This is a genomic window from Gordonia sp. NPDC057258, from assembly GCF_042668985.1.
Taxonomy (GTDB): domain Bacteria; phylum Actinomycetota; class Actinomycetes; order Mycobacteriales; family Mycobacteriaceae; genus Gordonia; species Gordonia hongkongensis.
Genome location: NZ_JBHUXZ010000025.1, coordinates 1 through 55,605 on the forward strand (window position 1 = coordinate 1; position 55,605 = coordinate 55,605).

Below are 55,605 nucleotides of genomic sequence, written 5' to 3' on the forward strand. Positions count from 1 at the left end.
CCGGCTCACCCTGCATACCCACCAGGATCCCAGCCCACCAGGCAAACCCGCTCACCCCACACCGAAACGACACCGACTATTTCAGCAGTCTCCTAATCCGAAAGAAGCGACCCCATTGCTCCCTGAGGTGTGAGGAGCGATAGCGACGAGCCACGAAGGGCCTGGTGAGACACGTTGCGGAGCCCTTCGTGGCTCGCTTCGCTCGCACCTCAGGGAGCATGAGTTCAGTCGCCCAGGATTGGTCTTCCGTGGCCCACGACGGCCGCCGAGCCGCAGTTGCTGAGGAGCGGAGCCACTCAGGGCGCGGGCGGCGGCGGGTAGACGAGGTTGTTGACGCGGTAGACCACCGCGTCGCCGCGGCGGAACACCTCGGTCAATCCGGGAGCGCCGTTCTGACGCAACGCCAGGAAGGGGTCGCCCTGGTGACCGCGCGCCGGGTCGGGCATGCCGCGCTGGAACTCCCAGTAACTCGGTGGCGAGTCGATCACGTAGTGCACGTTCATGTCTCGCACGATCTGGTCGATGGCCGGGTCGGCGCCGATCTCCGACACACCCCAGAAGAGGTCGCGCTGCCGCTCGGAGAACTCGTTGGCCCGGTAGAAGGGGAACATCGGGGTGACCCCGGTGACCGGGTACAGGTAGCCGGTGCCCTGGTCGAGGTTGTTGAGGACGAGGACGTCCTGGGCGTCGGGCTGCGCGGCGAGCCACTCGTAGGCGGCGAGATCGTCGGGCCCGACATACTTGCCGCCCCGCTCCTTCGACGCGATCTGCGCGTTCGGCGGATAACGCACGACGGCGGCGCCGGCGATCAGACCCAGCAACACCACGTACGTCGCGGCCACCACCCAGCGCGCCTTCCCCGAAGTCGCCTCGGCCTTCTCCTGACCGTCGGTCGGGTCCGATGCCACGCGCCGTCGGACCAGACCCGCGACGCCGAGCGCGAGAACCCCGATCGCGACGCCGGCCGCCGCGGCCGAGAGGATCGCGACCACGAACGTGAGCCGGTGGGGTGAGTTGTAGAAGTAGCCGCCGATCGCCCCGAGCGGGTACGACAGCGGCCCCAGGGACACCATCGCGTTGGCGGTCACCAGGGCGAACACGAACCATGCGACCAGGCCGGCCCAGCATCGCAGCCATACGAGCGCGATCAGCCCGAGCAGGGTGACGACGATCAGCGGCCACACCGGGAAGTGGTCGAGCTCGAGCGGGATCGTCCCGTTGAACGCGCCCTTGACGAGCCCGTCGAGGACCCCGATCGTCTCCTCACGGAAGTCGAAGAACGGGAGTTCATTGGTGTCGGCGACCCGGATGGTGCCCAGGACGACCGGTGCGATGAGCACCAGCGTCACCACCGCCGTGACGGCCAGCGTCGCGAGATCGCGCAGGCGACCGGCGACCGAACGCCACAGACCCTCGCACAGCCACCAGAGGACGACGATCACGCCGACGACGATCAGGCCGGAGGGGTGGGTGGCGGTCACACCGGCCACGGCCAGCGCGGCCGGCAGCACACGCGATCTGTCCGACACCACGCTCATCACGAGGACGGCGGCGACCGGCGCCAGGCTCACGCCGACCGCGTTCGGCACCGAGGTCAGCTGGACCTCGACGTAGGGCAGGGACGGGAACAGCGCGCTCAGCGCACCCGCGGTACCGGCGATGAGAGCCGACGAGTCGACGTCGTAGCGGTGCCGCGCGAACCAGTAGGCCAGCGACGCGACACCGAGCGGGACGGTGATCGCCAGCACTGCGGGCGAATACGTGTTGTAGAGCTCGACCGGGTCGGCACCGGTCAGCGGGAACAGCAACGCACCCAGCGCATGCCAGGTGTTCGGGTAGTAATTGAACCCCTGGGTGTCGTAGTTCATCAGCTCGCCCATCCGCATGGCCGAACCGACGCCCGTCTCGTGGATCCAGCGCAGCGAACTGGCGTGCCACAAGGAATCCCACACCTGCGAGATGTTGCCGAGACCGGCGAATGCCGTCGTCGCGATCGGCCGGATGCAGGTGACGGCGATGACGAGTCCACCGAGTCCGAGCCCGGCGGCGACCCGCACCATCGCGGTCCGTCCCACGCGGGATTCGCCGTCGGCGTCGGGTACCGGCGCCAGCCGCTGGCCCCAGCGGGTGAGCAGCAGCGCCGAGTAGACCCAGGCACCGCCGACCGCGAAGACCAGACCCACCAGGGCCGAGACGGCATTCCACTCGAAGCCGACGACGGAGTACAGCACCGTCAGGATCGAGACCAGGGCGAACGTGATGGGCGGACCGGCGGCCAGCGCGACCGGCCACGGGAGGTTCATCCGTCGGCCGACGAACGCGCCGGGCAGGATGAGCACGAGCGCGGTCACCACGACGACCCATGCTCCCAGCATCATCGTCTGCGCCTTTCCACACTCACCCGCTGCACTCCCCGTCGCACCGCGGTGTCACTGCGCGGTGCCTGATCAAACTCTCAGCAGGTTACCGGGTGGTCGATCGACGACGCGTCACCGTGTGCGGGCGGCCCCGGCGGCCGAGCCCGCCATCGCGGCGGTACCGGGTTCGTCGTCGGGCGCACCGTGACGACGATGTCCGAGGAGAGCGACGATCAAGCTCATCATTGCGGCGACGGCGCCGAAGCCGAACATGACCGGGTAGGTGATCGCCGGCCAGCTCTCCGAGATCCAGGCCAGAACCGCCGGAACCCCGAAGCCGAGGTAGGTCACGCCGTAGAACACGGCCGTGAGCCCGGCGAGGTCGTCGGGTCCGGCGATGCGCTGCACCTCCAGCAGGCCGACGATCATCGCCATGCCGTATCCGCAGCCGAGCAACGTCGACGCCAGGAGCGCGACCCATACGGTCAGCACCTGTGCCGCCACGGCTGCGAGGACCATTCCGGCCACGAGCACCACGAAGGCGACGACGACACCGCGGAGACTCCCCGGCCGGTCGATCCGCCGACCCAACGACTGGATGCCGAAACCGGCGGACAGGCCGAGGACGCAGCACAGGCCGGCGAACGCGATCGGCGCTCCCGCGGTGCGGGCGGACATGAGGGCAGGGACGATCGCGTAACCCGATGCGGCGGCACCGAAAACCCAGGGCGCCAGTGGCAGCACGACGAACAGGAAACGACGATGGCCCGCGGACGGGATGCGCAGGTCGTCCCGCAGACGCCCCGGCGAATCTTGTCTGGGACGCGTCTCCGGCACCAGCACGATCAGATTCGCCGCGACGACCGCGATGGCGATGTTGATCAGGTACGGCAGCACATGCGGCCACGGCCCCCACTGCGCGAGCACCCCGGCCACCCCGGCGCCGACGCCGAAGCCGGCCGTGAGACTCATGGCCGCGCGACCGGCGCCGGCACCGGTCCGCGCACCGTCTCGGTCCGAGAGTTCCTTGATCCAGCTCCCGCCCACGGCCATCGAGAGCCCCAGCGCGATGCCGCTGCACACCCGCCCGGCGGTCAGCAGTGCTACCGACTCCGAGCCCGCGGCCAGCAGTCCCGAACCGACCGCCGCGAACAGCGGGGCGGGCAGCATGAGTGGCCGTCGGCCCAGCCGATCCGACAACGGGCCGCCGATCAGCAGGGCGGGCACGATGCCCAGGACGTAGGCGAAGAGCAGCGCGTCGACGACGACCGGCGACATGTCGGTGATCTGCCGGTACATGACCAGCAGCGGCGTGAATTCGTTGCCGCCCCACGCGGTGGCGAACACGGCGAGCGCGACGGCGGGCCATCCGAAGCGCGCGCGGTCGGCGCTCATGCCGGCGCCCCGGGGAGGTCGTGCCCGGGTAGATCGTGAACCGCGACGAGGTGGCCGGCGAGCAGCGTGTCGAAACGTTCGGCGTCGGCGGACTCGATCGCGTCGAGGAGCGCGCGGTGGTCGTCGAGGATCCGGGCCGCGACACTCGCGTCCCGGTGCACCGACGCCGTCGTCATCCGTCGATGCCGCTCTCCGAGCGTGGTGTAGAAGCCCGACAGCAATGCGTTGTCGCCCGCGGCGGCGATGAGCTGATGGAACTCGGCGTCGATGCGGGAGAACTCCCGGATGTCCGAGGCGTCGGACCGACGATGGGCGTCGAGGTTGGCGCGCAGACTCCGCACGAGTCCGGCCACCGCGCCCGGCCGGCCCACGACCGCACGCACCGCGTGCCGTTCGAGGAGCAGGCGCGCGTCCACGACGTCGCGGATCTCGCGCTCACCGATGGGGACCACGAGGGCTCCCCGTTTCGGGTAGAGACGCATCCAGCCTTCCGTCTCCAACCGCAGGAACGCCTCGCGCACCGGCGTACGGCTCACCGAGCACTTCGCGGCGATCTCACCCTCGCTGATCAGCTCACCGCCGGCGATCGCGTTTGTGAGAATTTGCTCTTTGACCTCGACATATACCCGCTCAGCAGCGGATTCGGAGGTCGCATGCAACATAGACACAAGTTGTACCTTATCAATGATCATTGGACACTTCACCTGGGCCGACCCACCTTCCGGAACGATCCCAGACGGTGAGACACTTAATCCGGCCGTAACGAGCGTCACCCCGCTCGCACGAGCCCGGCCCGCGTCCGCTGAGCCCACCTGCTCGCGTCGATGCGGATCACTTCTAGCTCGCGGGCAGCGTGGCCGGCGAGACGATGCAACCCGCATTTCGCGGCTTTTCAGGAGGACCCGTGACGAGCACGGAGGACACACGTATGGGTGAGACCCCCTACACCGAACCCACGATCGCCGACCACCCCATCACCGACGAAGAGATCTTCTTGGCCCACGTCGGCGGCAAGCTCTCGGTGGAGCTGCGCGCACCCATCGACACCCAGCGCGACCTGTCGATCGCCTACACCCCGGGTGTGGCCCAGGTGTCGCGTGCGATCGACACCGATGCCACCCTGGTGAACAAGTACACCTGGACCGATCGCCTGGTCGCCGTGGTGAGCGACGGCTCTGCGGTCCTCGGACTCGGCGACATCGGTCCCCGCGCCTCGCTGCCGGTCATGGAGGGCAAGTCCGCACTGTTCCGCAGCTTCGCCGGACTCAACTCGATCCCCATCGTTCTCGACACCCAGGATCCCGACGAGATCGTCGAGACCCTGATCCGACTCCGCCCGAGCTTCGGCGCCGTGAACCTCGAGGACATCTCCGCGCCGCGCTGCTTCGAGATCGAGCGCCGCGTCATCGAGGCGCTCGACTGCCCGGTCATGCACGACGACCAGCACGGCACCGCGATCGTCGTCCTCGCCGCCCTCAAGGGCGCGACGACCCACCTCGGCCGCGATCTCGCCGGCCTGAAGGTCGTGATCTCCGGCGCCGGTGCCGCGGGTGTCGCGTGCGCGAACATCCTTCTGGCAGTGGGCATCTCCGATGTCGTCGTGTTGGATTCCAAGGGCATCGTGTCCGCGGGACGTGACGGCCTGAACGAGTCGAAGAGCGAACTGGCGTCACGCACCAACCCGCGCGGGCTGACCGGTGGCGCGGTCGAGGCGCTCGCCGGCGCCGACGTCTTCATCGGTGTGTCGGCAGGTCTGATCCCCGAAGAGCTCATCGCGTCGATGAACGACGATTCGATCGTCTTCGCCCTGTCGAACCCCGACCCGGAGATCCATCCGGAGGCCGCCGCCAAGTACGCGGCGATCGTCGCGACCGGGCGCAGCGACTTCCCGAACCAGATCAACAACGTGCTCGCCTTCCCCGGCGTCTTCAAGGGTGCGCTCGACGCCGGTGCACGACGCATCAGCGAGGGCATGAAAATCGCTGCGGCCGAAGCCATCTTCTCGGTCGTCGCCGACGACCTGCGCGCCGACCGCATCGTGCCCAGCCCGCTCGACGACCGGGTCGCCCCGGCGGTCGCGGCCGCCGTCGCCGACGTCGCCCGCGCCGAGGGGCATTGCTCCTAGCCGTAGGGCTTCGATCTCGACTGAAAACCACCCTCCAGGAGGGCGCCGACGGCAATTTGTCGTCGGTCCGCCTGTGGAGGGTGGTTTTCAGCAGTTCGGCGGCGTCACTCACCACCCCGATTGATCAGTAGTTCTGGTCCTGCCAGGTGCACAGGCACACCTCGTTGCCCTCGGCGTCGGCGAGGACCCAGAAGGCCGGGGCGTACTCGTCGGTGAGGAGTTGGCCGCCGGCGGTGATGGCCGACTGCAGCCGCTCGTGTAGTTCGTCGGTCGGGATCCACAGGTCGACGTGCATCCTGCTCCGCTGGGGACGAGGTTCGTCCATCTGCTGGAACCAAACGCTGGGTAGGCGCCCAGCCGGATCGACGAGGTCGACAGGTTCGCGATCGGCCGCGTCGCCGTAGCCCAGGACGGCTTTCCAGAAGGGCCTGATGGCCGGGATGTCGAGGGCGTCGATGGCGAGGTTGAACTGGGTGACGGGCGCGGACACCGGCTCGAGGCCGAGGTCGGCGGCGATGCCCGTGATCCGGTTCGCCAGCGCGACATCGGCTTCCGTGAGCTGGTGCGCGCTGTGCGTGGTGAGCACGAGATGCACCGTGCCGTAACGCAGATCGATGTCGGGGTGGTGGTTCGCCTCTTCGGCGGCGTCGATGATCTTGGCGACGAACTCGCCGCCCCGCACCATCGATCCGGTGTTGTAGGCGGCGGCGAGTCTGTCGGCGATGACACGCCAGGGATCGGCGACCATCTCGGCGGCCTCGGCGGTGGTGAGCGGTGAGCGAGTGGACCCGGTCATGTCGCCCCATGCTGCCCCGTTCCGGTGGATTGCGAAAGGGGGCGCGCCTCAGTGCCTCTTGGTGGTCGCCGCGGCCAAGGTCGCGATCGCCTGGTGCGTCGCCGGGAGGAACCCGCGGCGCGCCTCCTGGTCCAGGGGGGTGCCGGCGCCGATGACGGGGTCGTAGTCGAGTCCGATCACTCCGCCGACCGCACCGGACACCACGTTGACCAGCATGTCGGCGAGTCCGTCCTGATGGGTGGCCGGTAGTTGGGAGGAGATGACGACGATCGTCTTCTCCAGCACCCCGGCCCGGTCCCATTCGGTGAAGACGACCCGGGCGCGGTTGAGTAAGTCGGGTCTCGCGGCGATGACGAGCACCGGGGTGAGGTTCGGGAGGTCGTCTTCGGCGAGTTCGGGCAGCAACGTGAGCGGATGCGCACCGGCGTCGACGACGGGAACCGCGCCCTGCCGCCACGTCTCGACGACGGCGTCGGTGACCGTCGCCTCCTCGGGCGGAAGCCACAGACCCGTGCCCGACGCCGTGCGCAACAGTTCGGGGTTACCCGACCCGCGGAGCCGCAGCTCGATGTCGCAGTCGTTGCCCGACGCGTCCACCCACCACGAGAGCAGCCCGAGCGTCGACGACGCCCGATGCTCCGCGAGCAGCGCCGAAACAACCGACGTGCCAACGCCTCCCGCTGTCCCGCACACGACGACGGCCCGCTCGGCCCAGGCCTGCGGGTCGCCGTCGCGTGGTGTGGTCGGGTTGGTCATGTGGATTCAGGGAACGAGCATGTAGATGGTCGAACCGTAGCCGGAAGGGACTCGAACAGGACTATTGGGCGAAAACCCACCGAACCCAAGGCTGACTGGACCTGAGCCGGTGTTGATCTCCCAAACCTTCTTCTCGCCCGGACGCGGGCCGAACGTTGCGGTAACCCATTTTTCCAGGTTGTAACCCCGCACGCTGGTGTAGTAGTTCCCAAAGAGCACTCGGCAATTCGGATTACGCTTCCAACTCGCCCCAGCCCCGGTGAACCCGTGCGACCGCACCGTGACCCTGACTACACCCCGCTTACCCTTCGGCGCATCCACAGTCGCGTTGACCGCACCCCGGCAGTAGGAGTGGTCGCCGAATATCCCGAAGTTGTAGCCGGTAGTCGAAACTTGGGGAATCGGAGCCGCGGACGCCTGACCGACGCCCGCCATGCACAAGGCGCCAACGATAAGTCCGACAAAAATAGTCGCGAGTAATCGCTTCATTTGATCCCTCTTTACCTTCTGCGGGCGCTCAGTTACGGGACCAACAGGTAGAAACCCGCCCCGTATGACTGGGGTGAGGCGATCGGGCTGTTAGCCGAGTAGGCAGTTACGCCGAATACGACCACACCCGAACCCGTATGAACGTCCCAAGTCTTGCTCTCACCGCGTCGCGGCCCGAAGCCAGCTCTTACCCACTTCTGAATGTTGAGTCCTCGACCGCTTGTGTACGTTGTCGCGAAGAGGACTCGACACCTCGGATTCTTCCTCCATCCCGGGCCGTCGCCTGTGAACCCGTGCGACCGTGCAGTTACTCGAACCACGCCGGGCTTCCCTGCCGGCGCATCGAGACCGATGTTGACAGCTCCGCGGCAGAAGGAGTGGTCACCAAAGGTGCCGAAATTGTTCCCGGTCGTTGATAGCTGGGGAATAGGGGCTGCGGTTGAGTGACCACCGCCAGCAACCGTAGCGATACTTGCCAAGACAAGCACGACCATAAAGACCATGAGTTTATTCATTCGTCCCTCACTATTCGATTCGGATCAAAAATTGGAAGTGGCCCCGCGTCGGTGCGCCACCCATCTGTGAGCACGCACCGAATATCTTGTCGGCGCGGTGCGGCGTACTAGATCGTCAGTTTTCGCTGGGTTCGTCAAGGAACCAGCATGTAGTACGACACGCCCACCGACTGCCTCAGACGAATCGGGTTGTTACGGGCATACGTCGACACCAGAAACTCGACCACTCCCGACCCAGTCCTGACCTCGTGAACCACCTTCTGCCCACGCCTCGGACCAAAATTGGCATTGAAGAAGTTCCATTGCGCGTACCCAATCGCACTGGTGTGCACCGTGCCGACCAACAGCTTGCACACCGGATTCCGCTTCCAACTCGGCCCCTGGCCGGTAAATCCGCGAGACGTGAGCGAGACGCGGACAACTCCCGGCTCCCTGGGCGCTGCGGTGAGACTGACGTGTAGTACACCGTTGCAGAATGAATGGTTGCCCACCGTAGCAAATTGGTTGCCGCTGACCGAGATTCTCTGCAGTTCGGGCGCCGCGTTGACATCTCCTGGACCAGCGATCACCCCGGTCAGCGCTGCTACAGCCACCGTCAGTGCAACTGCAATACGTCTTGACATCAAAAACTCAACTCACTTCGTAAGCTACGGGACCAACATGTAGTGCGACACTCCGTAGGACTGCATGACGCGAACGGGGTTGTTGCGCGCATACGAGACGGCCTGGAACTGAACAAGACCGGACCCGGTCCTGATGTCGTGGACCACCTTCTGTCCGCGGCGCGGTCCAAAATCGGCGTTAAAGAAGTTCCATTTGGCATACGCCTCGATGCTCGTATGCACTGTGCCGATCAGAAGCTTACACACCGGCTTCCGCTTCCAACTCGGACCGTTTCCTGTGAAGCCAGAAGACGTGAGGGTGACCCGGACGACCCCGGGCTTGGATGGGGCGGCAGTCAAGCCCACGTGCAGGACTCCTCTGCAGTAGGAATGATCGCCAAAGGTTCCCATGGTGTCGCCGGTAATACCTATGCGTGGCAACTGTGGTGCAGCATCGCTTTTCCCAACTCCGACGACAACACCCGCGGACACGACGACAAGGCCGATCACTACACACAACAGACGTTTCATATTCAAAGGCCCTTGTTCTCAGTGATGTTCGGCTGAAGAGTTGCCAACCTCAGCCGGCCACAAGACGTCACTTCCAGGGACCGCGTTCTTCAGGCTGTCGGACTGTGCGCGAGTCCAGTCGCGTACCGACTTCTCAGTCTGCGGGCCGAACACTACATAGGGTGACCGAGCTTGCGCTCCCGACCATTTGAAGGTCGAAGCCCCTATTCTTGCGTCAACGTCGCCACGATGGTTGACGACATAGTCGACGGCTGGCAACCCCGCGCTGCGCGCGCGATCTGCTGTCAGGTGGAATTCAAACTGATTCGGCCCATCAGGCTGCGGGAGCGCGTGCCGTGGACCGTTCTGATTCCATGGCTCATCCGGGTTCGCGCCGGGGTCACCCGCGCCAAGCGCATACGCGAGGGCTCCGCCAGCAGTCCCACCGATGGCGAAACCGACTATTGCGCCTGCAGCGCCAGCCCCGGCACCTCCAACCCCGGCACCGATTAGTGCACCTACACCCGTCTGAAACGGCTGCGGCGGGAACGCGGAGCCGATCAACGCCCCGACTCCCGCACCAACTCCCGCGCCCACAACCGCCGACGGAATACCAAGCGCGACAGCACCAGCCGTACCACCGGCCATGACACCGATGATCGTGGCGGCAGCACGACGCGTCGCCTCGTCCTCAGGAACACCAGCAGAGATCAAACCTTGCGCGATCTTCGCCTCACCATAGGCCGACCACGCATTGATCGAGTTCACATCACGCTTCGACATCCCCTCCGGAATGTCGGTGACGAAGTTGCCCACACGGATCTTCTCCGGCGGCGGCGCGATCGGCCGAACCGGCGGAGCAACCCGCGGAGCCACCCGATTGTTGATCAACGGAGTGTAGGGCTCGTCATACGAATACGACCCAGGCGCGGTGTACGCCTGATAAGGCGCCTCCACCGGCGGCCCCGGAATACTGCCCGGCCCCGGAACCACGACCGGCTCGACCGTGGCCTCAGCACCGGCACCACCATCCGGCGACACATCGCTCGGACTCGTGCCACCCTGCCCCGGCGCCGTGTCACCCGGACTCGTGCCCCCCTGCTCCGGCACCGCAAACGCCGCTCCCGCGCCCGCAGTGATCGACGCTGCGACCACCGCCGATGTCAGCGACAGCAATGGACCACTCGGCACCCGACGCTTCCGGTGCCGACCCCGACTATGACTCATTACTCGACTACCTCTCTGGTGCGCCCACGGCGGGCGAGATCTCACTCAACTGATCGAATGGACTGGATGTAGGACCTTCCGCCGATGGTCGTCGTGCGGATGACCTGGCGGTAGGTGATGGGCGCCGCGTCGGGCTGCAGTTCGGTGAGCACCACCGAGTACTCGCCCGGGCCGCGCTCGGCGACCGTCAGACAGTGCCGGGTACCGATGGGACGCTGGTTGATGTACTGCTGCATCACGTACTCGGAGGCCACCGCGCCCGGCGCCGCGACCGCCCGTGCCGCCCTCGCCGAGCGCAGAACGTAGTAGGCGTGGTTGAAGGCGCGGATCGCGCCGGCGCCGGACTCTTGATCACCGGCATCGTCGCCGTCGGACACCGTCGTCCCCGCCCCCACCGGGCGTTGCGTACAGGCGGGCTCGCTCGCCACAGCGGACGTGGATGGCAACAGCGAATCAGAGGCGTCAGCGGTGGACGTCGATGCCGTCGTCGATTCGGACTCGCCGCCGCGCGTCAGGACCACACCCAAGGCTGTGGCGACAATCACAAGAATCGCTGCTGCCGCACCTGCGATTCGCAGTGGCGAACCGAGACGTGCGGGCGTCTCACCGCGTGCGGCCGATCCGCTCTTCCGCTTCGCACGGACCGACTTCTCCGCCTCCGCCAGGAACGCGTCGAGCTCCGACGCCGGGCGAGGCGCGACGACCTGCGGTACGGCGACCACCGGGCGGATCGGCTCCTCGAGCTGTGGAAGTGGACGCTCGAGAACAGCCACCACGGACGGCTGCGGGGCCACCTGAGCTGGGCCGACGGAGCGGTATCGGGCCAGGTGAGCGGCCAGATCGGCGGCTGGCGTCGCGTCGGAAGCGGGCGACGGCGGGACGTCGGGGAACCACAGTGCGGAAGCGCGCGGCGGCACCAAAGATCCCTCCCCCCGGCCGGTGATCATGTCGTCGTGAAGTTGCGCTCAACGACGGCACGACGCAGGGGGTCCCCCGATGACGTCGGCATATGCCGTCGCTGACCTCGGGACACCCTACAACAGCTCTCAGGACCTTCTCAGCTGTCATCCACAGGGGTGACAGGCGATCCTGCGCTGCGAATTCATGCACACAGATGTCGCGCTGACTAGGGTCGCGAGTGTGCTTCTCACGGCCGCAGTCGCCCGCGGGGTCGCGGACGGAACCGTCGACCTCGCCTTCCGGCGATGGGGCCATCCGCGCATACATCCCGGCTCGATCTTCATCGCGCTGACTCACGTCATCGAGGTGACGTCGCTGGAACGCGTCGACCCCGAGCGGATCACGCGCGACGAGGCGCGGCGTGCAGGATACGACGATGCCGACGCCGTCCGGGCCGCCCTCTGCGTCAACGTCCACAATCCGACCTACCGCATCGGACTGCAGTGCATCGGCGAGGACCCACGGATCGCCCTGCGCGCCGACGATGATCTCGCGGACGCGGACGTGGACGAGATCCGAACCCGCCTCGACCGGATGGACTCCCGGTCCAAGAACGGTCCATGGACCCGAGAAACCCTCGACCTCATCGCGCGCCGCCCGGGCGTGGTGTCGACCGACCTCGCGGCTGAACTCGGCAGGGACCGAGCAGGATTGAAGCAGGACATCGCCAAGCTCAAGAAGCTCGGGCTGACCGACAGCCTCGTCGTCGGGTACGAACTGTCGCCGCGCGGCGTCGAGTTCCGGCGACGCGACCGCGACTGAGGTCACCGAACATCCGACGGTGACGTGTCGACGTGGGCATCATCGAATTCATGCCCAGCGCACACCCGGCCCGTCACCTGCTGCGCGCCAAGGATCTCGCGGACGTGCGCTTCGCCGAGCCGCTGACGGTCGACGACATGGCCGCCGCGGCGAAACTGTCCCGCGCCCACTTCTCGCGGGCCTTCGCGGCCGCATACGGACAGTCGCCACACGCGTATCTGCAGACTCGACGACTGGAGCGGGCAGCGGCGATGCTGCGAACGACAGACCGTACCGTCGCCGACATCTGCATGGCGGTGGGTCTTTCCAGTGTCGGTTCGTTCACCACGAGCTTCACTCGCGCATTCGGCAAGACGCCGACCGCATATCGGGATTCGTTCCCACCCGCCTCCACGTACGCACGGATACCGGCATGCGTTCTGCGCGTCTACTCGCGCCCGGCTCCGACGAGCCGGACCGCGCAATCCCCGGGAAGTGAAGCAACACGCGACGGGCGACGTGAGGACAGCACACGGGGAGAAGACCTCGACGGCCGCAGCGACTTACGTTGATCTCACACCGCAACATCCCTCAAGCGAAGGAAGACAACATGATTCGCATCGCCAGCGCCGAGTTCACCGAGACACCCGAAGAACGGCCGTACGGCATCGACGCGGGTTTCCGCGACCCGTCGGGAAACAGTGTTCGCCTGACGCAACTGGCCGAGGTACTCGCCTAGACCGCCCGGCGTTCCGGCAATCGCGGGTCGCGTCGCCGCGTCGTCGGCGACAATCCGACCATGAACAGCATCCGATCCGGAGTCACGGCGGCTGTGCTCGCGCTAGCCGCCGCAGGTTTGTGCCTCGTGGCCGGAAGCGCGAACGCCGCGCCGTTCCCGGTGATCACGGATGCGCCGACCGCCATCGCCACTCGCTACCTGAGTCCGGCATCGGAGTCGCCCGCCGGCGCCAACCGCTTCGGCTGCCGCGACCGGGACGGACGCAATCCGGTCGTGCTATTGCACGCGACCGCCATGAACCAGAGCGCCAACTGGGCGTATCTCGCGCCGACCCTGGCCAACGCGGGGTACTGCGTGTTCAGCCTGACCTACGGCCAGACGAGCTGGAGCGGCAACACCGGCGGCCTGGGCAACAAGGAGCAGTCCGCCCGTGTGGTCCCGGCTTTCGTCGGACGGGTTCTGGCTGCCACCGGTGCCCAGAAGGTCGATGTCGTCGGCCACAGCCAGGGCGGCGCGATCGCACAGCTCGTCACCCAATTGCCCGGACGCGCCGAACAGGTGGGCACGATCGTCGGGCTGTCCGCGTCGAACCGGGGATACTCCCGCGTCGGGTCGATCACCGACCGCCTACCGGCCCGTGCCCCCGGTCAGAGCTACTGGGGTCCGACGCATCGCTCGATCCGATACGTGAACCTCGCGACGCGATTCGACGAGATCTCGACGCCGTACACCGTGACCTTGATGCCGCCCGGCCCCAACATCACCAACACGGTGATCCAGGACGTGTGCCCGGCGTCGAAGATCGGTCACGTCGGGATGGCCTACTCCCCGACCGTCGCTGCGCTCGTCCGCAACGCACTCGATCCGCAGCGTCGGGTGCCGGTCGTCTGCGGTTCCGACTTCCCGGGTTGACCTGGGCCCTCTGGCTTCGACGACCCGGGTTTTGTTCGTGCCCCCGTCCCTCGCTAGACTCGTCTGCGCTGCCTCGCGTAGCACGCCGCCCTAGCTCAGTCGGTAGAGCAATTCACTCGTAATGAATAGGTCAGGGGTTCGATTCCCCTGGGCGGCTCCATCTCCTCCCGGCCACTCATGCCTCGCTTCTGGCCCACCCCTGCGTCGTCAGAAATCCGCCGCGCGGCCGCCTCGACGCACTGACCGCAGGCCGTTTAGTTCACTCGTTCAACCAGGAACAGGCGGGCGTGTGGCAGCCCCGCGGTGCGCGACCCCCGTCGACCGACCCTGCGAACGCAGCCCTGGGCACCATTGGAACAATAGAGGCCACTCCGACTGTTCCTTATTTTATCTATCTCCGTCTCTGTATAACATAGGCCATACAGGCCACCCCGCTTTTGCGTATGGATGCGGAGATAGATCAAGTGTCATACAGAACGCTCAAGTCCGTCTTCCACCAGCGCGATCAAGTCGGCGCCGACGCTGAGGAACGGGTCCGACGCGAGTCTCCCGCCGCCCTCCGCTGGGACTTGATGATCGGCGAGTACCCGATGTTCGCGCTGCTGACCCCCGAGATCGCAGTGCTGATCGAACGAATCATGAGCTTTGAGCCGAAGATTCAGTCCGAGTGGAAAGATCTGCCAGGACGAGCACGGACCCACTATCTCCATCGCATGGTCATCGACGAAATCCAAGCGACCAACGAGATCGAACAGGTCCGTTCGACCCGACAGGAGATCGGTGCTGCGATCAGGGCCGTCCGGGCGCGACAACCCATCGAAAACAAGCGCTTCGCGGAGATGGCGCGTCTTTACCTCGACATCGGCAACGACGAGGCCGAAAGTCCGCATACGCTGGACGACATCCGGGCTGTCTACGACGCGGTGACCGCGGGAGAGATCCGTGATGAAGACGCTCCCGATGGGCGGCTGTTCCGGCAGGGGCCGGTATCGATCGAATCCGGGACCAAGATCGTGCATACCGGAGTCGTGCCCGAGTCAGCGATCGACGCAGCGCTCACCCTGATGCTGAGCCAGGCGCGCGACGATTCGGTCCCCCAACTCATCAGGGCCGTGGCTGCGCACTTCATCTTCGAGTACACGCACCCGTTCTACGACGGCAACGGCCGAACCGGGCGCTACCTTCTCGCACTCGACCTCCGACAGGTGATCGCTCCGTACGCGAGCCTCGCGCTGTCGGCGACCGTCGCCGACAACAAGGACCGTTACTATCGCGCGTTCGCGGACGTGGAGAATCCACTGAATCGCGGGGATCTGACGCCTTTCTTGATCAGAATGTTGGAGATCATCGCCGAGGCACAACATCGGCTGCTGCTCGACCTCTCCGAACGTCGGCAGAAGATCGAGGCGCTCAGGGCACGCCTTCGCGATCTGGTTGATGACGAACAGTTTCCGCTCAGCGTAGGGCTCGACCGCGAGTCGTCACCGCCGATAAGTCCTGACGACTTCGGCGCGATCTTGTACACCCTCGGCCAGGCCTACTACTTCGATGTGAACCGCGCCGTCCGATCGAACACCCTGGCCGACGTGCTGGGAAGATCCAGTCAGTTCGTCCGACCGCGACTCCAGCGCTTGGACGACGCCGGGATCATCGAGACCGTCACGAGGAAACCGCTGCGTTTCCGGCTCACCCAGCGGGTGGCCGCGCTGCTGGATCTGGAAGGACCTTGATCTCCAGTAGCTGACCCTCCGAGTAGATGTCCCGATTTGTGTCATTCAGACGACAGCGAGCAGCCCACTCGCCGTCTAATATCTGATCGACAAAGAGGGGGCCCAGGGGTGGCAGGATATCGGCGCGGCACGCGACGCGCCGTCGAGAACGACGGCGTCGGTCCTCTTCGACGACCCTCGGGCCTCTCCAACGCCTCTCTCACCCTCGGCGCGCTCTCGCTGGCCACCGTCATCCCGACCGCGGTCGCATCGATCAACGTGACCACCCTGGTCCACGCTCTCGCCGCGCCGGACACGGTCCAGGTGGCCACCGAATCGACCACCGGGTGGAGCCAACCGATCCCGTTGTCGCCGGGCGCCGGCGGCCTCGCCGCCCCGTCCGTCGCTGCTACACCGACCGGCGGGCCGGCCGCTCCCATGACACGCGACCTGTCTTCCACGGGTACACCGAGAACGCTGGTCATCGACTTTCCGCACTCGGTCGGACCCATCATCGCCGGCGGTCCCCGAACCCGCGCAGTGTTGTCGACGGAGCTCGACGACGAACTCAAAGAACGTGCCGTGCAACAGAACCTGGCGGTCATGACCGTCATCGCCGGACTCGACGCGAACAGTCCGTTCGTCGTCTACACCGGCGACGCCCAGGGCTCCGGCGGGCCCGGAGCGCCCGGTGCACCCGAGGGCGGCACCAGCCTGACTCCGCCCCCGCCGGGTACCGACGGTCCGGTCATCGTGCTGGTGTCGGATCCGCGTGGACCGTGGAGCATTCGAGTCTGGCTGGAGACCGTCCCGCTCGTCTCGGCACTCCTGAAGTCGATCGGATGGAAGGTCGACCCGCCCCGGACGGACCGCCCTGTCGAGACGCCACGTCCCGACGCCGGCACGGGCGGCGAGCCAGAGGTCACCGAACCACCACGCGGCCGGCCCATCGAGCCGACCACCGACCGTGGCGACACCACATCCGACGCCGGAGCCGATGCCGAGACGCCCAGGGACACCGTCGAGACACGGGACGTGGGCCGGGAAACCCTGCGGGACATCGTGGTCGACGATGGCCAGGACTTGCCGACCGAGTCCGCCGATGTCGACGACGACGGGGACACCGGATCGGCCTCAGGCGAAGCGGGCGACGACGGTACGTCCGAGAGTTCAGGCAACTCACGATCCGACTCGACGAGCGGTGACCGTTCCGGCGCGGGCGACGACAGCGACTCCTCCGACCGCGGTGGTTCCGGCAGCGAATCCTCGGACTCCGACGCCTGATTCGTCGTCGTAGATCAGGTCCTCAACCGAACACCGACGCGAGTGGTGCTGCCGAGTCGGGCGACAACGGCGAGGTCAGCATCACCGGCCCCTGCGCCATGAATCGTGGAGTCGCACCGCGATGTTCGTCGGCCGCGTGCACGGTGAACGGATGGACCACGTAGACGTCACCGGGACTGCCGGTCGCGTAGGCGACGCGACGCTCGCGACTCGCGGCGTCGAGTAGCGGACCGGCGTCGAAGGGGCTCATTCCGTCGTCGTCGAGGACGGCGACAGCGTCGACATGTGACCCCACCCGGATGCGTGTCGGTGCGTCGGTCGGTCCGACCTCGGAGAGCAGGGTCAGGATCAGCACGGTGTGGGGCCGTCGACTCACCACCCACGATCCGTCCTCGCGCGGTGTGTTGGCGTCGATGTGCCAGCCGCGGTCATCGACCGTCGGCGGAAGCGGGAAGCGGACCGGTATGTTGCCCAGGGCGCCGCGCGGTGTCCAACCGCCGACGCCACAGATCGCATCGAGCGCCTCGGTCAGCTCCGGACTGTTCGCGAGCAACCCGAATGGGCCGGCCCCCACCATGTCCGACGCCCAGCGCACCGGATCGGTCCAGGCGTCCGGGTCGTTCTCGGACAGACCCAGCTGAGCCCACAATCCTGCCCGCGCCCGGTCCGCGGCCTCGCGCAGCAACGGGCGCTCGATCTTGAGGAAACCGTCTGCGCTGAACCTGTCGACGTCGATCACCGTCGCAGCCTCCCACCATCGGGCGTCTCCCGCGAGCGATTTTCGCCGCACCGAGGGCGACAGATCACCAACCGTCGAGAAGCTCACGGCCGCAGCACTTCTGGAATCGACTACTGGAGAGCCTGGTCGATCAGGACTTCGGCGGCGGCTCGTGCATCGTCGGCGGCACGCACCGAGCCCGCGATCGCCGCCGTGGTCTGGGCCCCCTCGGCGAGGATGGACAGCTGCGCGCCGAGGCCGTCGGGGCCTCCCAACTCCGCCACCAGACCCGCGACGTAACGCTGGAAATCGGCCTTCTGAGCACGGACCGCGGCGGCGACCGAGGGCATCTCGGCCCCGAGTTCGCCGTAGGCGTTGATGAACGCGCACCCGCGGAACTCGTCGGTGCCGAACCACTGGAGCAAGAAGTCGAACACGGCGAGCAACCTCTCTCGCGGTGATGACAGCCCCTCCGCGCACGCGGCGATCCCGCTGTTCCACTGCCGGGTCCGATCGTCGAGCACCGCGAGGATCAACGCCTCCTTCGACGGGAACATCGAGTAGATCTTCTTCAGCGACACCCCCGCCGCATCGCGGACCTTGTCCATCCCCACCGCGTGGACCCCGTGCGCATTGAACAGCTGGTCAGCGGCGCGGACCACCTGCTCGCGTGGGTCCACGGCGTCGGTCACCTCGATCTCCTCTACTGCCGGTTCCCGGCTGGGGGTTGCGCGGGGAACGATCGTTCTCTAGTGTAGCAATCACCGGTGAGAACGATCGTTCTCCCGCCCGCCGCATCGATTCCGATCCCGATCGGGTCGCCTCAACAGAGAGAAGTGATCGCAATGGGCTACATCAAAGTCGGCACCGAGAACTCCACCGACGTCGAGCTTTACTACGAAGATCACGGCACCGGCCAGGCCGTCGTGCTGATCCACGGCTATCCGCTCGACGGCAACAGCTGGGAACTGCAGGCGCGCGAGCTCATCGACGCCGGCTACCGCGTGATCACCTATGACCGTCGCGGGTTCGGGAAGTCGAGCAAGGTCGGCACCGGCTACGACTACGACACCTTCGCCGCGGACCTGAACACCGTCCTGGAGACGCTCGATCTCCGCGACGTCATCCTCGTCGGATTCTCCATGGGCACCGGCGAACTCGCCCGTTACGCCAAGAACCACGGCATCGATCGGGTCGCGAAGTTCGCGTTCCTGGCGTCGCTCGAACCGTTCCTGGTGAAGACCGACGACAATCCCGAAGGCGTCGACCGGTCCGTCTTCGACGGTATCGCGGCGGCCGCCAAGGAGAACCGCTACGCCTGGTACACGCAGTTCTACAAGGACTTCTACAACCTCGACGACAACCTCGGCACCCGCATCACCCAGGAGGTCGTCGACGCGAACTGGAACACCGCGGTCGGCAGTGCGCCGGTCGCCGCCTACTCGGTTGTCCCCGCCTGGATCGAGGACTTCCGCGAAGATGTTGCCGCAGTGCGCGACTCGGGCAAGCCGACCCTGATCCTGCACGGCACGGCCGACAACATCCTGCCGATCGATGCCACTGGTCGCCGCTTCCACCAGGCCGTTCCGGAGGCCGAGTACGTCGAGGTCCCCGATGCGCCGCACGGCCTGCTGTGGACTCACGCCGCCGAGGTGAACGAGGCGCTGCTGGGGTTCGTTCAGAAGTGAGCGGCCCGGGGTGAGTTCGCCCAGCGAGCACACCCGCGTGACAGCAGGACGGCCGCCGGATGGATTCTCCAACCGGCGGCCGTTTGCCGTCTGTCCCTACCGGGCGTCGTCGTCGACCCGTTCCGCGTCCTCGGCGGTCTCGTCGGACGTCTCGGCGTCCCTGTTGTCGGCGAGGGGGTCGTAGCCGGGAACACCCTCGAGCACCGTCAGTTCCTGATCGATGGCGGCCGAGACGGCCTTGGCATCTTCCTTGATCTTGCGGATGAAGTCCGACATCGCTCGCTCCTCGCTCATCGTCCGGCCGCGGCACGCGACCGTGACCTCATGATAGGTGGAGGCCCGCGTCACCCTCCGGCGATCGGAGTCCGGGCGCGACCGATCAGTCCCGGAACATGTCCGCGTACGACGACGACAGCGCCGGGTAGTAGGCGTCCCAGTCGACCTCGGCGACGCTACGGCCGGCCTCGGCCGCCACCAGACGGTCGAGGTAGTACTCCCATCCCGGGCCCACGTTCTCGGCCATGTCGGCCCGTGGCAGTCCCTGGGCGAAGGTCAGTGTCGTCGTTCCGTGGGCTTCGGCCAGGTCCAGTTCCAGCCGCCACACGTCCTCATTCCCGTCCTGGGCCGGGGACTTCGATTCGACGACCAGCCGGCGCGGCGGATCGCATTCCAGGATCGTGAATCGCTCCGGCTCCACGTCGTCGCCCTCGGCGGTCATCCGGAAGTCGACGAACCCGTCGACGGGGTCGCCCGCCCATGTTCCGATCCAGCGTTCGAGGCGCGCGGGTTCGGTGATCGCCGCCCATACGGCGTCGGCCGGCGCCGAAAAACTCCGTTCGAGCACCACGTGCGGCACGCCGGCCCGCACCTCTCGACGGCCCGTGGCCGTGATGTCCGCAGTCATCCTGTCTCCTTGTGTCGTCTGCCTGAATCGGGCTGTGCAAGAGGGGAGTCCGCGGATTCCTCATCGACGAACTCGCGCACGGTACGTCGCACCTCGAGGTCGAGCGCGTCGAGATGACGCTCATCGAATCTCGGCTGCACGGCGTGCGAGTCCACGGCGCGCGAGTCCACGGCGTGCGAGCCCGCAACCGCCGAGTCCACCGCGTCGAGCCACGCCCGGACCCCGGCCAGCGCGCCGGACGCCAGCTCGTAATGCCGCTCCCGGCCGTGGTCGACGGCCGTCGTCACGCCAGCTTCGCCGAGCACACGAAGGTGACGCGAGATCGCCGGTCGGCTGATCGGGTGGTCGGCCGCGAGATCGACGACGCGCGCCGACCCGCGAGCGAGCCGCTCGATCAGCGCACGACGCACCGGGTCGGCAATCGCCTCGAAGTCATCCACGACCTATTGGTAACACATGAGTTACCAATAGGGAAGGGTGAAGCTGTCTACGCCCCGACCGGTCGCGCGAGCGCGAGTCCGATCCGCGCGACCATGTCGTCGACCGCGAACTTCGGCTTCACGTTCATGTCGAGGGCCTCCCGGCACGCGAGCACGGCTTCGACGCACTGCAGCAGCTGCTCGGGCTTGGCGTAGCCGGCGAGCGGATTCGCGAGGTCGTCGGCCTTGTCCGGATGCATCGCGGTGACCTGGGCGCCGACGCCGACGACGAGCGCGTCGCGGAACAGCGCGGCGAGGTCGACCAGGGCACGGTCGAGGACGTCGCGTCCGACCCGGGTCGCCCTCGACTTCTGCCGCTTCTCCAGTTCCTTGAGCGCGCCGGCACTTCCGCGCGGCATCCGCGCGGTGCCCTTGCCCGTGCCGCCCGCCCCGAGCGCGGTCTTCATCTCCTCGGTCTCGGCCGCGTCGAGTTCGGCACTGATCGCCTTGGCGGCCTCATCGGCCGACCGGACGAGCTCCTCGGCAGCGGCATAGGCGGTCGAGTCGCGGGCGGCGGCACGCGCCAGCCCGAGCGCCTTCTCGCGTTGCGTGCGCGCCTCGGGATCCGTCGCCAGCCGACGCGCGCGCCCGATGTGGCCGCCGCACACCGACGCCGCCCACCGAGCCTGCTCCGGATCGAGACCGTCGCGCTCGACGAGAACCCGCTCGATGTCGGCGGTCGTCGGCGTCACCAGTGCGACGTGCCGGCAGCGCGACCGCAGGGTCACCGAGATGTCCTCCGGGTCCACCGACGGCGCACACAGCAGGAACACCGTGCGTGACGGCGGCTCCTCGACGACCTTCAGCAGTGCGTTCGCGGCCTGCTCGGTGAGCCGGTCGGCGTCCTCCACGATGACGATCTGCCAGCGCCCCGTGCCGGGCCGGCGCGCGGCGGCCTGCACGATGTCGCGCATCGCCCCGACGGCGAGGCTCAGCCCCTCCGGCACGACGTGGCGGACATCGGCATGGGTCTTCGCCATCACCGTGACGCACGCACGACACTCGCCACAGCCGACGTTCGCGGCGTCGGGCGCCTGGCACTGGAGAGCCGCGGCGAAGCATTGCGCGGCCACCGACCGACCGCTGCCCGGCGGTCCGGTGAACAGCCACGAGTGGGTCATCGACGCCCGCGACCACCCCGCATCGACGGCCGGGATCTCGTCGTCGGCGAGGAACAGGTCGTCCGAGGTACCCGCGTCGAGCCTCGCCGCAAGAGCACGCGCGGCCCGTGCGGCGGCCCGCAGATCGTCGGCGATGGCCTCTTGCCCGGTCAGCCGATCGAAGACATTTGTCACAGCAACACCCTAATCCGCAGTTCGGACACGCCTGAGGCGCGGAACCGTGTTTAACGATTGCAAGCAGCCAGCTACCGTAGTCTTCGTGGTTCAACAACGGTCGCGGTGGTCAAAGGGCCTGCATCTGGCCCGATGGCTGATTCATACGCCGTGGCCCATTCTCGCGCTGGACATGCTGCGGGCGAACCTCGTCGGTGCACTGTTCACCTTCGCGTTCCTGCGCTTCGGCATGCCGATCCAGGATTCGATCAGCCTCGACGAGATCACCGCGCTGAACCAGGTCATCTTCGCTGCCTACTTGTTGATCGCGATGGTCATCGGCGGCTTCGCCAGCATCCAGTTGTCGCTACCGGTGCTCATCTGGCATCGGCGTCGCACCCGACTCGACAACGAGGCCGCACGACGCCGCGCCCTCGCGCTACCGATGCTGCTGACCGCGGTGAACGCCGCGCTGTGGGTCGTGGGCGGCACGCTGTTCACGCTCGTCAACCTGACCGTGTCGTCGAAGAACGCCTTCATCGTCGCGATCGCCAGCACGATCGGCGCGATGGTCACGTGTGCGCTCAGCTACATGCAGGCGGAGAAGGTCATGCGGCCGATCACGGTCGCGGCGATGGCCAACAATCCCGACAATGCCATCGCGCCCAGTGTCACCACCCGCATCACCGCGTTCTGGGTGATCAGCGTGGTCGCCCCGATGCTGGTGATCATCGGGATGATCGTGCTGCACCGGCTCGGCATCATCGAGGCCGACTCCACCGGCCTGGAGCGGCCGATCCTGTGGATGGCGATCTCGGCGCTCGCGTTCAGCGTGATCGCGATCGTGCGCGTTGTCGCCGCCATCAACGACCCGATCAAGCAGCTGCGGCGCGCACAGTCCAAGGTCAGCGAGGGCGACCTCAACGTCGCGGTGAAGATCTACGACGGCAGTGATCTCGGCCTGCTGCAGGCCGGATTCAACGACATGGTCGCCGACCTGCGCGAACGCCAGCAGCTGCGCAACCTGTTCGGCCGCTACGTCGGCGAGGACGTCGCGCGGCGGGCCATCGAGACCGGCACCGAACTCGGTGGCGAGGAACGCTACGTCGGCGTCCTGTTCGTCGACATCGTCGGCTCGACGCGCCTGGCGGTGAATCGGCCGCCCCGCGAGATCGTCGAACTGCTCAACGAGTTCTTCCGGGTCGTCGTCGGCGTGGTCGGTCGCCACGGCGGGTTCGTCAACAAGTTCCAGGGCGACGCGGCGCTCGCCATCTTCGGGGCGCCGCTCGACCTCGACGACTTCGCCGGCCGGGCGCTTGCCTCCGCGCGTGAGCTGCGGGCCGAGCTCTACGAGACCCTCGGTGACACCGACATCGGCATCGGCGTCTCCGCCGGCAAGGCCATCGCCGGGCACATCGGCGCCGAACAGCGACTCGAGTACACGGTCATCGGCGATCCGGTCAACGAGGCCGCCCGCCTCACCGAGCTCGCGAAGGACGAACCCACCCGCGTCCTCGGGTCCGCACGAGCAGTGTTCCTGGCATCTCACGAGGAAGCCGAGCACTGGGAGATCGGCGAGGGCGTCGAACTCCGCGGCCGCGGGATCGAGACGCTCCTCGCGCGCCCGCACCTCGAGCCGGACCGGCGGGACTGAGCTACCCACCCTCCCCTGCCCCCTGAGGTGCGAGCAGGGACTCGCCGTCGCTTGCCCCAGCGATTAGCGATTATTGAGCGCTCTTACTCGGCGTCCGGCGTCGCCTTCTTGGCGGCCGTCTTCTTGGCGGTCGACTTCTTGGCTGCGGTCTTCTTCGCCGTCGTCTTCTTGGCTGCGGTCTTCTTCGCCGCCGTCTTCTTGGCCGCTGTCTTCTTGGCGGGGGCCTTCTTCGCCGCCGCCTTCTTCGTGGTCTTCTTGGCAGCCTTCTTGGCCGGGCCACGAGCCCGACGATCGGCGAGCAACTCCATCGCGCGCTCCGGCGTGATCGAGGCGACCTCGTCGCCCTTGCGCAGGCTGGCGTTGGTCTCGCCGTCGGTCACGTACGGTCCGAACCGACCGTCCTTGATGACCATCGGCTTGCCGCTGACCTCGTCGTCCTTGCCGAGCTCACGCAGCGGCGGCGCGGCGGCCTGACGACCGCGACGCTTGGGCTCCGAATAGATCTTCAGCGCCTCGTCGAGGGTGATCTCGAAGAGCTGCTCCTCGGTGCCGAGCGACCGCGAGTCCGAGCCCTTCTTGAGATACGGGCCGTAACGGCCGTTCTGCGCGGTGATCTCGTCGCCCGACTCCGGGTCGACGCCGACGACGCGCGGCAGCGACAGCAGCTTCAGCGCGTCCTCGAGCGTGACCGTCGAGATGTCCATCGTCTTGAACAGCGAGCCCGTACGCGGCTTGGGACCGGCCTTCTTCGCCGCCTTCTTCGCGGTCTTCTTCGCCGCCGGCTTCGTCTTGGTGGCCGTGCCCCCGCCGGGCGAGTCGAGCGGGACGACGGCGCCGTCGGCGGTGTCCGAACCTCCGGTGCCGCCGCCCGACCCGCCGTCACGCGGCGTCGGGCCCGCGGGAATGGTTGCGGGCGTGTCCCCGTCGTCGTCATCGTCGTCCGACGGCAGGACCTCGGTCACGTACGGACCGAAACGTCCTTCCTTGGCGACGATCTCGTGACCGGTGACGGGGTCCGTACCGAGCGAACGTCCCTCTTGCGGTGTCGCGAAGAGCTTTTCGGCGACCGCGAGGGTCAACTCGTCCGGGGTGATGTCAGCGGGCAGGTTGGCGCGCTGCAGATCCTCTTCCGCACCGTCCGCGGCGACATTGCGCTCGAGATACGGCCCGTAACGGCCGACCCGCACGTAGATCGGGCGGCCCTCTTCGTCGTTGAACAGACGGATGGAGTTGACCTGCCGTGCGTCGATCTCCTCGAGATTGACGCCGACGAGCTTCTTCAGACCGCCGTATTGCGCGATTGCCGAGTGGGCGGAACGGGTTTCACCGTCGGCACCCTGGTGATCATCGCCGAAGTAGAACTCCGACAACCACTTCGTGCGGTTCTCGTTACCCGTGGCGATCTGATCGAGGTCGTCTTCGAGGGTCGCGGTGAAGTCGTAGTCGACGAGGCTCTGGAAGTACGCCTCCAGCAGACCGACGACCGCGAATGCGATCCACGACGGCACCAGGGCGTTGCCCTTCTTGACCACGTACCCGCGGTCCTGGATGGTGCCGATGATCGACGCATACGTCGACGGTCGGCCGATCCCGAGTTCCTCGAGCACCTTCACCAGCGACGCCTCGGTGAACCGCGCGGGCGGGTTGGTGGAGTGACCGTCGGCCGTCAGGTCGGTGGCCGTCAGCGACTGCCCCTCGGTGAGCTGCGGCAACCGGTTCTCGGCGTCGTCGGCCTGGCCGCCGCTGAGCTCGTCGACCGTCTCCACGTAGGCCGACAGGAAGCCCGGGAAGGTGATCGTGCGACCTGACGCGGCAAAGGTGCAGCGCTCTCCGGAAGAGGCGGTACCGGCAATACGCAGGCTCAGAGTGGTGCCCTTGGCGTCGGCCATCTGCGACGCGACCGTGCGCTGCCAGATCAGTTCGTACAGGCGGAACTCGTCGGCCTCGAGCTGCCCGGCCACCTGGCCGGGGGTACGGAAGGTCTCACCGGCGGGTCGGATCGCCTCGTGAGCTTCCTGGGCGTTCTTGACCTTGCGGGTGTACTGACGCGGCGTCGGGTGGACGAAGTTGTCGCCGTAGAGCTCGCGGGCCTGGGCGCGGGCGGCGTTGATCGCCGACTCGCTGAGGCTCGTCGAGTCGGTACGCATGTAGGTGATGAAGCCGTTCTCGTACAACCGCTGCGCGATCCGCATCGTGCGGTCGGAGGTGAACCGCAACTTGCGGCCGGCCTCCTGCTGCAGCGTCGAGGTCATGAACGGCGCGTACGGACGGCGCGTGTAGGGCTTCTCCTCGACCGAGGTGACGGTCATCCCCGCACCTCGCAGGCCGGTGGCCAGACTCTCGGCGCGGTCGGCGTCGAGCACGATGACGCCGTCGGACCTCTTCAGGACACCCGTCGACTCGAAGTCGCGTCCCGTGGCGACCCGGGCTTCGTCGACGTTGACCAGCCGCGCCTTGAAGGTCTGCGGATTGGAGCTGTCCGCACTCTCCGCGCTCGCGTCCATCGTCGCGGAGATATCCCAGTACTCGGCCGACACGAACGCCATGCGCTCGCGCTCCCGCTCGACGATGATGCGCGTCGCCACCGACTGCACACGGCCCGCCGACAGCTTCGGCATGACCTTCTTCCACAGCACCGGCGACACCTCGTAGCCGTAGAGGCGGTCGAGGATGCGTCGGGTCTCCTGCGCGTCGACGAGGTCGATGTCGAGGTCACGCGGGTTCTCGGCAGCCGCCCGGATGGCCGGCTCGGTGATCTCGTGGAACACCATGCGCTTGACGGGGATCTTCGGCTTGAGGGTCTCGAGGAGATGCCAGGCGATCGCCTCCCCCTCGCGGTCACCGTCGGTGGCGAGGTAGAGCTCGTCGACGTCCTTCATCAGCGACTTGAGTTCGCTGACGGTCGACTTCTTGTCAGGCGACACCACGTACAGCGGCTCGAAGTTCTCGTCGACGTTCACGCCGAGACGTGCCCAGGACTGCCCCTTGTACTTGGCCGGCACGTCGGCGGCACCGCGCGGGAGGTCGCGGATGTGCCCTCGGGAGGACTCCACCACATAGTTCGCCCCCAGGTACCCGGCGATCTTGCGGGCCTTGGTCGGGGACTCGACGATCACGAGGCGTCGAATACCCCTGTTCGAGCGGGATGCGGTGCTGGTCTCTGCCACCGGGGCGTCCTTCGGTTGACTGGGTGGAGAACGTTCCTGCGTGTCAGTTCAGGTGTGTTCGATGGGTTTGTACCTTATGTATAGCGCCGTTTGCACATCTGAATTCCGTCTCGGACCCGGCGAGGTGACCGATCCGACACCGTTCCGACCCGTTGTAGCAGCTCAACGGCTCCAATGCGGGATGACTAATGCTCGTCGACCGGAGGCCAGTCGGCGACGGCCTCGGCACAGGGCGGGACGCCGACGTACTCGTGCAACCGGGACAGGCGCCGGTGGCCTGCGATCCGCAGGGCCGGGGAATGCCCGCGCGTACCGACGAGGGTTGGTGCGATGCCGACCCGCATCAGCGCCGTGGCGAGTGCCGCGTGCGACTCCGGAGCGTGGGGATCCAATCCGAGCTGGTAGCGGCCGGCATCCGAGTGACCGGCGGCGATCACCCACAGGCGCAGGGCCCGGAAACTCGGAACCCAGCCGGGGGGCATCGCCTTGACCGCTCCCGCGGACCAGGCCGCGTGCAGGGGATCGAGTTCATGGCAGGGCGCGGTCCGGGCCAGCGGCGTGCCCTCGTCCGAGACCGTCGACTCGGCTTCGAGGCCGGCCGCACGCATCTCGACGACGATCTGCTCTGCCCGCCAGCGGTCGGCGACCACGATCGAGACCCGCGTACCGGTTTCGGAGCGGACGGCCTGTCCGTGCGCCGCGAGCAGCCCCGCGAGGTCGGCGTACGCGGGCTGTTCGGTCTCCGCGGAGAAAAACGACAACTGGCCCACGATTCGAGACTAGTGCTGTGTCTCGGAAATAGGTGGGCGGTTCAGGTGGCGCGTTCGCGACGCGCGGAGCGCTGCGGAACGGGAGCCAGACAACAAACCGCTCCCGCCTCGACGAATCGAAACGGGAGCGGTGGTTTGCCCCGACTGCTTGGTGCAGTCACACGCGGGTCTTCTCAGACAGCGCGGACGCCGGTGGCCTGCGGCCCCTTGGTGCCCTGACCGACCTCGAACTCGACCCGCTGGTTCTCCTCGAGGGTGCGGAAACCGGATCCCTGGATCTCGGAATAGTGGACGAACACGTCGTCGGAACCCTCATCAGGCGCGATGAAGCCGAAGCCCTTTTCCGCGTTGAACCACTTCACAGTTCCCTGTGCCATTCTTGCAATCCTTTACATATCAACTGTCGCGACACGATGGGTCATCGTGTCGTGGCCGGTCGACCGCCATACCTCAAAGAGCCCCGCGAAGATCTGCATCGATCCGCCAAACTAACCTCAGTACCACGGCTGCAACATGCTTGTCGCCCACCGGGCGGTGGGTCGCGAAAGCTGCGGCCGGAACCAGTCAATCATGTTCGGCCCCCCAGCGATAGTCACACGAACCAAAGTGAGTCAAAACCTCGTCAAACTTCAGACCAACGACACCAGCCGGTAACATCGACGCAGGTCGGAGACCCGTCGCTGCAACACTATTTCGAAGAGTTCTCACCAGAAGATGCAGTACTCCACATTCGGGACAGGCCTGTTGGCCCGCACCCTCGCGGGGTCCGACGCCGACCCCTCCCCGCTCACCCACCTCTCGGTAATCCCATCGCGCTCACCATCTTTCGACGCCTGGCCGGAGTGGGTGCCGCAGCCCCTGATCGACGCCTACGCCGACAACGGCATCAAGAAGGTGTGGACTCACCAGGCGCGCGCGGCCGACGCCGCATTCCGCGGCAATCATGTGGCTATTTGCACCGGGACCGCATCGGGCAAATCGATGTCGTATCAAATGCCCATTCTCACTTCTTTTCTGAACGAAAAGAATGCGACCGCGTTATACCTCGCGCCGACAAAAGCTCTCGGGGCCGACCAGATCCGGGCAGTGTCCTCGATCATCGCCGGGCGACCGGAGTTCGGGCACCTCCAGCCGTGCGCATACGACGGCGACACCGACCCCGAGATCCGGCAGTGGGCGCGCGCCCATTCGCGCTGGATCTTCACCAACCCCGACATGCTGCACATCGGCATCCTGTCCCATCACCACCGATGGCGTCAGTTCTTCCGGCATCTGCGGTTCATCGTCGTCGACGAATGTCACCACTACCGAGGCGTGTTCGGGTCTCACACCGCCCTGGTGATGCGGCGTCTGCTGCGGATCGCGCGGGCCGCCGGTGCCGATCCGGTCGTCATCGGCGCGAGTGCGACGGTCGCCGAACCGGCCGAGGCGCTGGGCCGGTTGATCGGTGAACCGGCCGTCGCGGTGACCGAGGACGCATCTCCCCGCGGGGAGCGGACCGTCGCCCTCTGGGAGCCCGATTTCCTGCCGGTGGTCACCGGCGAGAACGGTGCACCCGTCCGACGCTCGGCCGGCGCTGAATCCGCCCGACTGCTGGCCGATTTCGTGGTGGAAGGTGCTCGTACACTGTGTTTCGCCCGGAGCCGGCGGGGCGTCGAACTGACCGCACTCAGCGCACGACACCTGTTGTCACAGAGCGCCCCCGAGCTCGAGTCCCGGATCGGCGCGTACCGGGCGGGATACCTGGCCGACGATCGGCGACGTCTGGAGAAGGCCATCTCCGACGGCGAACTGCTGGGCGTGGCCACCACCAATGCGCTCGAACTCGGCGTGGACATCAGCGGACTCGACGCCGTGATAGTCAGCGGGTACCCCGGAACGGTCGCCTCGTTCTGGCAGCAGGCCGGGCGCGCGGGACGCCAGCGCGAGTCCGGCGACTCAGTCGTCGTGCTCGTCGCCCGCGACGACCCGCTCGACACCTACCTCGTGCATCATCCGGAGTCACTCCTCGGCAAACCCGTCGAGGCCACGGTCACCGACCCCGCCAACCCGTACATCCTCGGTCCGCACCTGCTGTGCGCCGCCATGGAGAAACCGCTGTCGGACAGCGAGATCGACGCCTGGAACGCCCGCGACGTGGCGCAGGACCTGGCCGCCGACGGCCTGCTGCGCAAACGTAAGTCCGGCTGGTACGTCACGGCCGGAACCGAACCCCACGCCGACGTCGACATCCGCGGCGGCATCGGCGGGCAGGTCCTGATCGTCGACACCACGACGTCGCAGCTGCTCGGTACCGTCGACACCGGCCGGGCCATGTCGACGGTGCACCCCGGCGCCGTCCACATTCACCAGGGCGAGACCTATCTCGTCGACGAGCTCGATCTCGACGACGGTCTCGCGCTGGCGCATCCGGAGGACCCGGACTGGACGACGTCGGCGCGGGAGACGACGGACATCAGCATCACCGCGACGCTCGCGAGCCGGCGATTCGGCCCGCTGACGGTCGCATTCGTGGAGGTCGACGTCACCCATCAGGTCGTCGGTTACCTGCGCACGTTGCGCACCGGAGAGGTGCTCGACGCCGTCGAGCTCGACATGCCCGAGCAGACGCTGAGCACCCGCGCCGTGATGTACACCCTCACACCGGAGGCACTCGCCCACGCCGGTGTCGACGAGACCCGGCTGCCCGGTTCGTTGCACGCCGCGGAACACGCGGCCATCGGCCTCCTCCCTCTGGTGGCGACCTGCGACAGGTGGGACATCGGTGGAGTCTCGACCGACCTCCACCCGGACACCGGCCTGCCGACGGTCTTCGTCTACGACGGGTACATGGGCGGTGCCGGTTTTGCCGAACGGGGGCATTCGGCGTTTCTGACCTGGATCGACGCCACCCGAGACGCCGTGGCCAGCTGCGGTTGTGAGAGCGGTTGCCCATCCTGCGTCCAGAGTCCCAAATGCGGCAACGGTAACGATCCGCTCGACAAGAATGGCGCAGTAGCCGTCCTGGATCTTCTCCGTCGGGAATACTTGGCCCATGCATGACGAGGCATCCGACCGGGGGACCCACACGTATCGTCAGGTCATCCGACCCTCTCGTGCCTTCTTCCTGCTCGCCCGCCCGACGCAGAACACCGACCAGTTGCCGTCGTCCATCGGCGAGCGCGACGTGTTCTTCTCCGAAGACGAGGCGCTCGACGCCCTGGACCTCCACTACGCCTGGTGCGCGGCCCGTTCCGGAGGTTTCACCGATGTCGTGACCACGGCACAGTGGTATCTGCAGACGGCGATGGTCGGTCCGCGGGTCACCGCCTCCCTCGGTGAGGTCTATCTGGCGTCCACCGATGCCCAGTCCGGCGAAACCTGGGCAGCAGCAGGCGGTTTCCTCACCGAGGGGGAACTCATCCACTGGTCGTCGTTCGTCCGGGCCGCCCGATCGTGGATTCCGCTCAACACCGGGACCGATGCACTCGAACTCGCCTATCGCGGCGACACCGACGTGCACTTCCACCAACTGTGGTTCGCGCCCATGCAGTCCATCCGGGTGTATCCGAAGCGGATCTCCGTCGAATCCGACGGTCTCGGGTAGAGCCGTCCTTCGGCAGGGTCAGTCCACCGGTCCCGCGCGCGCCTGGACGGTGGCGTCGCTCGTCCCGAAGCTCCCGAGTGCCACCGGCACCCGAACCGTCACCACCACATCGTCTCCGGCGGTACGGCACTCCACGAGCTCGGCCCCCGAGTCCTGTCGGCGGCTCAGATCTCGTGCCGCCGCGCACGGATTCGGCTCACCCGCGGCATGATCGATCGCCGCGGCCAGAGCGGACAGGTCGGCCGCCGACTGGGCGCGGTGGCGGGCGAGCACCGCTGCCCCGACATAGATCACCATGACGAGAACCGCAGCCAGCGCCGCGATCACGAATGCGCCCAACATCGTTGCGTGACCGTCGTCGTCGGCGATCAGCCCACGACGGCGCGTCATGGCCCCACCCCCGGCGCGAACACCACCTGATCCGCACCTGTCGGCTCCTTGGCCGCGACCGCCCGGGCCGACACCGTGAGACCCGGCAGCATCGCCACACCCGATCGGACCTCGACCACGACGACCCGATCGTCCGCATCCGAGATCGACACCCGCGCATCGTGTCCGACCAGCCGTTGCGCGACCTCGCGCCCCGAAGCATCACCCGCAGCGGACAGGCGAGCCACCTCGCGCGCCGCATCGGTACAGCGGATCTGGGTGGTCACCGCGGCGACCGCACCCACGGCGATGAGCACCATGACGACGATCGCGGCGATCGCGTACGCGGCCTCGACCGTCACCATGCCCGATTCGTCGGCGAGCAGGCGTCGCAACCACTTTCGACGTCTCATCAACCGACCGAGGTGTTGAGCGCCTTTCCGATGATGCCCGTCAGGGCACTCACGATGTTGTCACCGGTGACGACCGTGTAGAGGATCGCCCCGAACGCCGCCGCAGCGATGGTGCCGATCGCATACTCCGCCGTGGACATGCCTTCCTCGTCGGCGATCAGGCGCGTCATGTGCGCGCCGAGACGTCCGATCACATCGCTTCGATCGTGCGGCGCCGCGGCCTGGGTGGCGTCGTGGGTCCGGAACATGGTGCGTGACATGGTCTCTCCTGAGAGTCGATGGAACCGAGTGAACGGTGTTGCACGTACTTGGACGCAGCGCGTCGCCGTTCGGATCCCTCGGATTTGCCGACCCCTGCCGTTCCGGCGCAAACCCCGACGATTCCCGGCTAAGAGGTCGACCACACCCCGAGTTCGTTGCCGCTCGGATCCGTGAAGTGGAACCTACGACCACCGGGAAAAGCGTAGGGGCCGTTCACGATCTCGCCACCCGCCGCGCGCACCCGCTCCACTGAGGCGTCGAGATCGTCGGAGTAGAGCAGCACCAGCGGACCACCGCGTACGGCCGCGACCTCGCTCGTCGCGAGACCCCCGACCTCGGGCAGGTCCGGGCCGCCCGGATTCGCGATCCCCGCGTATGCGGGACCGTAATCGTTGAACTGCCAGCCGAACGCAGCCGCGTAGAACGCCTGCGCCGCGGCCGAGTCGGTGACGGTGAGTTCGATGTAGTCGATCGCATGGTGTCGGTGCCCGGAGTCGGTCATGGAGAACATCCTGCGTCGTCGCACCGACAGATACGTCAGATCGAACCCAGAACCGACGAGGCGAGCCCGACGACGACCGGGACGATCCCGAGACAGATGAACGCGGGCAGGAAGCACAGGCCGAGCGGGCCGCTGATCGCGACACCGGCCCGTTCGGCGGCGGCGAGTGCGTCGTCGTGCGCCCGGCGTCGAACATCATCGGCGAGTTCGGCGAGACCGCCCGCCAGCGACGAGCCGGCCCGCGCCGACCGGCGCGCCATCGCGGCGAGTGCATCGAGATGGTCGTCCGACGTCTCGCCGTCCGGTCCGTCGAACAGGGCCGACCATGCCGCGTCCGGATCGGCGCCCAGCTGCAGCAGGTCGGCGACATGAGCGAGGGGCGCCGCCATCGACGCCGGCGCGCGTTCGGCGACCACCGAGGCCGCGGTCCCCACCGGCAGACCGGCGCGTAGGCACACCGCGAACAGATCGAAGGCCGCCGCGACCGCGAACGGGTCGTCGGCGGTGGGACCGGCACCGAGCCACCGCGGCGTGCGATCGGCCGGCGGTGGCGGATCGGTCACCCGATAGAGCAGCCAGCGCGGCGCAGGCCAGATCCACAGCGCGGCCGCGAGCAGCACCGCCGAACACGCCGTGCCGGTGAGGCCGCCGGCGATCATCGTGCCAGCACCTTGCCGGTGATGCGCTCGGACCAGCCGATCCCCGCGGCGACCAGAGCGCACCCGACCACCAGCAGGATCCCACCCAGGCCACCGCCGAGGAGGACCTGGATCGGACCCGCACCGGTCGCCTGACCCAGGGCGATCCCGAGCAATGGCAGACCGGCGAGGACCGCCGCCGTCGCCCGCGGTCCGGACAGTCCGGCTCGCGTCCGATCCGCGAAGCCACGCCGCGCCTGAAGATCCGAACGCACTGCACCGAGCAGGTCGACCATCGGCAGGCCGCGGTCCTCGGCGATCTGCCAGGCCACGCCGATACGACGCCAGGACGCCTCGCCCGAGACCCTGCCCGCCAGGCCGGCCCCGGACACCGGGTCGATCACCGACCCGCCCAGGGCGGCCCGGAACGCCATCGACTCCAACCCGTTCGCGATCTCCGCTCCGGTGGCCGGGTCATGGGGCTCGCGACGACGGAGTTCGGCGACCGCGACCTCGCAGGCCCGGACCGGTGGCGCGCCCACCGACAGTTCGGCGATCATCAGCGACAGCCCCAGGAGCAAGTCATCCGACTGGCGGACGAGGCGCTTCTCGGCCGACCGCCGCCGACGTACCCACAGCACGACGGTCACAACGATCGCGGCAGCGACGGCGGCCGCCAGTCCGCCGATCAGGAGCGCCCCGAACGGGACCGTCATCGGGATCAGCACGGCCGGTGCCGATCTCCGGGCGGGGCGGGGTTGTCCGGACACCGTATGGAGTCGGTGTCTCGCTCGCGGCGCGGCCGACAGCTGCAGCGCGACGCCCACGGCTCCCACGACCAGCGCGACGGCGACCGGCGTGGACATCATCGTCGGTCCCCCGACACCGGCCCACGCCCGGCGACCAACCGGTCGAAGTGATCGCGCTCCGCCGTGAATCCGCTGTTCCGCAACCAGATCGGCACGATGGTCACGCGTCCGGCGTCGTCGCGCCGGACGACCCCGACCTCGGCGAGTCCGCGGGTCCCGCCCGCGTTGCGCGCCACGCCGAGCACCACCTGCAGTGCGGCACCCAGCTGACTGTGGAGAGCGTCGCGGGCCATGCCTCCGAGGGCGGCGAGGGCCTCCATCCGCGCCGGCACCTCCGACGTCGAGTTCGCGTGGACCGTGCCGGCACTCCCGTCGTGCCCGGTGTTCAGCGCGGTGAGGAGGTCGATGACCTCACCGCCGCGAACCTCTCCGACGATGATCCGGTCGGGTCTCATCCGAAGTGCCTGACGGACCAGGGTCCGCACCGGCACCTCGCCCACGCCTTCGACATTCGACGCGCGCGCGACCAACCTCACCACCTGCGGATGGCGCGGGGCCAGTTCGAGCGCATCTTCGACGCAGACGACCCGCTCACGCGGATCCATCGCTCCGATCAATGCGTTGAGCAGGGTCGTCTTGCCGGTCCCGGTACCGCCGATCACCAAAAATGCCAGGCGGTTCCGAAGGATGTCCCCGATGATCGGCACCACCTCGGACGGGATCGCGCCGCTCTCGACGAGGCTCGGCAGATCCTTGGATGCCGAACGCAGGACCCGCAAGGAGATACATGTACCGTCCGCGGCAAGCGGCGGGATGATCGCGTGCAGCCGCACGGTGTATCCGCGCCGACCGACGTTCGACAGCTGCCCGTCGACCCAGGGCTGGGCGTCGTCGAGCCGCCGCCCGGCGCCCAGGGCCAGCCGACCCGCGAGGCGGCGTACCGACGCCTCGTCCGGGAAGCGGATCGTCGTCTGCTCGAGTCCGGATCCGCGGTCGACCCAGACTTCGTCGGGACCGGCGACCAGGATGTCGGCGATGTCGGGTTCGGCGAGGAGTTGCTCGAGCTTGCCCGCTCCGGTCAGCTCGGTCTGCAGGAAGCGGAGGGCGGCGAGCAGGTCGGTGTCACCCAGCACTCCCCCGGCCTCGGCGCGGATCGCGTCGGCGATGACGGCCGGACTCGGGTCGGCCGCGTCGGCGGCCAGTCGCGAGCGAACCCGGTCCAACAGCGCCTCGTCGGCCGGTCCGTCGATTCGCGCCTGGGTCACGACGCACGCTGGCGGCGCTCGGCGACCCTGGCGTGCACGGTGTGCGCCGCGCGTCCGAGCGGACTGCGAGGCCGCAACCGCAACGGACCACCCTCCAGCCGCCCCGCGAGACGGGGCTCCGGCCGATAGGCGGCGAGCAGTGGGAGTCCGATGGCATCGGCGACCTGTTGCGGACGCAACCCGCCGGGCGACGGGCCGCGCACCACCAGCTCGACGGCCACCTCGTCACCGACGACACGGTCGACGATGCGTCGAGCCGCGGCGCATCCGCCGACGGTGGGCGTGGTCACCACCACCACGACATCGGAGGACGCGATCGCGGCGCGCACCACCGGCGCGTCGGACCGGGGCAGGTCGAGCACGACGAGATCACCATGGGTGTGCCCCGCGTCGATCACCGCGGTGACCGCCTCGACACTCAACCCGGCGCTCGGCCGGCGTTGTGAGGTCAACACCGCCAGGCCCTCGCCCGCGCTCGGCAGCGCCTGGTGGAGCGCCGTACCGCCGACGACGCCGCCATCGAGCGAGAGATCCTGCCACCGCAGCCCGCGGCGGCGCTCGATGCCCAGCAGGAGATCGGCTCCGGCGCCCATGTCGTCGAGGTCGAGCAGCAGCGTGGGCGACTCGGCACCTGCCGACGTCAGCGCAACCGCCGCGGCCAGGGTCGACGCCCCGGCACCACCGTGAGCACCGATGAGCGCCACGACACCCGCGGGTCGGCGTCTGGGCACCCGGCACTCCGTCAGCACCCGGACGAGGCGTCCTTCGTCGGCCGGGAGCGTCGATGCGTCTTCGATACCCAGTTCCATCGCCATCCGCCAGACGTGTGCTCCCGGTTCGGCCGCACTCACCAGTACGAGACCGGGTCGCCGAGGTGGGCGCACCCGGTCGAGAACAGCGATCGCGGACGGGTCGGCCGCGACGGCCCGGGCGGTCAGCCATTCGCGACGGCAATCGTCCGCCGGCGCGTTGAGGACGTGGTATCCGGCTGCGGCGGCGCAGCGAGCGACGTCGTCGTGGAGGTCGGGATCTACGAGAACCAGGAGTTCATCGGGCATGCAGCCGATCATGCGGCAGGTGCGGCATTCCGACGCTTGGGATCGCGGGCGGTTGGGGACGGCGACGAAGGCTGTGGACAGACTCTCGCGACCGGCGGGGTCTCGGGATACAAAAGACCCCAGACAGAGGACAACCCCGGCCAGGGGGGGAGGAGGCCGGGGTCGTCACGTTTCAGCCCCGGGGGGTCGGGCTGAAACGCACCGGTATGAGAACCGGGTACCGATGACTATACACACGGTTTTGGTTTATTTGCAAGCACAACAATCCCATTCACTAATGTCCGTTCTACTGCCGAGTAACCAGGTGGTCGAATGCGACGCCCGTTCCGGGCGCATATTCGGGAATCGCGATTCAGCCTCGCGAATCGCGCAACGTCTTTGCAACGTTCCCGCTCGAGGCCGCCGAACCCCCTAACCGGACACCCACCGCCCCCGAACCGCCGGCGGATTCCGTCGAAGATGCTGCGTCACAGAGTGTTTCGTCGCCATCCGCAAGTTGCTCAATATTCCGGCGCCGAACGCTTGATGTGATCGGCGTCACGGTGTAGAACAGTGGTTACGGAATCTCGGAAGGCCAAGTTCGATCCGGAAGAGAAGGAACGGACCCCCACGCCGAGCACTTCCCAGCACGGGCGGCAAGCACCCACGCGGAGCACGCCGCATATGGCAAAAGTGTTGTGCGCCTGCGACATCACAGTCAGGACGACCGACCGCCACCACTCGATGCGCCACCGCCTTCCTCTCGTGAGGCGCCAGGCCCGAGAGGAATGGCCCACAGCTGGCAGCACGTGGACGGTCAGTAATCCCGACTCGCGATCAATCGCCGAGGCGGTGACCACAACCCACCAAGCACGCTTGGTAACTTGAGTCCGTGCTACGCGGGCGGCAACCGCGTCGTTTACGACGCCGGCGGCCGCCCGCAGTGCTGTCCGGGCCGCGTTCGAGACCGCGCGAGACTAACCCGACCGGGCCGCGTCCGCGATCGACTTCGCCTCGGCCGCACCGGATTCCAGGGCCTCGCAGCAGAAGATGATCCAGTCCCGCAGGCCCGACTCGGTACCAGCCCCGAAGTTCGTCGCCAACGTGCGATACTCGCCGACCCGCTTGAACCAGGTCACCTCCGGCACGCCGAGGCAGTGCGGGTCCAGCCCGGTCACGGCGCCGACGAGCCGAGACGCGGCACGAGCGACGACACCGTTGGCAGCGGGGAAGGCGTCCACTGCCAGCAGCTCGCCGTGCACCACCGCCACGAGCACCGGCGCCGGGACCGAGGTGGCGCCGGTTGTCAACTGCCCCAACAAGTTGAGACGTTCGGCGACATCCGTCCCACTCCGGGGCCGCCCGAGATCTTCCGGGTCGTCGACGAGGTCCGCGGCGGCGAGGGTGTGCAACCTCGCCAGCGCCTGCGCGGGAGCCCGGCGGATCACCGAGGTGAGTGTGACCAGCGAATCGCCGTCGAGGGCCTGCGACACCCGCATCGCGCCGGCCAAAATCGGGTCGTCGAAGTCGCCATCGCGTCGGAGCTCGACACTTCCGCCGTCGATCGCGGCCGAGGACCGGCCCGCCCGCCACGACGCCTCGGTGGCGGTCTTGTCCCATCCTCGCAGGTTGGCGGGGTGCCGGTGCACTGCGGAGAGGGCATCCCGTGCTCGATCGGCGGCGGCGGCGACGCCGGGCAGCTCCAGCAGGGGCAACAGTGGGTCGGTGGTCACGAACCGACGATAGTTGCGGCCGCGGACCGCTCACCAGGTCGCCCTCGGTTCGGTCGATCAGGGCTACGGATTCGGACACCCACGGTGTCAGCCGAATGGGCGCCGATGATCCATTGTTAGTCACCGTTTCAGATAATGCGCACCTGTAATTGTTCACGGTGTTCGTCAGTTGACTGACTGAAACGCATCGCTCCCGACGTCGGCGCGGTCCAGAGGGCATCCCGACCGCTCGTCGCCGCTTACCCGCCGTTCGTCGCCAATCGGCCGCGCTCACATACCGGACGGTTCCAGCCTGGACCGCGACGTGACTACGCTCACACTGATTGCCCGTTCTGACGCCAGGTCACCCTACTGTTGAGTGACCGCCGTCGACAGCGAAAGGCCCTTGTCACCGATGTCCTCCACCGTCCAGGCATTTCCTCCCTCCGACGAGTTCGCCGCCCAGGCCAACGGCACCGCCGAGATGTATGACCATGCCGATGCCGACCGCCTCGAGTTCTGGGCCGAGCAGGCCCGGCGGCTGGACTGGGCCACCGAGTTCACCACCACCCTCGACTGGTCCGACGCCCCGTTCGCCAAGTGGTTCGTCGGAGGCAAGCTCAACGTCGCGGTCAACTGCGTGGATCGGCACGTCGCCGCAGGCAAGGGCGACCGCGTCGCCATCCACTGGGTCGGTGAACCCGGCGACACCCGCGACCTCACCTACAGCCAGCTGCTCGCCGAGGTCAGCAAGGCCGCCAACTACTTCTCGTCCATCGGGCTGGTCGCCGGGGATCGCGTCGCCATCTACATGCCGATGGTCCCCGAGGCCCTGATCTCGATGCTCGCCTGCGCCCGCCTCGGCCTCACCCACTCCGTGGTCTTCGCCGGCTTCTCCTCCGGAGCGCTGCGCTCCCGCGTCGACGACGCCGAGGCCAAGCTCGTCATCACCACCGACGGACAGTACCGCCGTGGCCAGCCGGCGCCGTTGAAGACCCAGGTCGACGAGGCGCTCGGCACCGGCGACGACGCCGCGGAATCCGTCGAGAAGGTCCTCGTCGTGCGTCGTACCAACCACGACCCCGACCTGAACTGGGTCGAAGGCCGCGACGTGTGGTGGGAAGACACCGTCGACGAACAGTCGGACACCCACGACGCCGAGGCCTTCGATGCCGAACACCCACTCTTCCTGCTCTACACCTCGGGCACCACCGGCAAGCCCAAGGGCATCGTCCACTCCTCCGGCGGCTACCTCACCCAGGTCAGCTACACGTTCCACTACGTCTTCGACCACAAAGAAGGCCGCGATGTCTTCTGGTGTGGCGCCGACATCGGCTGGGTGACCGGCCACTCCTACCTCGTCTACGGTCCGCTCTCCAACGGCGCGACCGAGGTCGTCTACGAGGGAACCCCCAACTCCCCCAACGAACACCGCCACTTCGAGATCATCCAGAAATACGGCGTCACCATCTACTACATCGCGCCGACCCTGATCCGCACCTTCATGAAGTGGGGACGGGAGATCCCCGACGCCCACGACCTGTCCAGCATCCGGCTGCTCGGCAGCGTCGGCGAACCGATCAACCCCGAGGCCTGGAAGTGGTACCGCGAGGTCATCGGCGGCAACTCCGCACCCATCGTCGACACCTGGTGGCAGACCGAGACCGGCGCCATCATGATCTCGCCGCTTCCCGGCGTGACCGCGACCAAGTCGGGATCGGCGATGAAGCCCCTGCCCGGCATCAGCGCCAACATCGTCGACGACCAGGGCAACCCGGTCGGCGCCGGTGAGCAGGGCTACCTCGTGCTCGACCAGCCGTGGCCGTCGATGCTGCGAGGGATCTGGGGCGACGACGAGCGCTTCCGCGACACGTACTGGTCACGGTTCGCCGAGCAGGGCTGGTACTTCGCCGGCGACGGCGCCCGCTACGACGAGGACCACGCACTCTGGGTCCTCGGACGCGTCGACGACGTCATGAACGTCTCCGGCCACCGCATCTCCACCGCCGAGGTCGAGTCCGCGCTCGTCGGGCACTCCGGTGTCGCCGAAGCCGCGGTCATCGGCGCCGCCGACGAGACCACCGGCCAGGGCATCGTCGCCTTCGTCATCCTGCGCGAGGGCGTGGAGAACACCGGGGACCAGCTGATCGCCGAACTGCGCCAGCAGGTGTCGGTGGAGATCTCGCCGATCGCCAAACCCCGCGAGATCAACGTCGTGCCCGAACTGCCCAAGACACGCTCGGGCAAGATCATGCGCCGTCTGCTCAAGGACGTCGCCGAAGGCCGCGAACTCGGCGACACCTCCACCCTCGTCGACCCCTCGGTCTTCGAAGCGATCCGCGCGAAGAAGGCCTGAGGCCGTTCGAGTTCTCCACGGCCTGCCGACCTGAGGTCGGCAGGCCCTGCCCGTCTTCGCGCCACTCCATTCGACGGGTGGCTCGCCACCCCATTCGACGGGTGGCTCGCCACCCCATTCGATGGGTGGCTCGCCACCCGGACCGCCCGCGCATGGCAACATATGGCCATCAGCCGAACAACGGAGGATTCTGTGAGCCCCAACGAGCACGGCCTGCCCGACGCGGGCCGGGACTCCGTCCCGTCGATCCCGCTCTCCGACGCCAACGCCGGCCGCAACGGCGAGCCGACGATCGGAAGCCTGGTCAAGGACGCGACCGCCAGTGTCTCCACCCTGTTCCGATCCGAGGTCGCGCTCGCCAAGGCCGAGCTGGTCACCGAGGCCAAGAAGGCCGGCGCGGGCACCGGGCTGCTCATCGTCGCCGGTGTGATGGCGCTCTACGCGAGCTTCTTCTTCTTTTTCTTCCTCGCCGAACTGCTCGACGAGTGGGTCTGGCGCTGGTTGGCGTTCCTCATCGTGTTCCTCATCCTGGTGGCGGTCACCCTGATCGCCGCGTTCGTCGGATACCTGTTCTTCAAACGCGTGCGCGGACCCGCGAAGACGATCGAGACGGTCAACGAACTGCCGACCGTCCTGCCCCACCGCGGCGCGGCGCACGACACCACCACGCACCCGAGAATCCCGCCCGCCCGCGAAGGGTGATCCGTGAGCGAGGAGCCCGACCCCTCGACCGTTCGTCTCCCGGGTGATTGGGAGCATCTCGACGTCCGCGCCAACGGAGTCCGTTTCCACGCCGTCCAGCCCGCCGGCGTTCCCGCCGATGACCGCCCGCTGGTACTGCTGCTGCACGGTTTCGGCGAGTTCTGGTGGAGCTGGCGACATCAGCTGACCGCGCTCACCGACGCCGGCTTTCGCGCCGTCGCAGTCGACCTCCGCGGCTACGGCGACACCGACAAACCACCGCGCGGCTACGACGGCTGGACCCTGGCCGGCGACACCAACGGCCTCGTCCGCGCGTTCGGACACACCCGGGCCACCCTGATCGGACACTCCGACGGCGGCCTGGTCTGCTGGGCGACCGCCGCGCTGCACCCACGCGTCGTCGACCGGATCGTCGTCATCGCGTCCCCGCACCCCCGCGCCCTGCGTCGACGCGTGTTGCGCGACAAGGCACAACGCGCACAGTTCTTACCTCTGTTCCTGCGCAACCAGATCCCCCGCCTCGGTGAACGGCAGGTCACCCGCGACGACGCGGCCTTCGTGTCCGACTACTTCGCGGAACGGTCGTCTGCCCCCTGGCGCGGTGAACCCGACTACGCGCACACCGTCGAACTCAACCGGTCGGCCATGCTGATCCCCAACGTCGCGCACTGCAGCCTGGAGTACCGGCGCTGGGCGTTCCGTTCGCAGTTCCGGCCCGACGGCGCCCGCTTCATGGAACTGATGGACCAGCGGCTGCATCTCCCCGTGCTGGCCCTCCGAGGCCGCGACGACCCGTACATCCTCGACGACGCGATTGCCGACAGTCACCGATGGGCCGCGCACCAGACGTATCGGCAGGTCGAGGGCAGCGGCCACTTCGTCCATCAAGAACAACCGGCCACGGTGACCGAGCACATCCTCGAGTTCCTACGCCACGAACCCGCACCCACCGCCGACGTCCCCCGCCGATCGGCCCGCAAGGTCAGGCGAGGACGCAGCGTTGCGTACTCACCCGCTCGCTTCGTCGCTCGGATTCGTCGAAGTCGGAGCGCACCTGGCGGGCGGTGAGCACGAAACCGGTCTCGTCGGCGGCATTCTCGGCCGCGCCGAAGACCACACCGAGCACCTCGCCGTCCGAGTTCAGCAGCGGCCCACCCGAATTGCCCTGCCGAATCAGACCACGGACGGCGTAGACCTCACGGGTCACCTGCCCGGTCCGGTAGATGTCGTCACCGGTGTGGGCGAAGACCGCACGCACCCGCAGCGGACTCACATAGAACGGTCCGGCCTCGGGGAAACCGAGTGCGATGGCGTCGTCCCCGGTCGACGCGGGGCGTGAGGCGAACCGCAGGGCCGGCGCCCGGAGGCCCGGGACGTCGAGCACCGCGATGTCGTTCTCGCTGTCGAAGAGCACGACGCGCGCCGGGAGCTGCGCCCCCGTCGAGGTCTGGACCTCCAGCCGTTCGGTGCCCGCGACCACGTGCGCGTTCGTCATGACGCGCTCCGGAGAGACGACGAACCCGCTCCCCTCGAGAGCCTGTCGGCAGCTCGGTGCCACGCCCTCGATCTTCACCACGCTGGGACGCGCCTGCGTCACCACCGGCAGTTCGGCCAGCGCCTGATCGGGAGGGTCGACGTTCGTCGACGGGGTGCTGACGAACGGGAGCTTCGGGAGTCCCGAACTGTCCAGGAGCGCCTTGAAGTCGTCCGGGATGTCGTCGACCCACTGCGGCGACACCGCGTCGACCCCGGTGAGCACCTTCGAGTCCCGAACCGCCCCGGCGATCGCCGGGTCGGCGGACTCGCGCAGCGGGATCGCCAGCAGGCCCGCGGCCAGCAACACCGCGACCACCTGTAGGAGCGAGCCGACTCCGCTGTCGACGGCGCGCAGCCCGGGCGACCGGATGCCACCGCGAGCCGCACGTCCCAGAACCATGCCGGCCACCTCGCCGACGACCACGAGCACGACCAGCACCAGAATCCCGGCGAGCACCCGCACCTGCAGATCGTCGAACTGCTCGATCAGGCGGGGCGCGAGCAGCAGACCGGCTACGGCGCCGAGTGCGACTCCGATGAACGCCAGGGCCGAGGCGACCGCACCCGACCGGTACCCGCTGGCCGCCGCGAGCAGGGCGATGCCGATCACGATGATGTCGACCCACGTCGAGCCGGTCATCGGGTACCTCCGGGCTCGGCGTTACCGGCGTCGACCACGTCGCGGTCGTCCGGGTGCAGCTCCGCGAACCCGGATTCCTGCCGGCTCCCGGCGAGCTCGATCATCTTCTCCAACGAACGAACGTCGGCGGAGTCCCACGGACGGTCCCAGCCGGACACCTCGCTGATGGCGGCGATGAGCCCACCCGTGAATCCCCAGACGAGCAACTGGTCGACGAAGAACGCGGGCCCCTTGTAGACGATGCCGACCGCCTTGCGGCGGACCTGGAACCGGTTGTCCGGGTTCAGCAACTCGCGCAGTTTGATCCGGTCCACGCGCGCGGTCTCGCCTTGGTCGACGACGCGCACCTCGCTCGGGCGGTGCCAGTAACCGATCACCGGGACGACGTCGAAGCCCGAGACCCCGACGGGAAAGCTCGGCAGGGTCGCGAGGATCGTCACCCCGGATGCGTCGAGGCCGGTTTCCTCGGCCGCCTCGCGCAGCGCGGTGCCCACCGGGAAGTCGTCGCCGGGATCGGCCGCGCCCCCGGGGAACGCGACCTGCCCGCTGTGCTGGCGAAGTGTGGGAGCGCGCTCGGTCAGCAGGACCTCGGCGTCGGCCGGCACCCCGCCGGGATGATCGTCGGCCGACTCCCACGAACCCGAGAACAGGATCAGAACGGCCGCCGACCGGGAGTTGGTCGGCAACATCGACGCCCAGCGCGATCGATCCCCGCCGCGGTTGTCGACGCTTTTCCTGACGGCGCTGACATCGTCGGTCAACGCCCGCAGCCACGGCGGGATCTCGTCCCTCGGGACCAGCGGTCCCGCATCGGCGCGCGAACGCCCGCTCATATCCGCACGCCCAGATGCTCGGCCACCGAATCGGCGATCTCCTCCGGACTGTCGAAGACACCGGGGTAGACCTCGGCAACCGTGCCGTCGGGTCGAAGAAAGACGGTCGAGGGGAACACCCTGGGCGCGTTGATGGCCGCGGCCACCTTTCCGTCGAGGTCGAGCACGGACGGCAAGCGGACTCCGATCTCGGTGAGCAGCGTCAGCGGGAAGAACGGGTTGCTACCGCCTTCCTTGGCGTGCAGGGCCAGCACGGTGACCCGGTCGCCGGCCCGCGCGGCGAACTCCTCGAAGTAGGGCAGCTCGGTCTTGCACGGACCGCACCACTGCGCCCAGACGTTGATGACGAGCGGCCGGCCGGCCGTCGAGGCACCGAGGTCGTAGGGCGCTCCGGTACTCAAGCAGGGTTCGACGACGCCGTCGAGGACGGAGTCCGGCGACTCCGGCAGTCCGGTGACCGGGCAGTCCGGCAGGTCGGCGGTGCTGCGCGCCTCCGCCAGACGCGCCTCGTCCACCGGCGCATCGATCGGGCGGACTCCACTCGACGAGGGCGGTGCGCTCGACATCGGCGACGGATCGTCCCCGCGCGGCCAGATCGCCACGATGAGCGCGATCATCACGACCACGAAGACCACGGTCCATCGCGCGGCGGGCGGGAAACGAGAACCCCGGGGCGACGCCGGGCCGCTTGGTTCGCTCACGGGGCCGCGATCCCGGCCAGCGCGAGGAGATGCTCGGTCTCCGGCCCCTTCACCAGGGCCGCGGCCTCGGTCTTGTCCATCGGTCCGGTGCCCACCGACGGACAGTCCTTGGCGAGGACGCACACCCCACACGCCGGCTTGCGCGCATGACACACCCGTCGGCCGTGGAAGATCACCCGGTGCGACAGGTCCGTCCACTCCCGCCGCTCGATCAGCTCGCCGACGGCGTGCTCGACCTTCACCGGATCGGTCTCCTCGGTCCACTGCCAGCGCCGGACCAGGCGGCCGAAGTGGGTGTCGACGGTGATGCCGGGCACACCGAACGCGTTGCCCAGCACCACGTTCGCGGTCTTGCGCCCGAACCCGGGCAGCGACACCAGATCCTTCAGATTGTCCGGGACCTCCCCGTCGAACCGCTCGACGAGCGCCTGCCCGAGTCCGATGATCGAGTTCGCCTTGTTCCGGTAGAAGCCGGTGGGACGGATCATCTCCTCGAGCTCGGTGCGGTCCGCCCCGGCATAGTCCGCGGCCGTCCGATACCTGGCGAACAGCGCGGGGGTGGTCATGTTCACGCGCACATCGGTGCACTGCGCCGACAGGATCGTCGCCACCGAGAGCTCGAGCGGGTCGGTGAAGTCGAGTTCGCAGTACACGTGCGGGAAGGCGACCTGGAGGGTCCGATTCATCCGCCGAGCGCGCCGGACCAATCCGAGATGGGTCTCCTGCTTGCGTGCCGGGGTCGGTCCCGCGGCCGCAGACTTGCGTGCGCTCACCTGATTCAGGTTAGCGATGCGCACGGCGAAGCCCGATTCCGCTGGCCCCCGACACGGGGCGAAGCACTCTCACACACCCCCTGAATGGAACATCACCGCAGGTCAGAACCGCGTGTTCGCCCTGGGAGAAGGGCTGGTCACGGCCACATCGGCGTGCTCACGCGCAACCTACGGTCAGGTAACAAGTCAATGACGGCGGCCCTCTCGATGCGGTTCCGGGCGGGTCGATTGTGTTTACTTGTCCCCATGCACGGTCTCGCGGCGCTGCTGTTCCCGGCTGTACTCATGTTGTTCGCCATGGGCATGGACAAGGTCCAGTCCCGGATCGACCGCTCGGCGGTCTCACGCGATGAGGTGGAGGACTTCCTCGACTCGGCCGACGCCCAGAACGTCCAGACCCTCGCCCGCGAGGGCATGCCGGCCGCGCTCGACGAACTCCGCGACCGACGGGTCACCCGTCACGAATCAGCGGTGTCCGGCCACACCGAATCGCCGCAGCGGGCCAGCTGACCGGCCGTCGCCGCCCCCGCTTCCGTACCGCCCGACCACCGCGTCGACACTCCGCCAATCGGACACACCCGCAATGAGCTTCCAGTGACCCATCCAACACATATGCTTGTGCGCGGGGTAGCGTAGCCAACGGCGCGATCTGACGCGGGCTGTAGAGGATTCGAGAAAGGTTCCCTAGGTGGAAGAAGTACTGGCGCGGGCGGGCATATTCCAGGGCGTCGAGCCCTCGGCCGTCGCGGCGCTGACCAAGCAGCTTCAGCCCGTCGACTTCCCTCGCGGACACGTGATCTTCCACGAAGGCGAGCCCGGCGATCGGCTCTACATCATCATGTCCGGCAAGGTGAAGGTCGGCCGACGCTCGCCCGACGGACGCGAGAACCTGCTGACGATCATGGGCCCGTCCGACATGTTCGGCGAACTCTCCATCTTCGATCCCGGCCCCCGAACCTCGTCGGCGACGACGGTCACCGAGGTCCGCGCGGTGTCGATGGACCGTGACGCGCTGAAGGCGTGGATCAAGGACCGTCCGGAGATCGCCGAGCAGCTGCTGCGCGTGCTGGCACGCCGCTTGCGCCGCACCAACAACAACCTCGCCGACCTCATCTTCACCGACGTGCCCGGTCGCGTCGCCAAGCAGCTCCTGCAACTCGCGCAGCGCTTCGGCACCCAGGAGGGCGGCGCGCTGCGCGTCACCCACGACCTGACCCAGGAAGAGATCGCCCAGCTCGTCGGCGCATCGCGCGAGACCGTCAACAAGGCGCTCGCCGACTTCGCCCAGCGCGGATGGCTGCGCCTCGAGGGCAAGAGCGTGCTCATCGCCGACTCCGAGCGTCTCGCGCGCCGCGCGCGCTGACTCGAGTTCACCACGAAGCCGCTCGCTCCTCCGGGAGCGGGCGGCTTTGCTTCTCCCCGCTCCCGGAGGTGCGAGCGGCGTTGCTCCTCCCCGCTCCCTGAGGTGCGAGCGGCGTTGCTCCTCCCCGCTCCCTGAGGTGCGAGCGAAGCGAGCCTCGAAGGGTCAGGCTTCGCGCAAATACTCCAACTGTGCCTGCACCGACATCCGCGCGGCGGGCCACAGCTTCTTGTCGACGTCGGAGTACACCTTGCGCACCACCTTCATCGGCTTTGCGTCGCGGGCCGAGACACCCATCGTGTCCAGAGCGGCGACGATCTGGTCGATCCGCTCCTCACGATGCGCCTTGTAGTACCGCGCGACGGGGCCCAGATCGGGGTGGTCCGGACCGTGCGCCGGGAGGAGTGCCGCCCCTTCCCCTTCGACGATCAGGCGGTTCAGCGAGTTCAGATAGTCGCGCAACCCGCCGTCGGCTGGATCGAGCACGGTCGTGCCACTCCCGAGGATCGTGTCGCCGGTCAGGACCGCACGCTGTCCGTCGTGTTCGACGAGGAAGCTGACGGAATCCCCCGTATGTCCCGGGGTGAACAGCACCGTGATCCGCAGACCCGCGGCCTCGATCACCTCACGATCCCGCAGTGGCGCCCCGTTGCGGCAGTGCTTCTCCAACCGAGCGCGTACCGGCGCACCCGTGCGCTTGTGCAGGCGCGACACCCCGCCGGTGTGGTCGAAGTGCCGGTGGGTCACCAAGACCAGTGCGACCCCGGGCAATTCGGCGAGGCGCCGGGCGTGGTGTTTGTACTTCGGCGGTCCCGGGTCGACGACCACGCATTCCTCGCTGCCGGGAGCGCGCAGCACGTAGGTGTTCGTGCCGTCGAGTTCCATCATCCCGGAGTTGTCGCACAGCAGGACCGACGCGAAGGGGGTCACTTCCCGCAGCACCCCGTAGGCAGGGTGCGTGGGTGCGGCGTCGTTCGGTGAGCTCATGGTCCCCGAGCCTATCCACTCGGTGCGAGGAACCGGGCGAAGCCCGACGATCCGACCATGCCGAGTCGATCCCCGGGTCAGACCCCGCCGACCGTCGCACCGTTCACGGACTGCTCGCCGGCCGACCCGTCCACCACCGTGGGCGCCACCTGATCCTGCAGGCTGCGCAGCAGCGCGGCGCCCTGGGTGATCACACCGGTCATGATCTCGTTGACGCCCTCGGCCCCGTTGTACACGGTGAGGTTCGCGGTGCTGAGGCCCTTGGCGACCTCGCCGACAAGCGTGGGCAGGGCCTCGATGAGCTGCTGATCGAGGGCGATGCGGTTGTGCTGTGCGGCGGCCGCCGACTGGATCTCGACCGCCTTGGCCTCCGCCTCGGCGATGATCTGTCGTCGTAGCGCCTCGGCCTCGGCCGGTTTCACCACTTCGGAGATCAGTTCCTGTTCACGGAGTTCGGCCTGCGCCTGCGCGAGCACGGACTGTTCGCGGATGACCTCCTGGTTGACCCGCGCCTGCGCGAGCGGACCGGCCTGGGCGGCTTCGGCATTGGCCTTGTCGGTCTCGGCCTTGATCGCAGCCCGCTTGATCGCGGTCTCCCGCTCGTAGTCGGCCTGGTTCCGCAGCGACTCCTGCTGCGCCTTCGCCGACTCCTGGTCGGCGCGAGCACGTTCGACCGCCGCCTCGCGCTGCACCTTGGCGATGTTCGGGGCAGCCAGCGCGTTGATGTAACCGGAATCCATGTCGTCGATCGACTGGATCTGGAACGAGTCGACGACGAGACCGATCGATCCCATCTCACGCTTGGACGCGTCGAGCACCTGACGGGCCAGGGTGTCGCGCTCGCGGATGATCTGCTCGACGGTCATCGAGCCCACGATGGAACGCAGGTGACCCGAGAAGATCTGTCCGGTCAGTTGATTCATCTCGTTCTCCTGCTCAGAGATGAAGCGCTGTCCGGCGTTGACGATCGACGCCACGTCATTGCCGACCTTGTGGGCGATGACCGCCCGCACGTTGAGTTGGATGCCCTGGGTCGTCACACAGACCTCGCGGATCGTCGCCTCGTGCAACGCCATCGACAGGAAACGGACCTTCCGGAAGAAGGGCATGACCCACTTCCCGTGCCCGACGACGACCACGAACGGCGCATCGTCGAAGTCGGACTTGGCGCCGGAGATCAGCATCGCCTCGTCGGGTTCGGGAACGTAGTAGCCGAGCATGGTCTCTCCTCGAGCGGCAGGCGGTATGGGTCGACGTCAGATCCTGCCGCATCCGGGACGTTTCGACGATCGGTTGTTCACATGGTTCGGTTCGCCGTGCCCGGCACCGGTACCCATGGCTCGACGTCGACGACTCGGCCGGAACGTTCGGCGATGACCAGTACGGGCGCGTCGAGCCCGATCGGCGCGGCGGCGCGTGCGAGGAACCGCTCGGTTCCGCCGGCCAACGGCAGTTCGATCTCCCCGAGGAGTTCGCCGCCCGGTATCGACATCGTCACCGTCCCGGTACGCCCGACGAGTTGCGATGCTGCCATCCGACGCCCTCCCTGGGGTCCCCGATCCGTGTGTCGAACCCTAGGCCACGGCGGTCCGTCGTCGGTCGCGGACACCGTCGAGCACCACGTAGGCCGCCGTCAGCACCGCGATCACGGCGGCGGCGAGCACCAGCACCCCGTAGCCGAAGACCCCGACGACGAGTCCGGAGAGCGCGCCCGCCGCCGCGCCGGCCAGACTCATCGCGGTGTCCGAAACCCCCTGCGCCGGTGCGCGTCGCGCGGTGTCGACACTGTCGGTGAGGAGCGTGGAGGCCGCCACGGTCGACGCCGACCATCCCACGCCGAGCAGGACCAGCGCGACGACGAGACCCGTCTGAGATTCCGCGAAGACGAATCCGACGACGCAGCTGACGACGAGTGTCGCCTGACCGCCGAGGATCACCGGGATCCGGCCGGTCCGGTCGGCGAGCAGGCCCATCACCGGTGCGAGCGCGTACATCCCGGCGATGTGCGCGCTGATCGACAGGCCGACCAGCGTCACCGAGGCGCCCCCGTGATGCATGCGGACCGGCGTCAGCGCCATCACCCCGACCATGACCGCGTGCGCCAACACCACCGCGGCCATCGCGGCCCGCGCCGGCGGCGAGTGCGTGATCGCCGAGAGCCCCTCGGCCAGCGACGCTTTGACACGACCCCCGTCCGTGTCGCCGGTCGCCACGACCAGCGGGTCGGGGCGGAGGCCGACGAACAGCACGGCCGCCGCCCCGAGGCACCCGACCGCACCCACGAGGAACGGTCCCGACAGATCGGCCATCGCGAACCACCCGGCGACGGTGGCGCCGATCGGGACCACCGCCGGCCCGATCACCGCGCCGACCATCGTCGTCCACACCACGAGCGAGAGGTCGCGGCCACGAGTGCCGGCCGACGACAGATCCGTTGCCGCGAAACGTGCCTGCAGGCTCACCGCGGTGCCCGACCCCACCCCGGCCATCCCGACGAGCATCAACGCGAACCAGCCGCGATCGACGGCGGCGGCCACGACCAGCGAACCGGCCCCGGCGATCACCAGGCCCGTGGTCAACGCGGGACGCCGCCCGCGTCCGGCGGCCAGTGACGCCAACGGGAGACCGGCGGCCGCGGCCCCCAGCGTGACCACGGTCGTCGGTATGCCGGCCAGGGACGCCGTTCCCGACAGTTCCTCACCGAGGATCGCCCCGAGCGCCAGGGCTCCGCCCATCGACAGGCCGGCCAGGATCTGGGCCGTGCACAGCAGGACGATGGTCCGCCGTTGCAGAGCGACGTTCGCACTCATGATCGCGGACGACCGGGTCTGCTCCGCATCCGCAGCGAATTGATCGTGCCGAGAACACCCGCAGCGAGTGGGACCAGCAACGCCACCTGTAGCGCGACCGGCCGGACTTCGGTGTTGATCCGGATGATCTCGTCGCTTACGTCCGTGGGCTGCCCGGCCAGCAACTCGGTCAGTTGTGTATTGCTCATGACCTGTGCGTCGTCGTCGAGCACCTGCGCCACCCGCTGCTGTTCCGCGGGCGCCAGGACCTCGCTGGACTCTGCCTCGCGCGCGAATCCGAAGGCGAGCGAGGCCAACAGGATCGCACCGGCACTCGCGAGTCCGAAAGACAGACCGAATGATCCGGCCGCAGAGTTGGTTCCGGCCGCCTCGCTCACACGCTCGTCGCTCATCGGCCCGAGCGTGTAGTCGTTCAGCTGCGAGACGAGCAGCCCCAGGCCGGCACCCGCCACGACGAGTGGCACGACGAGACCCCAGCCGAAGTCCGCCCGAGGCACTATCGGGAGCAGAACCGCGACCCCGAGCGTGAGCAAGCCGAAACCGATGAGCACCACCGTCGACGGGGGCCGGGTGTGTGTCCGCCGACCGGCGACCAGCGCGACCGCGAACATGCTGAGCGACAGGGGCGCCAGGGACAACCCGGCCTCCATGGCGTCGTACTCGAGGACCATCTGCAGATAGATCGGCAGCGAGATCATGATGCCGCCGAGAGCGATCTGCTGCAGCAACTGCTGGCTGACGCCCAGGCGGAACGGCTTGGAGCGAAACAGGTCCGGGTCCAATAGCGTGGGCCGCCCGGCGCGCCGCCGGCGGGTCAGCCACCAGGTCAGCCCGCCCAGACCCGCGGCACCCAGGACCAGCAGGATGCCGACGGCCTCACCGCCCTCCTGCCAGACGAGGATCCCCAGCACGACCCCACCCATTCCCAGCACCGAGAGCAGCGCACCGATGGGGTCGACTCCCCGTGGACCCGTGTACTCGACGTCGCGGACCAAACCGATGCCGCACAACACGATCGCGATGATGACGACCTCACCGACGAAGGCGATCCGCCAGGACAGGTATGTGGTGATGAAACCGCCCAGGAGCGGGCCGACAGCGGCCGCGATCGCGGCGGCGGCGCCCACGAGGGCGTAGACCCGCTTCTGGTCGCCGCCGTGAAAGTTGCCGTGTACCAGCGACTGCATCGCGGGCAGGAGCAGGGAAGCCCCTATCCCGCCGACGATCGCCCAGAAGACGATGATCGTCGTGAGACCTTGTGCGAGCGCCATGGCCGACGCGCCCACGGCATAGGCGAGCAAACCGATCACGTAGGCCCGCCGGCGACCAATCAGATCCCCGACTTTGCCCCCGATCAGGATGAACGCGGCGGACACCAACGCCTCGAGGGCAATCGCCGACTGCACACCGCTAACGGTCGTGTCCAGATCACGGACCACCGCCGAGATCGACACATTCATGAACGAGGTGTCCACGACGAGAACGAACATCGCCATCGCGAGGAGCAGCGCGAGGACCCGCTGCTTTCCCGACAGCGGCGTCGCGGCCTCGGAAGCCGTCGAATCGCTGATGATGCACCGCCTCTACGACGATCGGGTCGCGACCCGTCCGCTGCGGGGTCGACGAGGAGAGCATAGTTCGGCCGATGCCGTTCCACAGCGCTGTCCGCCGAGTCCGGCCACCTCAGCCGACGATCAGGTCGTACCCGAGCTTCCCCACCATCACGACGACGACGGCCAGCAGGACCCACCGCACGAACGAACTGCCGCGGCCGATCGCCATGTGCGAGCCGATCTGGGCGCCGACAATGTTGGCGATGGCCAGGCCGAGACCCAAGAGCCACAGCACATTTCCCTGCAGGCCGAAGACCGTGAGGGCGCCGAGGTTGGTACCGGTGTTGATGACCTTCGCCATCGCCGAGCTCTCCAGGAAACTCGTCCCGACCAGCGCGGTCAGGCTGATGATCAGAAAGGTACCGGTCCCAGGACCCATCACCCCGTCGTAGAAGGCCACGACGACACCGGCCAGCACCAGACCCGCGATCGTCGAGACGCGCGAGCGCGGTCCCGTCGACGCGTCAGTCCCGAAGCCGGGATTGAGCGCGACGAACAGTCCGACGCCGACCAGCATGACCAGCGCGATCGGCGTGAAGATCTCGGTGGGCAGGACGACGGCCACCGTCGCGCCGAGGGCCGAGAAGGCGAGCGCCGCAACGAACACCGGGATCAGGCGACGAAGATCGATCCGGACGTGCCGCACGTAACGCCACGCTGCGGACGCGGTCCCGAAGACCGCCGCCAGCTTGTTGGTCCCCAGGGCCGTCGCGATCGGCAACCCCGGCTGGGCGATCAGCATCGCCGGGATCAGGACGAGGCCACCGCCGCCGACCACGGCGTCGACCCACCCGGCCGCGGCGGCTGCCACGACCAGCAGCGCGACGTCCAATGGAGACGTCAGGCCACTTCGACGATCAGTTCCACCTCGACCGGCGCACCGAGCGGGAGTTCGGCGACGCCGACCGCGGACCGGGCGTGCACACCGGCGTCGCCGAAGATCTCACCGAGGACGTCCGAAGCCCCGTTGATCACGGCCGGCTGACCGGTGAAGCCCGGTGCGGACGCGACGAACCCGACGACCTTGACCACCCGGACGACCGAGTCGATCCCGACGAGTGCGTGGATCGCGGCGAGCGCGTTCAGCGCGCAGACCCGGGCTGCTGCCGTCGCCTCGTCCGGCCGAACGACGCCTTCGGCGCCCTCGTGGACCTTGCCCCGCGCCGACAGTTCACCGTCGACGATGGGCAGCTGCCCCGAGGTGTAGACGAGGTTGCCGGTGCGCACGGCCGGGGTGTAGCTCGCCACCGGCGGCACCACGGACGGGAGTTCGACGCCCAATTCGGCCAGACGATCGGTCCACGTGGTCGCCATGTCAGCCCTTCGGTCGCTTCAGGTAGGCGACGTGTTGCTCGCCGGTGGGACCCGGCAGAACCGACACCAGTTCCCAACCGTCTGCGCCCCACTGATCGAGGATCTGCTTCGTGGCGTGCGTCAGCAGCGGCACGGTCACGTATTCCCACGCGGTGACTTCACTCATGGACTCACCCTATCTGGCGACGGTCAATGGATAAGGTGTTGCGGTGGCCAACGAACAGGGCTCACGATCCGGGTCGGGTGAGGCGCTCGATTCCGGCGTGACAGACAACTCCTCCGTCGCGCGCGAGAACGAGTGGCCGGCGGCCGCCGCGCGCGCTCGCCTGCACTTCGTGACGGGCAAGGGCGGCACCGGCAAGACCACGATCGCCGCGGCGCTCGCACTCGCGCTCGCCGCCGACGGCAAGAAGGTCCTCCTCGTCGAGACCGAGGGTCGCCAGGGCATCGCGCAGGTCTTCGACATCCCGCCGCTGCCACCCACCGACACCCGCATCGCGACCGCCGAGGGCGGCGGCGAGGTGTCCGCGCTGGCCATCGACATCGAGCACGCCCTTCTCGAGTACCTCGACATGTTCTACAACCTCGGCTTCGCCGGCCGCGCGATGAAGCGGATCGGCGCGATCGACTTCGTGACGACCGTCGCTCCCGGACTCCGCGACGTCCTGCTCACCGGCAAGATCAAAGAGCGCATCATCCACACCGACAAGCAGGGCAACCGCGTGTACGACGCGGTGGTCGTCGACGCGCCGCCGACCGGCCGGATCGGCAATTTCCTCGACGTCACCCAGGCCATGGCCGACCTCGCCAAGACCGGCCCGATCCGCAACCAGAGCGAAGGTGTCGTCCGCCTGCTCCACTCGGAGGAGACGATCATCCACCTGGTGACGCTCCTCGAGGCGATGCCGATCCAGGAGACGATCGAGGCGATCGACGAACTGCGGGGCAAGAACCTCAACCTCGGCAGTCTCGTCATCAACCGCGTCAGCGAACCCCACCTGCCGGCCGAGGTGATCGACGAGATCGCCGAAGGTCGGGTCGACGCAGGGCGTGTCGAGGACGGCCTCACCGCCGCCGGACTCAAGCTCGCCGACGGGGACCTGGCCGGCCTGCTCACCGAGACGATCGAGCACGCGACCCGCCTGCAGGCGCAGCAGATCGCAAAGGCGCAGCTCGACGAGGTGGAGATGCCGACACTCGAACTGCCGTCCCTCGGTGACGGCGTCGACCTGGGGTCGATCTATGAGCTGGCCAACCTCCTCCAGAAAGCGGGTGCGTGATGCCACTCGACCTCAAGATGGGCGCGGTGCTCACCGACCCCGCGACCCGCGTCGTGATCTGTTGCGGCGCAGGCGGAGTCGGCAAGACGACGACGGCTGCCGCGATGGCGATGTACGCCGCCGAACAGGGCCGGACCGTGGCCGTGCTGACGATCGACCCGGCCCGGCGCCTGGCGCAGTCGCTCGGGATGTCCGAACTCACCAACGACCCGCAGCCGGTCGCGATCGACGGCAAGGGCACGCTCGACGCGATGATGCTCGACATGCGGCGCACGTTCGACGAGATGGTGCTCGAGTACTCCACTCCCGAACGCGCCGAGGCGATCATGCAGAACGC

56 protein-coding genes, 1 tRNA gene and 1 pseudogene (1 of these 58 only partly in view) are annotated in these 55,605 nt (G+C 67.8%); 19 read left to right on the forward strand and 39 right to left on the reverse strand.

The annotated features are described in order from the left end of the window. Nucleotides 1-296: 296 nt before the first annotated feature. The 3 genes from ACFUEJ_RS16735 to ACFUEJ_RS16745 form a co-directional block, all read right to left on the reverse strand. Nucleotides 297-2,378, reverse strand: a complete 2,082-nt coding sequence (locus tag ACFUEJ_RS16735) for a DUF6541 family protein (protein WP_388030695.1) — start codon at nucleotides 2,376-2,378, stop codon at nucleotides 297-299. A 111-nt stretch (nucleotides 2,379-2,489) separates the two neighbouring features. After that, complete coding sequence (locus ACFUEJ_RS16740; protein WP_388030698.1) at nucleotides 2,490-3,752, reverse strand: MFS transporter; 1,263 nt, start codon at nucleotides 3,750-3,752, stop codon at nucleotides 2,490-2,492. Continuing rightward, complete coding sequence (locus tag ACFUEJ_RS16745; RefSeq protein WP_065630510.1) at nucleotides 3,749-4,414, reverse strand: GntR family transcriptional regulator; 666 nt, start codon at nucleotides 4,412-4,414, stop codon at nucleotides 3,749-3,751. Before ACFUEJ_RS16745 ends, ACFUEJ_RS16740 begins: the two co-directional genes overlap by 4 nt. Before the next feature lie 266 nt (nucleotides 4,415-4,680). Here ACFUEJ_RS16745 and ACFUEJ_RS16750 point away from each other — a divergent pair, with 266 nt between their 5' ends. Beyond that, complete coding sequence (locus ACFUEJ_RS16750; protein WP_058251397.1) at nucleotides 4,681-5,877, forward strand: NADP-dependent malic enzyme; 1,197 nt, start codon at nucleotides 4,681-4,683, stop codon at nucleotides 5,875-5,877. A gap of 124 nt (nucleotides 5,878-6,001) precedes the next feature. Here the strand turns inward: ACFUEJ_RS16750 and ACFUEJ_RS16755 are convergent, their stop codons facing one another. From ACFUEJ_RS16755 to ACFUEJ_RS16780, 6 genes are all read right to left on the reverse strand, one after another. Then, nucleotides 6,002-6,673: a VOC family protein gene (locus ACFUEJ_RS16755; RefSeq protein ID WP_058251398.1), complete on the reverse strand. Its 672-nt coding sequence runs from the start codon at nucleotides 6,671-6,673 to the stop codon at nucleotides 6,002-6,004. A 48-nt stretch (nucleotides 6,674-6,721) separates the two neighbouring features. Then, nucleotides 6,722-7,429: a hypothetical protein gene (locus ACFUEJ_RS16760; RefSeq protein WP_065630517.1), complete on the reverse strand. Its 708-nt coding sequence runs from the start codon at nucleotides 7,427-7,429 to the stop codon at nucleotides 6,722-6,724. A gap of 6 nt (nucleotides 7,430-7,435) precedes the next feature. Continuing rightward, a complete protein-coding gene (locus ACFUEJ_RS16765) occupies nucleotides 7,436-7,918 on the reverse strand; it encodes an enoyl-CoA hydratase (protein WP_083207333.1) in 483 nt (160 codons plus the stop codon). 649 nt (nucleotides 7,919-8,567) lie between these two features. Beyond that, nucleotides 8,568-9,056 carry a hypothetical protein gene (locus ACFUEJ_RS16770; protein ID WP_065630518.1) on the reverse strand — a complete coding sequence of 163 codons (489 nt, stop codon included), beginning with the start codon at nucleotides 9,054-9,056 and terminating at the stop codon, nucleotides 8,568-8,570. Between the two features lie 528 nt (nucleotides 9,057-9,584). Then, nucleotides 9,585-10,772 (reverse strand): hypothetical protein, encoded by a 1,188-nt coding sequence (locus ACFUEJ_RS16775; protein WP_238995005.1) that lies wholly within the window; start codon nucleotides 10,770-10,772, stop codon nucleotides 9,585-9,587. 41 nt (nucleotides 10,773-10,813) lie between these two features. Then, nucleotides 10,814-11,689: a hypothetical protein gene (locus ACFUEJ_RS16780; protein ID WP_226512318.1), complete on the reverse strand. Its 876-nt coding sequence runs from the start codon at nucleotides 11,687-11,689 to the stop codon at nucleotides 10,814-10,816. A 223-nt stretch (nucleotides 11,690-11,912) separates the two neighbouring features. Here ACFUEJ_RS16780 and ACFUEJ_RS16785 point away from each other — a divergent pair, with 223 nt between their 5' ends. From ACFUEJ_RS16785 to ACFUEJ_RS16815, 7 genes and pseudogenes are all read left to right on the forward strand, one after another. Further along, entirely contained in the window at nucleotides 11,913-12,494 is a 582-nt protein-coding gene (locus tag ACFUEJ_RS16785; RefSeq protein WP_159369955.1) for a hypothetical protein, read from the forward strand. Nucleotides 12,495-12,544: 50 nt separating this feature from the next. Continuing rightward, complete coding sequence (locus ACFUEJ_RS16790) at nucleotides 12,545-13,045, forward strand: helix-turn-helix domain-containing protein (RefSeq protein ID WP_388030772.1); 501 nt, start codon at nucleotides 12,545-12,547, stop codon at nucleotides 13,043-13,045. 59 nt (nucleotides 13,046-13,104) lie between these two features. Continuing rightward, nucleotides 13,105-13,212: pseudogene (locus ACFUEJ_RS16795) on the forward strand (VOC family protein); the annotation flags it as partial. A 60-nt stretch (nucleotides 13,213-13,272) separates the two neighbouring features. After that, nucleotides 13,273-14,124: a triacylglycerol lipase gene (locus ACFUEJ_RS16800; protein WP_065630522.1), complete on the forward strand. Its 852-nt coding sequence runs from the start codon at nucleotides 13,273-13,275 to the stop codon at nucleotides 14,122-14,124. 84 nt (nucleotides 14,125-14,208) lie between these two features. Next, nucleotides 14,209-14,284 (forward strand) — tRNA-Thr (locus tag ACFUEJ_RS16805). 430 nt (nucleotides 14,285-14,714) lie between these two features. After that, on the forward strand, nucleotides 14,715-15,854 hold the full coding sequence (locus ACFUEJ_RS16810) for a Fic family protein (RefSeq protein ID WP_388030706.1): 1,140 nt from the start codon (nucleotides 14,715-14,717) through the stop codon (nucleotides 15,852-15,854). A 108-nt stretch (nucleotides 15,855-15,962) separates the two neighbouring features. Beyond that, nucleotides 15,963-17,117, forward strand: coding sequence for a hypothetical protein (locus ACFUEJ_RS16815; protein WP_388030709.1), 1,155 nt, complete (start codon nucleotides 15,963-15,965; stop codon nucleotides 17,115-17,117). Nucleotides 17,118-17,139: 22 nt separating this feature from the next. On the opposite strand, the gene ACFUEJ_RS16820 is transcribed toward ACFUEJ_RS16815, so the two are convergent. Both ACFUEJ_RS16820 and ACFUEJ_RS16825 read right to left on the reverse strand, forming a co-directional pair. Then, entirely contained in the window at nucleotides 17,140-17,856 is a 717-nt protein-coding gene (locus tag ACFUEJ_RS16820; protein ID WP_388030712.1) for a mitomycin antibiotics/polyketide fumonisin biosynthesis protein, read from the reverse strand. Nucleotides 17,857-17,966: 110 nt separating this feature from the next. After that, complete coding sequence (locus tag ACFUEJ_RS16825; RefSeq protein WP_205333177.1) at nucleotides 17,967-18,527, reverse strand: TetR/AcrR family transcriptional regulator; 561 nt, start codon at nucleotides 18,525-18,527, stop codon at nucleotides 17,967-17,969. A gap of 153 nt (nucleotides 18,528-18,680) precedes the next feature. Between ACFUEJ_RS16825 and ACFUEJ_RS16830 the strand changes: the two genes are divergently transcribed. Further along, complete coding sequence (locus tag ACFUEJ_RS16830; RefSeq protein WP_280360476.1) at nucleotides 18,681-19,523, forward strand: alpha/beta hydrolase; 843 nt, start codon at nucleotides 18,681-18,683, stop codon at nucleotides 19,521-19,523. 96 nt (nucleotides 19,524-19,619) lie between these two features. Here the strand turns inward: ACFUEJ_RS16830 and ACFUEJ_RS16835 are convergent, their stop codons facing one another. The 4 genes from ACFUEJ_RS16835 to ACFUEJ_RS16850 all read right to left on the reverse strand — a co-directional run bounded on the left by ACFUEJ_RS16835 (nucleotide 19,620) and on the right by ACFUEJ_RS16850 (nucleotide 22,201). After that, on the reverse strand, nucleotides 19,620-19,799 hold the full coding sequence (locus tag ACFUEJ_RS16835) for a hypothetical protein (protein ID WP_068970217.1): 180 nt from the start codon (nucleotides 19,797-19,799) through the stop codon (nucleotides 19,620-19,622). 103 nt (nucleotides 19,800-19,902) lie between these two features. Then, a complete protein-coding gene (locus ACFUEJ_RS16840; protein ID WP_068970200.1) occupies nucleotides 19,903-20,427 on the reverse strand; it encodes an SRPBCC family protein in 525 nt (174 codons plus the stop codon). Further along, nucleotides 20,424-20,867, reverse strand: a complete 444-nt coding sequence (locus ACFUEJ_RS16845; RefSeq protein WP_068970201.1) for a helix-turn-helix transcriptional regulator — start codon at nucleotides 20,865-20,867, stop codon at nucleotides 20,424-20,426. The genes ACFUEJ_RS16840 and ACFUEJ_RS16845 overlap by 4 nt, the downstream gene beginning before the upstream one ends. Before the next feature lie 47 nt (nucleotides 20,868-20,914). Then, nucleotides 20,915-22,201: a DNA polymerase III subunit delta' gene (locus tag ACFUEJ_RS16850; protein WP_058251106.1), complete on the reverse strand. Its 1,287-nt coding sequence runs from the start codon at nucleotides 22,199-22,201 to the stop codon at nucleotides 20,915-20,917. Between the two features lie 172 nt (nucleotides 22,202-22,373). Between ACFUEJ_RS16850 and ACFUEJ_RS16855 the strand changes: the two genes are divergently transcribed. Next, nucleotides 22,374-23,834, forward strand: a complete 1,461-nt coding sequence (locus ACFUEJ_RS16855; protein WP_078111767.1) for an adenylate/guanylate cyclase domain-containing protein — start codon at nucleotides 22,374-22,376, stop codon at nucleotides 23,832-23,834. Between the two features lie 83 nt (nucleotides 23,835-23,917). Here the strand turns inward: ACFUEJ_RS16855 and topA are convergent, their stop codons facing one another. The 3 genes from topA to ACFUEJ_RS16870 form a co-directional block, all read right to left on the reverse strand. Continuing rightward, on the reverse strand, nucleotides 23,918-27,001 hold the full coding sequence (gene topA, locus ACFUEJ_RS16860) for a type I DNA topoisomerase (RefSeq protein ID WP_159369949.1): 3,084 nt from the start codon (nucleotides 26,999-27,001) through the stop codon (nucleotides 23,918-23,920). A 185-nt stretch (nucleotides 27,002-27,186) separates the two neighbouring features. Continuing rightward, nucleotides 27,187-27,771 carry a hypothetical protein gene (locus tag ACFUEJ_RS16865; RefSeq protein WP_065630531.1) on the reverse strand — a complete coding sequence of 195 codons (585 nt, stop codon included), beginning with the start codon at nucleotides 27,769-27,771 and terminating at the stop codon, nucleotides 27,187-27,189. 173 nt (nucleotides 27,772-27,944) lie between these two features. Further along, nucleotides 27,945-28,148 carry a cold-shock protein gene (locus ACFUEJ_RS16870; protein ID WP_004022110.1) on the reverse strand — a complete coding sequence of 68 codons (204 nt, stop codon included), beginning with the start codon at nucleotides 28,146-28,148 and terminating at the stop codon, nucleotides 27,945-27,947. A 337-nt stretch (nucleotides 28,149-28,485) separates the two neighbouring features. Here ACFUEJ_RS16870 and ACFUEJ_RS16875 point away from each other — a divergent pair, with 337 nt between their 5' ends. Continuing rightward, complete coding sequence (locus ACFUEJ_RS16875; protein WP_388030719.1) at nucleotides 28,486-30,813, forward strand: DEAD/DEAH box helicase; 2,328 nt, start codon at nucleotides 28,486-28,488, stop codon at nucleotides 30,811-30,813. Beyond that, a complete protein-coding gene (locus ACFUEJ_RS16880) occupies nucleotides 30,806-31,357 on the forward strand; it encodes a hypothetical protein (RefSeq protein ID WP_311277805.1) in 552 nt (183 codons plus the stop codon). Before ACFUEJ_RS16875 ends, ACFUEJ_RS16880 begins: the two co-directional genes overlap by 8 nt. A gap of 18 nt (nucleotides 31,358-31,375) precedes the next feature. On the opposite strand, the gene ACFUEJ_RS16885 is transcribed toward ACFUEJ_RS16880, so the two are convergent. The 9 genes from ACFUEJ_RS16885 to ACFUEJ_RS16925 form a co-directional block, all read right to left on the reverse strand. Beyond that, entirely contained in the window at nucleotides 31,376-31,747 is a 372-nt protein-coding gene (locus ACFUEJ_RS16885; RefSeq protein ID WP_338856606.1) for an Rv3654c family TadE-like protein, read from the reverse strand. Further along, the gene (locus ACFUEJ_RS16890) at nucleotides 31,744-32,139 is read right to left on the reverse strand and encodes a TadE family type IV pilus minor pilin (RefSeq protein ID WP_338856605.1); all 396 of its coding nucleotides are present in this window, start codon (nucleotides 32,137-32,139) and stop codon (nucleotides 31,744-31,746) included. Before ACFUEJ_RS16890 ends, ACFUEJ_RS16885 begins: the two co-directional genes overlap by 4 nt. Next, nucleotides 32,139-32,399: a DUF4244 domain-containing protein gene (locus ACFUEJ_RS16895; RefSeq protein WP_269553006.1), complete on the reverse strand. Its 261-nt coding sequence runs from the start codon at nucleotides 32,397-32,399 to the stop codon at nucleotides 32,139-32,141. The genes ACFUEJ_RS16890 and ACFUEJ_RS16895 overlap by 1 nt, the downstream gene beginning before the upstream one ends. Before the next feature lie 128 nt (nucleotides 32,400-32,527). Then, nucleotides 32,528-32,902: a VOC family protein gene (locus ACFUEJ_RS16900; RefSeq protein WP_065630549.1), complete on the reverse strand. Its 375-nt coding sequence runs from the start codon at nucleotides 32,900-32,902 to the stop codon at nucleotides 32,528-32,530. A gap of 35 nt (nucleotides 32,903-32,937) precedes the next feature. Further along, nucleotides 32,938-33,561: a type II secretion system F family protein gene (locus tag ACFUEJ_RS16905; RefSeq protein ID WP_388030724.1), complete on the reverse strand. Its 624-nt coding sequence runs from the start codon at nucleotides 33,559-33,561 to the stop codon at nucleotides 32,938-32,940. Then, nucleotides 33,558-34,409: a type II secretion system F family protein gene (locus tag ACFUEJ_RS16910; protein ID WP_171011525.1), complete on the reverse strand. Its 852-nt coding sequence runs from the start codon at nucleotides 34,407-34,409 to the stop codon at nucleotides 33,558-33,560. Before ACFUEJ_RS16910 ends, ACFUEJ_RS16905 begins: the two co-directional genes overlap by 4 nt. Further along, the gene (locus tag ACFUEJ_RS16915) at nucleotides 34,406-35,614 is read right to left on the reverse strand and encodes a TadA family conjugal transfer-associated ATPase (RefSeq protein WP_078111775.1); all 1,209 of its coding nucleotides are present in this window, start codon (nucleotides 35,612-35,614) and stop codon (nucleotides 34,406-34,408) included. Before ACFUEJ_RS16915 ends, ACFUEJ_RS16910 begins: the two co-directional genes overlap by 4 nt. Then, a complete protein-coding gene (gene ssd, locus ACFUEJ_RS16920; protein WP_247451104.1) occupies nucleotides 35,611-36,672 on the reverse strand; it encodes a septum site-determining protein Ssd in 1,062 nt (353 codons plus the stop codon). The genes ACFUEJ_RS16915 and ssd overlap by 4 nt, the downstream gene beginning before the upstream one ends. A gap of 956 nt (nucleotides 36,673-37,628) precedes the next feature. Then, entirely contained in the window at nucleotides 37,629-38,384 is a 756-nt protein-coding gene (locus ACFUEJ_RS16925; protein WP_388030729.1) for an oxidoreductase, read from the reverse strand. Between the two features lie 394 nt (nucleotides 38,385-38,778). Between ACFUEJ_RS16925 and acs the strand changes: the two genes are divergently transcribed. The 3 genes from acs (at nucleotide 38,779) to ACFUEJ_RS16940 (ending at nucleotide 42,489) form a co-directional block, all read left to right on the forward strand. Beyond that, nucleotides 38,779-40,719: an acetate--CoA ligase gene (gene acs, locus ACFUEJ_RS16930; RefSeq protein ID WP_388030732.1), complete on the forward strand. Its 1,941-nt coding sequence runs from the start codon at nucleotides 38,779-38,781 to the stop codon at nucleotides 40,717-40,719. A gap of 192 nt (nucleotides 40,720-40,911) precedes the next feature. Then, nucleotides 40,912-41,421 (forward strand): phage holin family protein, encoded by a 510-nt coding sequence (locus ACFUEJ_RS16935; protein WP_065630684.1) that lies wholly within the window; start codon nucleotides 40,912-40,914, stop codon nucleotides 41,419-41,421. A gap of 3 nt (nucleotides 41,422-41,424) precedes the next feature. Next, nucleotides 41,425-42,489 carry an alpha/beta fold hydrolase gene (locus ACFUEJ_RS16940; protein WP_065630683.1) on the forward strand — a complete coding sequence of 355 codons (1,065 nt, stop codon included), beginning with the start codon at nucleotides 41,425-41,427 and terminating at the stop codon, nucleotides 42,487-42,489. Here ACFUEJ_RS16940 and ACFUEJ_RS16945 read toward each other — a convergent pair. The 4 genes from ACFUEJ_RS16945 to nth form a co-directional block, all read right to left on the reverse strand. Further along, the gene (locus tag ACFUEJ_RS16945; protein WP_065630682.1) at nucleotides 42,404-43,597 is read right to left on the reverse strand and encodes a MarP family serine protease; all 1,194 of its coding nucleotides are present in this window, start codon (nucleotides 43,595-43,597) and stop codon (nucleotides 42,404-42,406) included. The two genes, ACFUEJ_RS16940 and ACFUEJ_RS16945, sit on opposite strands and share 86 nt — an antisense overlap. Next, a complete protein-coding gene (locus ACFUEJ_RS16950) occupies nucleotides 43,594-44,430 on the reverse strand; it encodes a CoA pyrophosphatase (RefSeq protein WP_065630681.1) in 837 nt (278 codons plus the stop codon). Before ACFUEJ_RS16950 ends, ACFUEJ_RS16945 begins: the two co-directional genes overlap by 4 nt. Next, nucleotides 44,427-45,047 carry a TlpA disulfide reductase family protein gene (locus ACFUEJ_RS16955; RefSeq protein ID WP_240199209.1) on the reverse strand — a complete coding sequence of 207 codons (621 nt, stop codon included), beginning with the start codon at nucleotides 45,045-45,047 and terminating at the stop codon, nucleotides 44,427-44,429. Before ACFUEJ_RS16955 ends, ACFUEJ_RS16950 begins: the two co-directional genes overlap by 4 nt. Before the next feature lie 80 nt (nucleotides 45,048-45,127). Further along, the gene (nth, locus tag ACFUEJ_RS16960) at nucleotides 45,128-45,817 is read right to left on the reverse strand and encodes an endonuclease III (RefSeq protein WP_223258841.1); all 690 of its coding nucleotides are present in this window, start codon (nucleotides 45,815-45,817) and stop codon (nucleotides 45,128-45,130) included. A 333-nt stretch (nucleotides 45,818-46,150) separates the two neighbouring features. Here nth and ACFUEJ_RS16965 point away from each other — a divergent pair, with 333 nt between their 5' ends. Together ACFUEJ_RS16965 and ACFUEJ_RS16970 are read left to right on the forward strand one after the other, a co-directional pair. Next, nucleotides 46,151-46,414 carry a hypothetical protein gene (locus ACFUEJ_RS16965; protein ID WP_058251089.1) on the forward strand — a complete coding sequence of 88 codons (264 nt, stop codon included), beginning with the start codon at nucleotides 46,151-46,153 and terminating at the stop codon, nucleotides 46,412-46,414. A 178-nt stretch (nucleotides 46,415-46,592) separates the two neighbouring features. After that, a complete protein-coding gene (locus tag ACFUEJ_RS16970) occupies nucleotides 46,593-47,267 on the forward strand; it encodes a Crp/Fnr family transcriptional regulator (protein ID WP_004022089.1) in 675 nt (224 codons plus the stop codon). A 162-nt stretch (nucleotides 47,268-47,429) separates the two neighbouring features. Here the strand turns inward: ACFUEJ_RS16970 and ACFUEJ_RS16975 are convergent, their stop codons facing one another. The 8 genes from ACFUEJ_RS16975 to ACFUEJ_RS17010 all read right to left on the reverse strand — a co-directional run bounded on the left by ACFUEJ_RS16975 (nucleotide 47,430) and on the right by ACFUEJ_RS17010 (nucleotide 54,154). Further along, a complete protein-coding gene (locus tag ACFUEJ_RS16975) occupies nucleotides 47,430-48,251 on the reverse strand; it encodes an MBL fold metallo-hydrolase (protein ID WP_388030736.1) in 822 nt (273 codons plus the stop codon). Nucleotides 48,252-48,328: 77 nt separating this feature from the next. Next, entirely contained in the window at nucleotides 48,329-49,471 is a 1,143-nt protein-coding gene (locus ACFUEJ_RS16980) for a flotillin family protein (protein ID WP_058251087.1), read from the reverse strand. Between the two features lie 77 nt (nucleotides 49,472-49,548). Then, nucleotides 49,549-49,785 (reverse strand): hypothetical protein, encoded by a 237-nt coding sequence (locus tag ACFUEJ_RS16985; RefSeq protein WP_058251086.1) that lies wholly within the window; start codon nucleotides 49,783-49,785, stop codon nucleotides 49,549-49,551. 40 nt (nucleotides 49,786-49,825) lie between these two features. Then, nucleotides 49,826-51,061 carry an MFS transporter gene (locus tag ACFUEJ_RS16990; protein WP_388030740.1) on the reverse strand — a complete coding sequence of 412 codons (1,236 nt, stop codon included), beginning with the start codon at nucleotides 51,059-51,061 and terminating at the stop codon, nucleotides 49,826-49,828. Next, nucleotides 51,058-52,557: an MFS transporter gene (locus ACFUEJ_RS16995; protein ID WP_388030743.1), complete on the reverse strand. Its 1,500-nt coding sequence runs from the start codon at nucleotides 52,555-52,557 to the stop codon at nucleotides 51,058-51,060. The genes ACFUEJ_RS16990 and ACFUEJ_RS16995 overlap by 4 nt, the downstream gene beginning before the upstream one ends. A 187-nt stretch (nucleotides 52,558-52,744) precedes the next feature. Then, on the reverse strand, nucleotides 52,745-53,506 hold the full coding sequence (locus ACFUEJ_RS17000) for a TSUP family transporter (protein ID WP_388030746.1): 762 nt from the start codon (nucleotides 53,504-53,506) through the stop codon (nucleotides 52,745-52,747). Nucleotides 53,507-53,514: 8 nt separating this feature from the next. Next, the gene (locus ACFUEJ_RS17005; RefSeq protein ID WP_388030749.1) at nucleotides 53,515-53,988 is read right to left on the reverse strand and encodes a RidA family protein; all 474 of its coding nucleotides are present in this window, start codon (nucleotides 53,986-53,988) and stop codon (nucleotides 53,515-53,517) included. 1 nt (nucleotide 53,989) lies between these two features. After that, nucleotides 53,990-54,154 carry a DUF4177 domain-containing protein gene (locus ACFUEJ_RS17010; protein WP_004022081.1) on the reverse strand — a complete coding sequence of 55 codons (165 nt, stop codon included), beginning with the start codon at nucleotides 54,152-54,154 and terminating at the stop codon, nucleotides 53,990-53,992. A gap of 43 nt (nucleotides 54,155-54,197) precedes the next feature. Here ACFUEJ_RS17010 and ACFUEJ_RS17015 point away from each other — a divergent pair, with 43 nt between their 5' ends. Next, nucleotides 54,198-55,268 carry an ArsA-related P-loop ATPase gene (locus tag ACFUEJ_RS17015; protein WP_137808650.1) on the forward strand — a complete coding sequence of 357 codons (1,071 nt, stop codon included), beginning with the start codon at nucleotides 54,198-54,200 and terminating at the stop codon, nucleotides 55,266-55,268. Continuing rightward, on the forward strand, nucleotides 55,268-55,605 hold the 5' portion of the coding sequence (locus tag ACFUEJ_RS17020; protein ID WP_058251081.1) for an ArsA family ATPase. It continues 757 nt past the right edge of the window; only the first 338 of its 1,095 coding nucleotides appear in the window; it begins with the start codon at nucleotides 55,268-55,270; the stop codon falls past the right edge of the window. Before ACFUEJ_RS17015 ends, ACFUEJ_RS17020 begins: the two co-directional genes overlap by 1 nt.

What these genes read in the sequence shown, in the direction of transcription:
- ACFUEJ_RS16995 (WP_388030743.1), bottom strand. Translation starts at nt 52,557, where the DNA reads ATGGCGATGTTCGTTCTCGTCGTGGACACCTCGTTCATGAATGTGTCG.
- acs (WP_388030732.1), top strand. Translation starts at nt 38,779, where the DNA reads ATGTCCTCCACCGTCCAGGCATTTCCTCCCTCCGACGAGTTCGCCGCC.
- ACFUEJ_RS16855 (WP_078111767.1), top strand. Translation starts at nt 22,374, where the DNA reads ATGCTGCGGGCGAACCTCGTCGGTGCACTGTTCACCTTCGCGTTCCTG.
- ACFUEJ_RS16885 (WP_338856606.1), bottom strand. Translation starts at nt 31,747, where the DNA reads ATGACGCGCCGTCGTGGGCTGATCGCCGACGACGACGGTCACGCAACG.
- ACFUEJ_RS16735 (WP_388030695.1), bottom strand. Translation starts at nt 2,378, where the DNA reads ATGATGCTGGGAGCATGGGTCGTCGTGGTGACCGCGCTCGTGCTCATC.
- ACFUEJ_RS16955 (WP_240199209.1), bottom strand. Translation starts at nt 45,047, where the DNA reads ATGATCGCGCTCATCGTGGCGATCTGGCCGCGCGGGGACGATCCGTCG.
- ACFUEJ_RS17010 (WP_004022081.1), bottom strand. Translation starts at nt 54,154, where the DNA reads ATGAGTGAAGTCACCGCGTGGGAATACGTGACCGTGCCGCTGCTGACG.
- ACFUEJ_RS16765 (WP_083207333.1), bottom strand. Translation starts at nt 7,918, where the DNA reads ATGAAGCGATTACTCGCGACTATTTTTGTCGGACTTATCGTTGGCGCC.
- ACFUEJ_RS16880 (WP_311277805.1), top strand. Translation starts at nt 30,806, where the DNA reads ATGCATGACGAGGCATCCGACCGGGGGACCCACACGTATCGTCAGGTC.
- ACFUEJ_RS17005 (WP_388030749.1), bottom strand. Translation starts at nt 53,988, where the DNA reads ATGGCGACCACGTGGACCGATCGTCTGGCCGAATTGGGCGTCGAACTC.
- ACFUEJ_RS16740 (WP_388030698.1), bottom strand. Translation starts at nt 3,752, where the DNA reads ATGAGCGCCGACCGCGCGCGCTTCGGATGGCCCGCCGTCGCGCTCGCC.
- ACFUEJ_RS16910 (WP_171011525.1), bottom strand. Translation starts at nt 34,409, where the DNA reads ATGATGTCCACGCCGGTCGCCGTCGCGCTGGTCGTGGGAGCCGTGGGC.
- ACFUEJ_RS16965 (WP_058251089.1), top strand. Translation starts at nt 46,151, where the DNA reads ATGCACGGTCTCGCGGCGCTGCTGTTCCCGGCTGTACTCATGTTGTTC.
- ACFUEJ_RS16760 (WP_065630517.1), bottom strand. Translation starts at nt 7,429, where the DNA reads ATGACCAACCCGACCACACCACGCGACGGCGACCCGCAGGCCTGGGCC.
- ssd (WP_247451104.1), bottom strand. Translation starts at nt 36,672, where the DNA reads ATGCCCGATGAACTCCTGGTTCTCGTAGATCCCGACCTCCACGACGAC.
- ACFUEJ_RS16745 (WP_065630510.1), bottom strand. Translation starts at nt 4,414, where the DNA reads ATGTTGCATGCGACCTCCGAATCCGCTGCTGAGCGGGTATATGTCGAG.
- ACFUEJ_RS16840 (WP_068970200.1), bottom strand. Translation starts at nt 20,427, where the DNA reads ATGACTGCGGACATCACGGCCACGGGCCGTCGAGAGGTGCGGGCCGGC.
- ACFUEJ_RS16875 (WP_388030719.1), top strand. Translation starts at nt 28,486, where the DNA reads ATGCAGTACTCCACATTCGGGACAGGCCTGTTGGCCCGCACCCTCGCG.
- ACFUEJ_RS16945 (WP_065630682.1), bottom strand. Translation starts at nt 43,597, where the DNA reads ATGACCGGCTCGACGTGGGTCGACATCATCGTGATCGGCATCGCCCTG.
- ACFUEJ_RS16990 (WP_388030740.1), bottom strand. Translation starts at nt 51,061, where the DNA reads ATGAGTGCGAACGTCGCTCTGCAACGGCGGACCATCGTCCTGCTGTGC.
- ACFUEJ_RS16755 (WP_058251398.1), bottom strand. Translation starts at nt 6,673, where the DNA reads ATGACCGGGTCCACTCGCTCACCGCTCACCACCGCCGAGGCCGCCGAG.
- ACFUEJ_RS16905 (WP_388030724.1), bottom strand. Translation starts at nt 33,561, where the DNA reads ATGATCGCCGGCGGCCTCACCGGCACGGCGTGTTCGGCGGTGCTGCTC.
- ACFUEJ_RS16985 (WP_058251086.1), bottom strand. Translation starts at nt 49,785, where the DNA reads ATGGCAGCATCGCAACTCGTCGGGCGTACCGGGACGGTGACGATGTCG.
- ACFUEJ_RS16890 (WP_338856605.1), bottom strand. Translation starts at nt 32,139, where the DNA reads ATGAGACGTCGAAAGTGGTTGCGACGCCTGCTCGCCGACGAATCGGGC.
- nth (WP_223258841.1), bottom strand. Translation starts at nt 45,817, where the DNA reads ATGAATCGGACCCTCCAGGTCGCCTTCCCGCACGTGTACTGCGAACTC.
- ACFUEJ_RS16790 (WP_388030772.1), top strand. Translation starts at nt 12,545, where the DNA reads ATGCCCAGCGCACACCCGGCCCGTCACCTGCTGCGCGCCAAGGATCTC.
- ACFUEJ_RS16870 (WP_004022110.1), bottom strand. Translation starts at nt 28,148, where the DNA reads ATGGCACAGGGAACTGTGAAGTGGTTCAACGCGGAAAAGGGCTTCGGC.
- ACFUEJ_RS16895 (WP_269553006.1), bottom strand. Translation starts at nt 32,399, where the DNA reads ATGTCACGCACCATGTTCCGGACCCACGACGCCACCCAGGCCGCGGCG.
- ACFUEJ_RS16750 (WP_058251397.1), top strand. Translation starts at nt 4,681, where the DNA reads ATGGGTGAGACCCCCTACACCGAACCCACGATCGCCGACCACCCCATC.
- ACFUEJ_RS16900 (WP_065630549.1), bottom strand. Translation starts at nt 32,902, where the DNA reads ATGACCGACTCCGGGCACCGACACCATGCGATCGACTACATCGAACTC.
- ACFUEJ_RS16830 (WP_280360476.1), top strand. Translation starts at nt 18,681, where the DNA reads ATGGGCTACATCAAAGTCGGCACCGAGAACTCCACCGACGTCGAGCTT.
- ACFUEJ_RS16770 (WP_065630518.1), bottom strand. Translation starts at nt 9,056, where the DNA reads ATGTCAAGACGTATTGCAGTTGCACTGACGGTGGCTGTAGCAGCGCTG.
- ACFUEJ_RS16835 (WP_068970217.1), bottom strand. Translation starts at nt 19,799, where the DNA reads ATGTCGGACTTCATCCGCAAGATCAAGGAAGATGCCAAGGCCGTCTCG.
- ACFUEJ_RS16800 (WP_065630522.1), top strand. Translation starts at nt 13,273, where the DNA reads ATGAACAGCATCCGATCCGGAGTCACGGCGGCTGTGCTCGCGCTAGCC.
- ACFUEJ_RS16810 (WP_388030706.1), top strand. Translation starts at nt 14,715, where the DNA reads ATGTTCGCGCTGCTGACCCCCGAGATCGCAGTGCTGATCGAACGAATC.
- ACFUEJ_RS16950 (WP_065630681.1), bottom strand. Translation starts at nt 44,430, where the DNA reads ATGAGCGGGCGTTCGCGCGCCGATGCGGGACCGCTGGTCCCGAGGGAC.
- ACFUEJ_RS16980 (WP_058251087.1), bottom strand. Translation starts at nt 49,471, where the DNA reads ATGCTCGGCTACTACGTTCCCGAACCCGACGAGGCGATGCTGATCTCC.
- ACFUEJ_RS16775 (WP_238995005.1), bottom strand. Translation starts at nt 10,772, where the DNA reads ATGAGTCATAGTCGGGGTCGGCACCGGAAGCGTCGGGTGCCGAGTGGT.
- ACFUEJ_RS16975 (WP_388030736.1), bottom strand. Translation starts at nt 48,251, where the DNA reads ATGAGCTCACCGAACGACGCCGCACCCACGCACCCTGCCTACGGGGTG.